This window comes from Leucobacter chromiireducens subsp. chromiireducens (assembly GCF_016758255.1).
GTDB lineage: Bacteria > Actinomycetota > Actinomycetes > Actinomycetales > Microbacteriaceae > Leucobacter > Leucobacter chromiireducens.
This window is the reverse complement of the sequence record NZ_QYAD01000004.1, coordinates 173,015-229,547: the sequence shown is the minus strand read 5'-3', so window position 1 is coordinate 229,547 and position 56,533 is coordinate 173,015. Positions and strand designations below refer to the sequence as shown.

Genomic DNA, 56,533 nt, shown 5'->3' with positions numbered 1-56,533 from the left:
TCGGTTTCGCGTACCGTGTGCCCACGAGCGACACCGCGACGGACGATGTCTACTTCGACACCGCCGCGGCGGAGCGCGACTCGCAGTGGCGACTCGGCGATGTTGCGCCCTACGATCCCGAACTGATGCGTCGACTGAGCGCGGAGCGCGGCGGGGATCCCGATCGACCGGGGAAGCGCGGGCCGCTCGATCCGCTGCTGTGGCGCGCCGCACGCGAGGGTGAGCCGAGCTGGGAGTCGCCCGTCGGCGAGGGGCGACCTGGCTGGCACATTGAGTGCTCCGTGATCGCCACGGGCGCGCTCGGCGGCGCGTTCACGGTGCAGGGTGGGGGCTCCGATCTGATCTTCCCGCACCACGAATACACTGCAGCGCACGCGACCGCGCTCTCAGGCACGCCGCTTGCGCACGCATACTGCCACGTGGGCCTCGTCGCGTACCAGGGGCACAAGATGTCGAAGTCGCGCGGCAATCTCGTCTTCGTGTCGAAGCTGCTCGACGGCGGAGCTGATCCCTCCGCGATTCGACTCGGCCTGCTCGCGCATCACTACCGCTCTGAGTGGGAGTGGCTCGATGCCGATCTGGCAACCGCGACGCGCCGGCTCGAGGCGTGGCGAGCGGGGCTTGAGCGCACCAGCGCTGACCCTGTCGCAGCGGGCACGGTGGTGCAGCAGCTGCGCGCGGCGCTTGCGAACGACCTCGATACGCCGGTGATGCTGGCCACGCTCGATGCGGCGCTCGACCAGGGTGTCGATTCGCCGCAGCTCGTCGCCGACGCGGTGCGTGCACTGCTCGGCGTGAAGCTCTAGGTCGCCGCTCGGCGACGAAACGCCGCGGGTGAGGAATCCTCACCCGCGGCGTTTTCGCGTGCGCGCTAGAGCACTCGCGTGCGTGCTCAAGAGGAACGCTCGGTGCGCCCGAGATCTCAGACTTCTCCGTCGGAGCCTTCGGGCTTCGTGTGGTCCGCGGGGTTCGTGTCGTCTGCGGGGCTCGTGTCGTCTGCGGTGGTTTGGTCGCCCGCGTCGCCCTCACGCGTCGCGTCGCCCGGACCTGCAGCATGCGGCTCTGCCGCGCGCGAGCCGTCCTCGAGGAACTTCTCAAACTCCGCGGCGATTGCGTCGCCTGTCGTCTCCGCCGCGAGGGCTTCATCGCGCGACTCCTCGAGCCCGCGGATGTAGCGCGTCATGTCCTCGTCGGCAGCGGCAATCCGATTGATGTTCGCCTCCCAGTCGTTCGCGAGCGTGAGGAGCTCACCCCGCGGAATCACGACGTCGAGCAGTTCCTCGAGCTTGTCTAGCAGTGCGAGCGTCACCTTCGGTGAGGGGGTGCTGTGCACGTAGTGCGGTACCTGAGCCCACAGCGAAATGGGGGCAAGGCCCGCGGCCGTGAGCGCGAGCTCGACGATGCTGGCAATGCCCGCTGGGCCCTCGTAGGTGCTGCGGATCGCGCCGGTGCGATCGCGCTGCTCCTGGCTATCGCTCGTAATGGTCGTGACGACGGGACGCGAGTGCGGCGCGTCGGAGTACATCGAACCCAGGATGATGACGGTGTCGATTCCCCAGACATCCACGAGCTCGACGATCTCGTCGGCGAAGCTCTGCCAATCGCGCGCCGGCTCGACACCGGAGAGCAGGAAGAGCTCGGTGACTCGGCCACCGTCAATGCGGCGTACGGTCTCGGCGTCGGAATCATCTTCGGCACCGGGACGCTGCACAGTGCCGAGCAACTTTGTGTCGGGCCACTCGATCGACCGGTTCCCCTGCTCGTCGATGACGAGCTTCGGCCGGTGCACCTGATAGTCCACGTAGCCCTCGGAACCAAGAATGTGCAGTGGCTCCGCGCCCGTGAGTTCCGCGAGGTGCTGCAGCACGTCGCTCGTCGCGTCGCCCGCGTCGCTCCAGCCCTGGAAAGCGGCGATGAGTACACGGGGGTACCCGGGAGAGGCGGCGGTCACGACGAGGTGCTCCTTGCGATTGCGGGACAACGAACTGAACGTCCAGAGACGATCGTTCACCAGGATATCCCGCTGACGCTCAGTAGAATGTTCCGGATGAGCGCGATCCTCTCCGAGCGAACGCCCGCGGCAGTGCTGTGGGACATGGACGGCACCCTGATTGATTCCGAGCCACTGTGGCTCGACGCCGAGCTGGCGATGCTTCGCCGATACGGCATCGAGTTGACTGATGAGGTGCGTGATGGCCTCGTCGGTTCGGGATTGCGCGCCGCCGCCGGCGTCTTCCAAAAGCTCGGCGTGCCGCTCTCTGCCGACGAGATCATCGACGAGTGGACCGCTGGCGTGATTGCGGGTCTCCGCGAGGCCGGCCCCGTGTGGCGTCCGGGGGCCGTCGAACTGCTGCGCTCGCTCGGCGCCGCGGGGATCCCGAGCGCACTCGTCACGATGGCGGTGCGCGAGATCGCCGACGCCGTGCTCGCGCTGCTGCCGCCGGACGCGCACTTCGTTGCGTCAATCGCGGGCGATGAGGTGAGCCGCGAGAAGCCGGACCCTGAGCCGTATCATCTGGGCGCCGCGCTCGTCGGTGCGCCTATCGAAGAGTGCCTGGCACTCGAGGACTCCGGCAGCGGCCTGCGCGCCGCGCACGCTTCGGGCGCCGTGGCGATTGGGATCCCGAACCTCGTTGACCTCACGGGTGTGCCGGCGCACGAGTTGTGGCCGAGCCTCGCGGGCGTGGACGCCGATAGACTTTCGGAGCGATTCCGGGCGCACACGAGCGTCCGTCGTGATTCACAGCAGCAGACAGAAACAGGAGAACTCGCGTGAGCGATCAGGACACAGCAGCCGGAACCCCCGCCCCGAGCGGGCCGCTCGGCTACGGCGACCGCGTGCAGCTCACCGGACCGAAGGGGCGGCTGAACACGATCACGCTCGTGCCCGAGGGGGAGTTTCACAGCCACCGCGGCGTGATCGCGCACGCGGATCTCGTTGGCTTGCCTGACGCGTCCGTGGTGAGCAACAGCAGCGGCGAGGAGTATCTCGTGCTGCGACCGCTGCTCTCCGACTTCGTGATGTCGATGCCGCGCGGCGCCGCCATTGTGTACCCGAAGGACGCCGCACAGATCCTCTCGCTCGCCGACATTTTCCCCGGCGCGCGCGTCGTCGAGGCTGGAGTTGGCTCCGGTGCTCTGTCGCTCCACCTGCTGCGTGGGATCGGCGAGCAGGGTGAACTCTTCTCGTTTGAGCGCCGCGATGAGTTCGCCGATGTCGCTCGCGCGAACGTTGCCGCCTTCTCGGGTTCCGTGCCCGAGAACTGGACCCTCACGGTCGGCGATTTGCAGGACACGCTGCCCGCAACCTGCCCTGCCGGTTCGGTTGACCGTGTGGTGCTCGACATGCTCGCGCCGTGGGAGTGCGTCGATGTTGCCGCGGAGGCGCTGCAGCCCGGTGGTGTACTGATTTGCTACGTCGCTACGGTGACGCAGCTCTCGCGCACGGCCGAGCAGATTCGCCGCAGCGGCCAGTTCACGCACCCGCAGTCCTCGGAGACAATGGTGCGCGGCTGGCACGTCGAAGGACTCGCGGTGCGCCCGGATCACCGCATGGTGGCGCACACTGGCTTCCTCATCACCGCACGCCGCCTCGCGCCCAACACTGTTGTGCCGAGCCTCAAGCGTCGCGCGTCGAAGAGCGAGTTCAGCGATGCAGACCTCGCCAACTGGTTGCCCGACCTCGCCGAGGGCGCGTCGAGCGACGAGGTGTGGACTCCCGAGGTGGTCGGTGAGCGTCAGAAGAGCGAGAAGGTGCTGCGGAAGAAGGTGCGCGAAGCGCGCAACTTTGCGAGTGAGCGCCGTGCCGATACACCGGATACCGATACCCAGAATTAGTTCGTGTCGGCTGATGGGAGCTGCAATGCGGCGAGCATCAGCCGACGTTCGATAGGATGGCGGGGTTCACACAGGCTTCCGCGAGAGGTGCATATGCTTCGTCGACTCGTTCCCGCAACCGCAGCGTCCGCGCTGCTCATCGTCGGGTTGACCGGCTGCACCTCCGCGCAGGAGGCGGCGCGCGCTGACTGCACGCCCGTCATGCAGCCTGGCGCGCTCAGCAACAGTGTGGTGGTGCTCGGCGAAGCCGGGACGACGCCGCAGGTGAAGGTGCCGGAGGGTACCGATATCGTCAGCTCGCAGCGCACGATCGTGTCGGCGCCGGCGAGCGATGGCGCGATCGCTGGCGAGCGCTCGCTGGTTGGCGTCAACATGTCGTTCTTCGACTCGAAGAGCGCGAAGCCCCTGTACGAAAGCCCGGCACTCGCCGACCCCCAAATGGCGCCCGAGTACCTGCTCGTCGCCGAGGACATGGCAAACCCGCTGAGCGAGGCTGTGCGCTGCGCCGCCGAGGGAGACCGGGTCGTGCTCGCGCTGTCGCCCACAGACAGCGCGCAGCTCGCCATGCAGCTGGGTGCGACCCCGGGCGAATCGCTCGTCGGCGTGATCGACGTAGTTTCCGCGAGCCCGCTCGCCGCACAGGGCCCCGTGCGTGGTCTGCCGAATGGCTACCCCGCGGTGGTCACGGACGAGACGGGCCAGCCCGGTGTCGTGCTGCCGCCCCGCGAGGCGCCGAAGGGTACGAGTTCTGCCGTCCGCATCGCGGGCGATGGAGAAAAGGTGCGCGCAGACCAGAACGTCATCGGTCAGGTGCTCAGCGTGGGCTGGGACGGCACCGTCCAGCAGAACTCCTGGACCCAGGGGCTCATGTCGTTCGGCACCGAGGAGCAGGTCGCCGCGTCCGGAAACACCTTCCGCGCGCAGCTGACCGGCAAGCAGGTCGGTTCGCAGGTGGTCATCGTGGAGAACGAGGGCGGTTCGGCCCGCGTGGTGGTCGTCGACATCCTCGGCGTCAACTGAGGTCGCGAGTGGTCGCACGCTCGACGGTTCCCAGCGAGCAGCGGGTCTTCAGTCTCGTCCTCGCGCTGGTCGTGAGCCCTGAGGGGCTCACGAAGCGCGAGCTCCTGTCCTCGGTGTATGGCTACGCCGAGCGCTTCACTCCAGGGGAGTCAAGCCTCGCACTTGACCGCCAGTTTGAGCGCGACAAGGAGCAACTGCGCGGGCTGGGTATCCACATCGAGACCCTCGACTCTCCGCTAGAGCCAGGCAACAATCAGCTCACGCGATACCGCATCTCGAAGGAACTGCTCGAGTTCCCGAGCGAACTGAGGTTCAGCGAGCGCGAGCTCGTGCTGCTCCGCCTCGCCGCGCTCGCGTGGCAGGAAGGCAGCCTGAGCGCTGAGTCGCGCCGCGCTGCGATGAAACTCGAGGCGCTGGGTGCTGGGCTCGACTTGCAGCACCTCGGCGTTGCTCCTCGGCTCGGCTCGGCCGAGCCTGCAGCGGCCGCGCTGCAGGAGGCGATCGACGCCGGTCGGGTGGTCCGCTTCGCTTACACGCTTCCCGGTCGAGACGCTCCGCTCGAGCGTCGCGTCGCGCCCCTGCGTCTGCACCGGGCCGATGGTCGCTGGCACCTTATTTCGTGGGACCTTGAGCGCGCTGCCGAGCGCGTCTTCCTGCTTGCGCGCATCAGCGGGGCGGTGACGATCGAGCAGACCCGCTTTGCGCCCGAGCTGCGGGACCGGGCCGACCCCGCGGTGGCTGAACTGCTGCGACTGCGCGAGTCGCAGCGTGCGACGCTTCGTGTCGGTCGCGGCACCGTTGCGGAGGCGCGTCTCACGCCCCGCGCTGCGGTCGTGGCCAGCAGTGAGGACGGGGTCGAACTGACGCTCGGCATGCTTGATCCGCACCTCTTGGCCGCCGAGCTGATCGGGTATGGTGCGGAGGTTGCAGTGAGTGAGCCAGCGGCGCTCCGCGAGCTCGTCATCACCGGCCTTCGCCGCATTGCTGCTGCGCACGAGGAGGACTCGCATGGCTAACCCGGTGCTCGGCCCCGACCGCGTGCTGCTGCTCCTCTCACTTGTGCCTTACCTGCGAGAGCACGGACCGGTTCCCACCACGGAGCTGGCAGCAACGTTCGGTGTGACACCCGAATTGCTGCGCTCGCTTGTGCGGTTCCTCGGCACCGCCGGGGTACCGGGGGAGACGCTCAGCTATCAGGACCAAGACCTCTTCGACATCGACTGGGACGCTCTCGAGGAGCAAGACCTCGTGAGCCTCACCCGAACCGTCGCGGTCGAGGACGCACCCCGCTTTGCACCCGCCGAGACCGCTGCGCTCATCGCCGGACTGCATGCGCTCACCGCGGTGCTGCCCGCGGCCGATGCGGAGCTCGCGCGCACCACCGCGGAGAAACTGGGCGCCGCGCTCGGGGCCACCGATGCGCCCGTGGTGAGCGTAAGCGCCGACCCAGAGGACGAGCGCATTCCGGTGATCGTAGCGGCGATCGACGGGGCCCGCACGGTGCGTTTCCGCTATCGCGATGCCTCGGGCACGGAGACGGAGCGGACCGTGATCCCGCACGCACTGACCCAACGGCCCGGTGGCTGGTATCTCCGCGGACGCTGCCTAGACCGAGGTGCTGATCGCACCTTCCGCGTCGACCAGATATTTGACCCCCAGCTCGGAGACTCCGCGGAGGCCTCCTCGGCGGAGCCGACGGCGACGCCAGCGGCGACGCCAGCGGCTGTGAACGTCTCGCAGATCACCGCACGCGTGTCTGCTGCCGCGCTGCCGCGCATTCACGGGTTTGTGCCCGAGGTGCTTGGTGAGGTCGCGCCCGGGGTGCTGCGCGTGCGAATCGACGCCTGGTACGCTGACGCGGCGATCAGGCTTGTCCAGATCGCGCCCGGCGAGATCTCCATCGAAGCTCCGGCAGCGGCGCGTGCCGCGGTGCAGGAGTGGGCGGCACGCGCACTCGCGGCCTACGGAGAGTAGGGCGCTCGGGCAGTGGCGCACCGACCTGGGATACACTGAGCGAATGGCACGAGAGCCGCGAAAGAAGCGCAACCCAGAAGGCAAGATGAGCCTCGGCGCTCACCTCGTTGAACTGCGAAAGCGGCTCATGATCGCGGCGATCGCGATTGCGGTCGCGCTTGTCGCGGGCTGGCTGCTCTCGCCCTGGGTCTGGGATGTGCTGCGTATGCCGATCGCGCAGCTCGGGGAGCAGGGCCGCGAGGCCACGATCGCGTACGGCGACATCACCGGTGCGTTCGACACGAAGGTGCAGATCTCGCTGTTCATCGCCGTGCTGATCGCCTCGCCCGTGTGGCTCTATCAGGTGTGGGCGTTCCTCGCTCCGGGGCTCACACGGCGCGAGAAGCTGTACGGTGTCGGCTTCCTCGCCGCGGCTGTGCCGCTCTTCCTGGGCGGCGCCTTTGCAGGCTGGCTGGTGCTTCCGAACATCGTGCGCCTCATGGCGAGCTTCCAGCCTCCCGAGGATGCGTTCTTCCTTGACGCGCGCAAGTATCTCGACTTTGCGATCAAGCTCCTCCTCGCCGTCGGCGTCGGCTTTGTGCTCCCGGCGCTGCTCGTCATGCTCAACTTCATCGGCGTGGTTCGCGGTGCGTCGATCCTGAAGAGCTGGCGCGTTGCGATCCTGCTCATCGTCCTGTTCGCCGCGATCACCACGCCTGCCGCAGACATCATGAGCATGTTCCTGCTCGCGGTGCCGATGATCCTGCTCTACTTCGGTGCTGCGGGAATCGCGATCCTGCACGATAAACGTGTCGACAAACGTAAGAAGGCAGAGTTTGAGGAGTACGGTATCGACGTCACCGAAGACGTGGACGTCGATATCGCCGGGGACACGAAGTGAGTGAGACCGCGCTCGAGTTCTTCGCGAGCCGCCTCGACTACCCGCTCGACGCCTTCCAGGTGACCGCGTGCGAGCGGCTGGAGGAGGGCCGCAGCGTGCTCGTTGCCGCGCCCACCGGGTCCGGCAAGACCACCGTGGCCGAGTTCGCCGTGTACCTTGCGCGGCGCGAACGCGACGCGCGCATCTTCTACACCGCACCCATTAAGGCACTCTCGAATCAGAAGTTCCGTGAGCTGTGCGAGGAGTACGGCGAGGAAGAGGTCGGTCTCCTCACGGGAGACCTCAACATCCGGGGTGACGCGCCGATCGTGGTGATGACCACCGAGGTGCTGCGAAACATGATCTACGCGGAGTCGGACGCGCTCGCCGACCTCGCGTTTGTGGTGCTTGACGAGGTGCACTACCTTGGCGATCGCTTCCGTGGCGCGGTGTGGGAGGAGATCATTCTCCATCTGCCGCGGCCCGTGCGACTCGTGGCGCTCTCGGCGACCGTGTCGAACGCTGAAGAGTTCGGCGACTGGATGCACGCCGTGCGCGGTGACACCGACGTGATTCTCTCGGAGCACCGTCCGGTGCCGCTCTACCAGCACGTGCTCACCTCCAAGGAGCTGTTGCCGCTCTACGTCGGCCGCGACGGCGAGCTTGCTGCGCGGGGCAGGGTGAACCCCGAGCTCCGCATGCTCGAGGGCGGCCGTTCGCGGGGACGCGGCGGTCGGGATCGGGGGCGTCCTCCGCAGCGTCGCACGCGACGCGTGTCGCGGGCAGACATCGTGCGTGCGCTCGACCAGACCGAGTTGCTCCCCGCAATCGTGTTTATCTTCAGTAGGAACGGTTGCGACCAAGCGGTGCGGCAGTGCCTCTTCGAAGGAATCACGCTCACCACGCGTGAGGAGCGAGACGAGATCAGACGGATCGCGCGCGCAGAGGTTCGAGACATGAGCGAGGAGGAGCGCCGCGTGCTTGGCGTGCGCGAGTGGCTCGCTGGGCTTGAGCGTGGCGTCGCCGCGCACCATGCCGGCCTCCTTCCCGCGTTCAAGTCGGTCGTGGAGCGGCTGTTCCAGCGCCGACTCTTGAAGGTCGTGTTCGCGACCGAGACCCTCGCCCTGGGAATCAATATGCCCGCGCGGGCGGTAGCGATCGAGCGGCTCGACAAGTTCAATGGTGAGCAGCGCGTGCCGCTCACGTCGGGCGAGTACACGCAGCTCACCGGCCGTGCCGGGCGCCGCGGCATCGATGTCGAGGGCCACGCCGTTGTGGTGTGGAGTGACAGCGTCGAACTGGAGGAACTGGCACACCTCGCCGGCGCACGCTCTTTCCCGGTCAAATCAAGCTTCCGGCCCACGCCCAACATGGCGGTCAACCTGCTGCAGCGCATGGACGAAGAGAAGGTGCGCGAGATGCTCGAGCTCTCCTTCGCCCAGTTCCAGGCTGACCGGGAGGTCGTCGAGCAGGCACGTGAGCTGCGAGCGGCGCAGGATTCGCTCGCGGGCTACGACGCCGCGGTACAGCGGGCGCAGGGATCCGACAGGAAACGTTGGGAAGACCGGGCGCGAAAACTGCGCCGCAAGATTGAGCGCGGTCGGCGCCAGGTCACCGCGCGCACCGGCACGATCGCGCGTACCTTTGACCGCGTCGTGGAGCTGCTGCTCAGCCTGGGGTACCTGGAGCGCGTCTCCGGGGAACCGCAGGTCACGCTGCCCGGCGAACTCCTGCGCCGCATCTACGGGGACCGCGACCTGCTCGTCGCCGAGTGCCTGCGGCGTGACGCGTTCCGTGGCCTCGACGCCGCCGCACTCGCAGCGATGTGCTGCGTGCTCAGCTATGAGCCGCGTCGCGACGACGAGGGATCGCCGCGGCTGCCGGGCGGGGCGCACTTCTCGACCGCGCTTGACCGGGTGCTCGACATCTGGGTAGAACTCGACGATTTGTCGGAACGGCTGCGGCTGCCGCGTAGCGAGATGCCGCACGCAGGACTTGCGGGCACCATGCACGCTTGGGCCTCCGGTCGTCCGATTGAGCGCGTGCTTGACGAAGGCGGCATTGGTGCGGGTGACTTTGTGCGCTGGGCGAAGCAGACGATTGATCTGCTCGACCAGGTGGCGCAGGCGTGCGAGACAGCGGTGCGTGTGGGGCTCGATGAGGATCGCCTGGGCGAACTGGCACAGCTCGCGCGCGCCGCGAAGCGTGGTGTTCGCCGAGGCATTGTGGAGGCCTCGAGCACGTCATGACCGCTGGTGAAGACACGCAGCCAACTCGCCGCCGTCTGCCGCTCTGGATCGCGCTGCCTGCGGGGGCCGCGGGCGGGCTGCTCCTGGACGCTGCTGGCCCCGGGCTGGGCCTCTGGCCGCTCGCGATCCCCGCCGTGGCGCTGATGCTTGCCGGTATCTGGCAGCAGCGCGCGTGGCGCGGTGCACTTGTTGGTGCCGTGATGGGATTCGCGTTCTGGGGGCCGCACATCTCCTGGCTCACCCTGTACCTGGGGCCCGTGCCCTGGGCCGGGCTGAGCGGGGTGATGACTGCGTGGCACGCACTCTTCGGCGCTGTAGCCGGTGCGGCGACTGCGGGGCTGCCTCGCGTGCCGTGGCTTCGGGAACGCAGCGGTGCGCTGATCGCGGCGCAGGTGCTCACGGTCTCGGGGCTCTGGATTGCGCGCGAGGGCGTGCAAGGGGTGTGGCCGTACGGCGGTTTCGCCTGGGGCAGAGTTGCGCACACGCAGGCAAGCGGGGTATTTGCCGAGTCGGTGTCGTGGCTTGGGTTTGCGGGGCTGAGTGGTGCGCTGGTCGCTGCGGCCGCGCTTGGTGTGGCGGCGTTCTTCCTCTCGGGGGAGGTGCACGCGACGCTCGCGAGAAGACGCGGTGTGCGGACGATCTCGCTGCTCGCCGCTGCGGTGTTGCTCCTCGGCCTGGCGGTGATCCCCGCAGCCCCGCTCGCCGAGACTGGCACGCTCCGCGTTGCTGGCGTGCAGGGGAACTCGAAGTCGGGCATCTTCGACGACCGTGAGTCGGGGGACGTCTACCGCGACCACGTGACCGCGACTGAGCGCCTGCTCGATGAGCTCGAGGCCGCGGGCGAGTCAGTTGATTTGATTGTGTGGCCCGAGAACAGTGCGGAGTTCAACCTTCCGGGCACGCCCCTGCGTGGAATGGAGGTCGCGAAGCTCGCAAAGCGCGCCGGCGCGCCGATCGTCGCGGGCTCGATTCTGCAGGACCCGGACGGGAGCTACACGAATAGTGCGATCGTGTGGGGCCCCGATGGGGCCGCAGGGCAACGCTATGACAAGCGATACCCCGTACCGTTCGCGGAGTACATGCCCAACCGTGAGTTCTTCCACGCGCTCGCGCCCGATCTCGTTGACCTCGTGCAGCTCGAGTACGCGTTCGGGCAGCGACCGGCCGCCTTCGATATTGAGACCACCTCGCGTGCGGTTCGCGTGGGGTTGGCGATCTGCTTCGACATCACGTTCGATGAGCATGCCGAAGACCTCGTGCGCGGCGGCGCGGAAGTAATCCTTGCCCCCACGAACAACGCCGACTTTGGGCGCACCGACGAGAGCGTGCAGCAGCTCGCGATCGCTCGTCTGCGCGCCATTGAAACCGGCCGCGCGCTCGTGAACATCTCAACGGTGGGAACGAGCGCGGTTGTTGCACCCAATGGGCAGGACCTCGATGCGCTCGTCGCGCACACCTCGGGTGCGCTCGTCGCCCAAGTGCCGCTCGTCACAGGCGAAACGCCCGCACTGCGTTGGGGCGCGACGATCGCGGGGGTCTGGATGCTGCTCGGCGGCGCTGGCCTCGTGCTGGGCGCCTGGGCGGGCTACGAGCCGCGCCGCGCGCGCAGGAGCTGAAGCCGCTCTTCGAGCAGTTCCTCGAGTTCTTCCCGCGAGCGGCGCTCGATCAGCATGTCCCAGGGCGTGCGCTGCGACGACTCCTTCTCCTCGAACTCAGCGCGCGCCGTTCGGCCGGCCTCGTCGTCCAGAAAGCCCAGCTCGCCGCTGCGCTGATCAGTCCATTCCGCTGGCGGCTCTGCGTCGGCATCGAACAGGACGGTGAACCGATTCCCGCGATCAGTGAGGTATTCAACGGAGCGGCGCGGGGAGAGCTCGACGCCCTCTTCGCCCTGCAAGCTCGTGGCACCGATTCGTGTGCCGCGAAGTGTTCGATCGGCCATTGTGGGACCTCCTCGCATGCGGGGCACGCCCTGGACTCGCACCCCTGCTGTGTTTCGCAGCCTACTCGTTTGGGCTGTGCGCCGAAACCCCATGCCAACACTTGAGGGGTACTCCACTACCCTTGAGGGGTTCACATCGTCAATTTGAGGAGCACTTGTGACCCAGATTCTTGAGCCGGGCACCCTGTCCGGTCGCCGCGCACTCGTCACCGGATCGTCCCGAGGCGTGGGTGCCGACACGGTTCGGTACTTCGCAGAGGCTGGCGCCGACGTGGTGGTGAACTTCCGCAACAAGGCCCCGCGCGCCGAGAAGCTCGCCGCGCAGCTGCGGGAGCTCGGCGTCCGCGCGCTCGTGCAGGGCGCTGATCTGACCGATCCCGAGTCGCTTGCCGGCATGATGGCGGCGATCAAGGAGGAGTTCGGTGGCCTCGACATTCTCGTGCTGAACGCTTCGGGCGGCATGGAGAGTGGCATGGCCGAGGACTACGCCCTCCTGCTCAACCGCGATGCGCAGCTCGCGGTGCTTGACGCGGCGCTGCCGCTCATGTCCGAGGGCGGGCGTGTGGTGTTCGTGACGAGCCACCAGGCGCACTTCATCCGCACGACGCCCACCATGCCGGAGTACGTGCCGGTCGCAGAGTCGAAGCGTGCCGGAGAAGACGCACTCCGCGAGCGGATCCCCGAGCTCGCCGAGCGCGGCATCGAGTTCGTCGTCGTGTCGGGCGACATGATTGAGGGCACGGTCACCGCGACGCTGCTCAACCGACTGAACCCCGGTGCGATCGAGGAGCGCCGCGAGCAGGCCGGGCGTCTCTACAACGTCGCCGAGTTCGCGGCCGAGGTGGCTCTCGCCGCGGTCGAGCCGGTGCCCGCCGACCACACCCGACTCGTGGGTGACACGGCGAGCTTCGGAGGCTAATTTCGATCCCAATCTGATGGGAACGGATGGGTGAGGCCCCATCCGCGTCAACGCCGGAGTTCGATAGTTGAGACGCAGAAGTGCTGCGTTGTGACTATCGAACTCCGGCGTTTCTGTGTCTCCCGGGTGCGCGGTTTCACTCTGGAAACGATTGTGTTTCGGTCGTGTTACGGGCACTTCTGCTGTGCGGCTCATCTTGCGCGCGGCCGCACGATGTGCGGGAATTCTGCACCTTTCTCCGAATGTGCAAAAGAAGCTGCGCTGGAGTGGTGAATTTGCCGAAGAAAGCGGTGCTAGATTCGAGACCCCGCTAGATGAAAGGTCTCAGATGAGCGCACCCTCCGGCACCGGATACCCGCCCGCCACGGGACTCTATGACCCCGCCGATGAGCGCGACGCCTGCGGGCTCGCCTCGGTCATCTCGCTCACGGGAGAGGCTCGTCACGAGATCATCGAGCTGGCACTCGAGGCACTCGAAAACCTGGAGCATCGTGGCGCAGTGGGATCGGATGCGGGCACGGGCGATGGCGCCGGGATCCTCAGCGACATCCCGCACGACTTCCTCAGCGACGTTCTGCGCGAGGAGCACCCGCAGCTGCGGCTACCGGAGCAGGGGAGCTACGCAACCGGACTCGCCTTTCTGCCGCAGACCTCCACCGAGCGTCAGGCCGTGAAGTTTCGGATCGGCGCAATCGCCGCAGAAGAGGGCCTCGCCGTTCTCGCGTGGCGTGCGGTGTCGGTGCGGCCAGAGGCCCTCGGCGCCTCGGCACGCGCTGCGGCGCCCACCATCGAGCAGCTCGTGCTCACACCCGCCGGGGGTGCGGTGCTCGACACGACGCGACTCGAGCGCCTCGCTTTCCGGGTGCGGAAGCGCATTCAACACGAGACCGGCAGCTACCTCGCGTCGCTCTCCGCGCGCACCATCGTCTACAAGGGGATGGTCACGACCCTGCAGCTGCCCGCGTTCTACCCCGAGCTCAGCGACGCGCGCTTTGCATCACGCTTCGCGATCGTGCACTCGCGTTACTCGACGAACACGTTTCCGTCCTGGCACCTTGCGCAGCCGCTTCGGCTGGTTGCGCACAACGGCGAGATCAACACGGTGCGGGGCAACCGAAACTGGATGCGGGCGCGCGAAGCTCAGCTGGAGAGCGACGTCCTCGGTGATGTGCGGCAGCTCCTGCCGATCTGCACGCCGGGCGGCAGCGACTCCGCGAGCTTCGACGAGGTGCTCGAGCTCCTCGTAATGGCCGGGCGCTCACTGCCGCACGCACTTGCGATGATGGTGCCAGAGGCGTGGGAGTCTGAGACCGGGCTCGCCCCGGAGCTCGTCGACTTCTTGGAATACCACTCCCTCCTCATGGAGCCGTGGGACGGGCCGGCGGCCATGATCGCCACGGACGGAACCGAGCTCGTCGCACTGCTTGACCGGAACGGGCTGCGCCCCGGGCGCACGCTCATCACAACCGACGGTTTGCTCGTGATCGCAAGCGAGACCGGGGTGCTCGATGTGGCGCCCGAACGGGTGGCGCACCGGGGGCGGCTTCGGCCCGGGCGCATGCTCGCGGTGCGGCTCGACACCGGAGCGATCCGAGAAGACACTGAGGTCAAGGCCGAGCTCGCTGCCGCGGCTCCGTGGGGAGCGTGGCTCGATGAGGGGCGCATCCGGCTGTCTGAGCAGCCCGAACGCGAGCACCTGGTGCATCCGCCTGCGTCGATCACGCGCCGCCAGCGCACCTTCGGGTACACGGAGGAGGAGCTTCGCCTGGTGCTGACGCCAATGGCACGGGACGGGGTGGAGCCGCTCGCGGCCATGGGCACGGACACGCCGATCGCCGCGCTCTCCGACCGCCCGCGCCACCTCCACGACTACTTCGTGCAGCAGTTCGCGCAGGTGACCAATCCGCCGCTCGACGCGCTGCGCGAGGAACTCGTGACGAGCCTGCGCGCCGGCATGGGACCGCAAGAGAATCTGCTCACGCAGTCCGCGGGGCACGCCCGGCAGGTGGTGCTCGACTTCCCGGTGATCGACAACGATGCGCTCGCCCGGATCCAGCACTTCGGCGACGATCCCGAACGTGAGCGAGCGGTGACTATCCGCGGGCTCTACCCCGTGGACCACGAGGCGCGCGGGCTCGCGGACCGGCTCGAGGCGATGTGCTGGGAGGCGAGCGCGGCGATTGCAGCGGGCGCAGAGTTTCTCATCATCTCGGATCGCGACTCGAACAAGGATCTCGCTCCCGTGCCCTCGCTGCTCGCGGTCTCTGCGGTGCACCACCACCTCATTCGCGAGGGCCAGCGCATGCGCGTGGCGCTCATCGCGGAGTCGGGTGACGTCCGCGAAGTGCACCACGTCGCAGCGCTGATTGGCTACGGGGCGGCAGCGGTCAACCCGTATCTCGCGATGGAGACGGTGGGGCTGCTCGTGCGCGACGGCTCCATCACCGGAGTCACTGAGGGCGAGGCGATTGCACGCTTCATCACAGCGCTCGGCAAGGGCATGCTCAAGGTGATGAGCAAGATGGGGATCTCCACGGTCGCCTCATACTGCGGGGCACAGACCTTTGAGGCGCTCGGCCTCTCGCAGCAGCTCGTCGACCGATTCTTCACGGGCACCACAACGCGCCTGGGCGGAGTGGGGCTGGACGTACTTGCAGCCGAGGTTGCCGCGCGGCGCCGCGCCGCCTACCCCGACGACTCGGCACCGCTCGCCCACGAGCGACTGACGACCGGAGGAGAGTACCGCTGGCGGCGTGGGGAGGAGCCGCATCTGTTCGACCCGCAGACGATCTACAAGCTGCAGCACGCCACGCGCACCGGGCGGCGAGAGATCTTCGCTGAGTACACGGCGCGGGTGAACACGCAGGCTGAGCGCCTCATGACGCTGCGCGGGCTGTTCCGCTTCGTGCCGTGCCGTGCGCCCGTGCCGCTCGCGGAAGTCGAGCCGGTCAGTGCGATTGTGACGCGCTTCGCGACAGGCGCGATGAGCTACGGCTCCATCTCGCCCGAGGCCCACGAGACGCTCGCGATCGCGATGAACAGGCTCGGCGGTAAATCCAATACCGGAGAGGGCGGCGAGAGCGAAGAGCGGCTTCTCGATCCCGAGCGACGCAGCGCGATCAAACAGGTCGCGTCGGGCCGCTTCGGGGTGACGAGCCTCTACCTCACGCACGCCGAAGAGATCCAGATCAAGCTCGCACAGGGGGCGAAGCCCGGCGAGGGCGGCCAGTTGCCGCCCGGCAAGATGTACCCGTGGATTGCGCGGACCCGGCACTCGACTCCGGGTGTGGGGCTCATCTCCCCGCCGCCACATCACGACATCTACTCGATTGAGGATCTCAAGCAGCTCATTTTCGACCTGAAGCGAGCGAACCCCGCGGCGCGCATCAGCACGAAACTTGTTTCGCAGAGTGGGATCGGCCCCGTCGCCGCGGGCGTCGCGAAGGCGCTCTCTGACGTGATCCTCATCTCGGGTCATGACGGGGGTACCGGGGCAAGTCCGATGAACTCGCTGAAGCACGCGGGCTCGCCGTGGGAGCTCGGGCTTGCCGAGGCGCAACAGACCCTCATGCTGAACGGGCTGCGCGAGCGGGTCGTCGTGCAGGCTGACGGCCAGCTCAAGACCGGGCGCGACGTGGTGATCGCAGCGCTGCTCGGCGCGGAGGAGTTCGGCTTTGCCACCGCGCCGCTCGTGGTGTCGGGCTGCATCATGATGCGCGTGTGCCACCTCGACACCTGCCCCGTCGGCGTCGCGACGCAGAATCCGGAGCTCCGTGAGCGGTTTACTGGGCAGGCCGAGCACGTGATCAACTTCTTCCGATTCATCGCTGAGGAAGTGCGCGAGATTCTCGCATCCCTCGGCTACCGCACCCTTGCGGAGGCCGTGGGGGACACCGCCGCGCTTGACGTCGATGCGGCGATCGCGCACTGGAAGGCGTCAGGCCTTGATCTGAGCCCCGTGCTGCGCGGGCCCGAGTTCCCGCGTGAGGCGCCGCGCCGGCATTGCCGCGCGCAGGACCACGAGCTCGCCGCGCACTTCGACGCGTCCGTCATTGCCGAGGCGGATCCCGCGCTGCGTGACGGCACGCCGGTGGCACTCGTCCGCGCAGTGCGCAACGTTGATCGGGCTGTGGGAACGGGCCTCGGGCACGAGGTGACCAAGCGATACGGTTCCGCCGGCCTGCCCCGCGGCACGGTGTCGCTCAGCCTGAGTGGCTCGGCCGGGCAGTCGCTCGGCGCTTTCCTGCCCGCCGGAATCTCGCTCACACTCACCGGCGATGCGAACGACTATGTCGGGAAGGGGCTTTCGGGCGGCGAGATCGCCATTCGGCCGCCGCGGCCCACGGGGCACGCGCCGACGAGAACCGAGGCTCCCGACAACGTGGTTGCGGACAACAGGGTTGCGGACAACGGGGTTGCGGACAACGTGATTGCCGGGAACGTGATCGGCTACGGCGCGACGAGTGGTTCGATGTGGATCGCGGGCGTTGTGGGCGAACGATTCCTCGTCCGCGGCTCGGGTGCCACCGCCGTTGTTGAGGGCACGGGCGACCACGCCCTCGAGTACTTCACCGGGGGCTTCGCGCTGATCCTCGGCCCTACCGGGCGAAACCTGGGCGCGGGCATGTCGGGCGGCGAAGCTGTGGTGCTCGACCTCGACCCCGCGCACGTGAACGCGGCAGAGCTTGCCTCGGGGTCGCTCCTGCTGCAGCGGCTCGGCGGCGCGGCATCGCCTGGCGCAGCCGAGCTGGCGAGCGAGCGCGACCGAGAAGACCTGCGCGCGCGGATCGAGGAGCTGCTGCGTGGACACCTCACGGCGACCGACTCTGCGCGGGCTGCGGAGCTACTGAGCGCCTTCGAACGCGAGCCGGAAAGCACGCTTGCCCGATTCACGCGGGTGATCCCACGCGGCTATGCTCGCGTGCTCGAGATTCGTGAGCGAGTGGCATCGAGCGGGATCGAAGCCGATGACGAGCGTATGTGGAGCGAAATTTTGGAGGCGAGCCATGGCTGATCCGCACGGTTTTTTGCAGGTGCGTGAGCGCGAGCTCACCGAGAAGCGACCGGTGGCCATTCGGCTGCGCGATTGGCGAGAGGTGGTGGACCCGGCTGATCCCACGCTGGTGGCACGCCAGGCCTCACGCTGCATGGACTGTGGGGTCGCTTTCTGCCATCAGGGCTGCCCGCTCGGCAACTTGATTCCCGAGTGGAACGACCTGGTGCATCGCGGGCGCGGGCATGAAGCGATCGAGCGGTTGCACGCGACGAACAATTTCCCGGAGTTCACGGGCCGAGCGTGCCCGGCACCCTGCGAATCCGCGTGTGTGCTCGGCATCTCGCAACCCGCGGTGACGATCAAGCAGATCGAGAACAACATCATCGATGAGGCGTTTGCGCAGGGCTGGGTGCAGCCGCAGCCGCCGGCGCGACTCACGGGCAAGACGGTCGCGGTGGTGGGGTCTGGGCCCGCCGGGCTCGCCGCAGCGCAGCAGCTGACGCGGGCGGGACACACGGTCGCGGTCTACGAACGAGATGAGGTGCCCGGTGGGCTCCTGAGCATTGGGATCCCGGATTTCAAGCTCGAGAAAGCGCTGGTCTCGCGGAGGATCGAGCAGCTGAAGGCGGAGGGCACCCGGTTCCGCTGCGGCATTGAGATCGGACGCGATATGAGTTGGGGAGAGCTCCGCCGCCGGTTCGACGCAGTCGTTGTCGCCACGGGGTCGACGGTGCCCCGTGAACTTCCTGTTCCCGGCCGCGACCTTGCTGGAGTGCTCCCCGCGATGGCATTCCTCAGCGCGGCGAACCGCGTGCAGCGCGGGGCGATTGATGTGAGCCCGTTCGACGCGGCCGGGAAGCATGTCGTGGTGATTGGCGGCGGCGACACGGGCGCTGACTGCGTGGGCACCGCGCATCGGCAGGGTGCGCGGTCGGTTACGAGCCTGGCAATCGGCCGTCGGCCAGGGGGAGAGCGGAGTGAGGCGCAGCCCTGGCCCACGCACCCCACGCTTTTTGAAGTGAGCAGCTCGCACGAGGAGGGCGGCGAACGGCGTTACCTGGCGTCGACGGTCGAGTTTCTGAGTGATGAGTCAGCGGATGCCCCGGCTCTCGCTGCAGTGCGTGGTCTGCGTGTTGCGGAGACCGGCTTCACCGAGCGCGGGCGCGAGCCGATCCCGGGGACCGAACACGTGATCCCGGCCGACCTGGTGCTGATCGCAATGGGGTTCTCGGGCCCCGAGGAGATCTCGGATGCGGCGTTCGCCCTGCCGCGCGATGAGCGGGGTGGCTTCGCCCGCACGAGCGAGTACGCAACCGAATATCCCGGCGTGTTCGTCGCCGGTGATGCCGGGCGCGGGCAGTCGCTCATCGTGTGGGCGATCGCGGAGGGGCGAGCGGCGGCGGCGGCAGTGGACCGCTTCCTCACCGGCAGCACGGTGCTGCCGAGCCCCGTGACCGCCGATGATCGCCCGCTCGCCTGATATTCCGGCGCTGGCATGGCCACGGGGAATAGGGTGAGCCTCAGCCCGGTTTTCCGGGAGGGGCCGCGATCCTCGCGACCAGCATCGACGAAGGGACATCGGCATGACCAGAGTGACGATCATCGGCGGCAGCGGCTACGCGGGCGCGCACATCGCGGAGGCCGCGGCGGTGCGTGGCTTCGATGTGACGAGCGTCAGCCGTGGGGAAGTGGCGCAGCAGCTCGCCGGCGTGAAATACACGCAGGGTTCACTCCTTGATCCGGCGGATCGCGCGCGAATTCTGGCTGCAGCGGACGTGGTAGTGGTTGCGGCATCGCCGCGAGGCGACATGGCCGGAGCTCTGCGCCCCGCGATCGCCCAGCTCGCGGCGGAGGCTGACGCAGCAGGCGTGCGCCTCGGCGTGGTGGGCGGCGCCGGATCGCTCTTGCAGAGCGAGGGCGGCGACCTGGTCATGAACGGCCCGGGCTTCCCGGACGAGATCAAGCCCGAAGCCGCGGAGATGGGCGGGGTACTCGATGATCTGCGGGTCACGCCCGAGAGCCTCGACTGGTTCTACGTGAGCCCGGCCGGCTCGTTTGGCCCCTGGGCCGCCGGCGAGTACACGGGGGAGTACCGTGTCGGCGGCGACGTGCTTCTCACCGATGCCGCCGGCGAGTCGGCGATCTCTGGCGCCGACTTCGGTGTCGGCGTGGTAGACGAGATCGAGACGCCTGAGCATCGACGCGCTCGGTTCACCCTGGCGTACTAGCGCTCCCGAGCACGCGCGGCCGGACGCGGGAGCAGCGGGCGGGGCCTACCCTAGAGGGATGGACTCCGCACTGCTCTCCCGTCTCCGCGCCGACCTCGCTGCTGCCGATTTCAGCCCAGCCTCAGTGACCGCGCTGCTGGGCGAGCCCGCGGATGGAGCGCGGCAGCGCGGTGTGTTTGCGCCCGGACGCCGTGCCCTGGCAGAGCGCCCGACGAGCGCACGCAGCACACTCATCAGCCTGTTTCTGCTGGGCGAGGCGGTCGCGCAGCACGAGATCGATGCCGCGCTGCCGGAACTGGGCGCGGCCGGCGCGCGAGAGCTCGGCTTGATCGAGGCCGAGGCCCCTGGCGGCGTGCGCGGCGATGCTGCACCTGGGCAGTATCCCGCCTACGCCGACGTGCAGCACTACGCGGCGGCCCTCTCGCTGAATCCTGTTGCGGTCGTGGACAGTGCAGCGGAGGAGCCGCTCGTCTGGTGGATCCTCTCCGACCTTGATGACCAGTTGCGGCGGGGGCCCGCTCGACCTGACCACGTGATGGGGGTGGGCGGCGCGACCCGCTCGCTCATCGCGCAGGCACCCGGCGGACGGGTGGACCGCTCCCTTGATCTCGGCACAGGGTGCGGCATCGTCGCCCTCCACCTCGCGCAGCGCGGTGGGCACGTGGTGGCGACCGATATCTCGGAGCGCGCGCTCATGCTTGCTCGCGCAAACGCAGAGTTGAACGGGCTCGGGGGAGCGATTGAGTTCCGAGCGGGAAGCCTGTTCGAGCCCGTCGCCGGTGAGCAGTTCGATCTGATCCTCTCGAACCCGCCCTTTGTGATTACTCCCCGCACCGGTGATGGTCCCGTGTACGAGTACCGCGATGGCGGTCTCGTCGGTGATGCCCTCGCTGAGGCGGTCGTGACCGCGGGCCCTGCGCACCTTCTGCCCGGCGGTACGCTGTTGTGCCTCGCGAACTGGGAGACCCCGTGGGGCGGGAACGGACTGCACCGTGTGTCTGACTGGATTGCCGGGGCGGGCATTGCCGAGCTGTCGGCGTGGGTGATCGAGCGGGATCGGGTTGATCCCATGCAGTACGCCGAGACATGGGCTCGCGACGGGGGTGCCCGACCGGGCAGCGTCGAGTTCGATGCGCTGCTCGCGGCCTGGCTCGACGACTTCGCCGTGCGGCGCATCGTCTCGATCGGACTCGGGGCGATCCGGGTCCGGCGCGGGCTGCCCGGAAGCATGAGCGAGCCGCTCGTGCACGTTGAACAGGCGACCGGTGCGCTTGCAAGCGTTGGGCTCGGTGCGCAGCTCGAGGACGCGTTCACCGCGGGGAGCGTCGCCGCGCGCATGAGCGACGCCGAGGTGCTGGCAACGCGCTGGCTCGTCTCTGACGCGGTGAGCGACGAACGGATCCACACGCCGGGCGCTGAAGCACCCCACGCGATCACGTTGGTCACCGACCGGCCCATCGCGCGGCGCGTCACCGCCGATCCGCTGCTTGCTGCCGCGGTGGGAGCGAGCGACGGCGACCTCACCATGGGGCAGATCGCCGACGCCCTTGCTCAGCTGCTCGAAGTTGATGCGGCCGCCGCGAGCGAGGCGATCGTCAGCGGCGCACGCGAGCTTGCCTGGCTGGGTATGCTGACACCTGCGCCGGCGAACTCGACCGAGGCGCAGTTCCCCGAGGCTTAGCCGAGGAGGTCCCACACGCCGCGGACCAGCGACGCACCTGCGCCGACAAACGCGAGGAGAATCACGAAGCGTCGCACCTGTGTTGGCGTCACGACGCGGAGCAGTCGCTCGCCGGCCGCGATCCCGCACAGCACCGTCATCACGACGAGGCCCCAGAACCACCAGGCGGCCTCGGGGATCCCCGACGGGTCCATGAGCAACTTTGATATTGCGGAGGTCGCGCCGACCAGAATGAAGTAGGGCTGCAGTGTCGCGGCGAACGAGGTTTGCGGCCACCGCGTCAACACGGCGTAGGCGCTCACCGCCGGGCCGCCCACGCCCGCGAGCGCATTCGTGAGGCCAGAGATGAAGCCCGCCGCGGCGCGCGGTCCACGAGGCTCAGTCGTGAAGCGGGCATTCTGCAGCACGAGCGATGCGCCGAGCGCCACGATCACAATCGCCCCCACGGTCACGGACATGACGGCGGGGGAGAAGCGCTGCCCGAGCCAGGCGCCGAGCACTGCGCCGATCACGGCGAAGCTGCCGAGCCAGCGGAACATGGACCAGTCAATGCTCCGCCACACTCGCGGCAGAATCAGCACGCTCGAGAGCACGCCGAGCAGGTTCACGAGGAGCACGCCCTCGTGCGCGCCGAGCACCAGGGTCATAAAGGGCGCGACCAACAGAGCGAAGCCCAGGCCCGCCATGCGTTGTGCGGCTGACCCCGCGAGAATGAGTGCGAGCGTCAGGGCGCCCGTCAGTGCTGTCATCGTGCGCGCCTCCTGCGTGGTCCGTGTCCATCCTGTCAGACGCGCGCGGCTGGTGAAGCGCGCGGAATGAGGGGCAGTGGGGCCGCGCGGCAACACTTCTCTGCCCGGGTAGACTGGACGCGTGATGCGTATGACTGATCTCCGGGGGCAGCAGCTCTCTCGGAGCGAGCTGCTGAAACTGGTGCCCCGCGCCGCGATGGGTGCGGAGGTGGCAGTCGAGCGTGTGCGTCCGCTCGTTGCCGCGGTCGCTGAGCGAGGCGAGGCGGCGCTGCGCCAGCAGGCTCGCGACTTCGACGGTGTGGAGGGGCATGCGCTCCGCGTGCCCGTTGACGCCATTAGCGGATCGCTGAGTGACTGCCCGGCAGACGTGCGCGCGGCACTCGAAGAGCTCATTGCGCGGCTTCGATTGGGATCCGCCGCGCAGGTGCCGGCCCCGCAGACCACGCAGATCGGCGACGGCGCGGTGATTCGCCAGCGCTGGCAGCCCGTCTCCCGGGTCGGGCTCTACGCTCCTGGTGGGAAGGCCGCGTACCCGTCCTCGGTGATCATGAACGCCGTTTCCGCGCAAACCGCAGGGGTGCCCGGTCTCGCGCTCGCCTCGCCCGCGCAGTCCGACAACGCCGGTCTGCCGCACCAGGCGGTGCTCTGGGCGGCCGCCCTCTGCGGCATTGACGAGGTCTACGCGATTGGCGGAGCCGGGGCGATCGCCGCATTCGCGCACGGGGTGCCCGAAATCGGCCTCGACCCGGTTGACGTGGTCACCGGTCCTGGCAACGTCTTTGTTGCCGCGGCGAAGCGGGTGGTGAGTGGGCTCGTCGGGATCGACTCGGAGGCCGGCACCACCGAAATTCTCGTGATCGCCGACGACTCAGCAGACCCGCGCTTCGTGGCAGCTGACCTGATCAGCCAGGCCGAGCACGATGAGGCGGCGGCGTCGGTTCTCGTGACCGACTCCGCGGATTTCGCCGAGCGCGTGCAGCGTGAGGTCCAGGCGCGCGCGCCGCTCACCCGCCACGCCGAGCGCGTGGCCGTCGCACTCGCGGGCCCGCAGTCAGCCGTGATCCTCGTCGATGACCTTGGGACCGCGGTCCGCGTGAGCAATGCGTACGGGCCCGAACACCTTGAGATCCAAACCCGAGACGACGAACACGTGCTCTCGGGCATCACCGACGCCGGAGCGATCTTCGTGGGCAGCTACACGCCGGTCAGTCTCGGTGACTATCTCGCGGGATCGAACCACGTACTGCCGACCGGGGGAACTGCGCGTTTCGCCGCGGGACTGGGGGCGCACACGTTCCTGCGCCCGCAACAGATCATCAGCTATGACCGTGCCGCGCTCGCGGCGACGGAGGGCCCGCTGCTCGCGCTCGCCGGGGCCGAGGGGCTCCCCGCTCACGGCGAGGCTGTCAGCGCTCGATTTGAGGAGGGCAAGTAGATGCACTGTCCATTTTGTCGCCACCCCGACTCGCGAGTCATTGACTCACGAACCGCCGACGATGGCCTCTCGATCCGTCGTCGTCGTCAGTGCCCCGAGTGCGGGCGCCGCTTCACGACCACAGAGACCGCGAGCCTTACCGTGATCAAGCGCTCAGGCGTTGTCGAACCGTTCAGCCGCGAGAAGGTCATGAGCGGTGTGCGCAAGGCCTGCCAGGGCCGCCCGGTGACCGAGGCCGATCTCGCGGTCCTTGCGCAGCAGGTGGAGGAGTCAGTGCGCTCGAGCGGCATCGCGCAGTTCGACGCCAACGAGATTGGGCTCGCTATTCTGCCGCACCTGCGTAAGCTCGATACGGTCGCGTACCTCCGTTTCGCGAGCGTCTACCAGGCCTTCGATTCCCTTGCCGACTTCGATGCGGCCATCGCCGAGCTGCGTGCGCAGCCCAGCGCCGTCGATTCCACAACCGCTGCACCTCAGGAGTAACCCCGTATGCGCCTCTACCCGCTGCTTTTCTCGACCGTGCTGCGGCGGATGGACCCTGAAACGGCTCATCACCTTGCGTTCCGAGTGATCCGGGCGACGCCGCTGCTCGGCGGAATCGCGCGGCGCTTCTGCGCCCCGGATCCTGCACTGCGGGTGCGAGCGCTCGGTCTCGAGTTCCCGAGCCCCTTCGGCCTTGCGGCCGGCTTCGATAAGAACGCTGATGGCATCATCGGCCTCGGCGAGATCGGTTTCGGTCACGTCGAGGTGGGAACGCTCACGAAGCACGCGCAGCCAGGTAACCCCAAGCCGCGCATGTACCGTCTCGTGGGCGACCGCGGTCTGATCAACCGAATGGGCTTCAACAACGGTGGATCGGCAGCTGCGGTTCCTCGCATCGAGCAGGCCCGTCTGCGCCGCCACCGCCCCGTCATCGGCGTGAACATCGGCAAGAGCCGGATCACCGAGGTTGCTGACGCGACCGCAGACTACGTGTGGAGTGCTGAGCGTCTGGCGCCCATTGCGGACTACCTCGCGGTCAACGTTTCCTCTCCGAACACGCCCGGCCTGCGCGGGCTGCAGGAAGTCGAACTCCTCGAACCGCTGCTGGCGGCGGTTCGCGATGCGGCGGCGGGCACGCCCCTGCTCGTGAAGATCGCGCCCGACATGGCTGACGAACAGATCGACGCAATCGTTGAGCTTGCGCAGCGGCTCGGGCTCGACGGCATCATCGCAACCAACACGACGATTTCGCGGGAGGGGCTGCAAGCCGACGCGGCTGAGGTCGAGGCAATGGGCGCGGGTGGGCTCTCGGGCGCCCCGCTGAAAGATCGCGCACTCGAGGTGCTGCAGCGGATTCGCGCGGTCGTTCCGGATCCCGAGTTCTGCGTGATCTCGGTCGGCGGCGTCACGACCGCCGAAGACGTTCATGAGCGACTGCGTGCCGGCGCGACGCTGGTGCAGGGCTTCACCGCGTTTATCTACGAGGGGCCGCTCTGGGCACGCGCCATCAACCGTGGTCTGGTGCGTGCGGGGTACCGGGGGAGCGCCGCGGCCTAGCAGCCGCCCGCTGCAACGACGAAGGGCTCGCGATCCAGCTGGATCGCGAGCCCTTCGTCGTAGTGCGGGGAGCTTAGCTCGGGTAGTTGCCGCGCTTCACCTGCGGCTTCGGAACGCGCAGCGGGCGGAACTGCATGGCTCGCATCGCGGCGTACCAGCGGTAGCCAGGCTGTACCTTGTCCGCACCGAACTTGTTGGCGAGCAGACGCTTCAGCTTCATGCCGACGAACACCGAGTCCAGAATCGCGAGCGCGACGAACGCCCAGATCGCCACCAGGCTGATGACCTGCACCACGCCCGGGATAAACGTCATCACGAGCACAACGAGCATCATTGGGATGAGCATCTCACCGATGTTCCATCGTGCGTCAACGTAGTCGCGCACGAAGCGGCGCTGAGGGCCGCGGTCGCGCACGGTGAGGTAGCGCTCATCGCCCTGCATCATGCCGAGACGCGCGCGTTCGCGCGCATCGGCCTGCTGGCGACGCTGCTCCTTCTGCATCGTCTTGTCCTTGGAACCCACGATGGGGCGGGCGTTGGCGGCCTCGGCCTGCTTTCGCGACGGCGTGGGCCGGCCTTTCCCGATCTGCTCGTCCGGGGTCTCCTGCGCGCTCGCGCCCGCCGCAGCCGCGGCGTCCTTCTTTGACACGCCTGTCCTCTCGATCTGGCGCGGCATTCCGCACCCTGTGTCTCACGTCCCTGCGGACGTTCTCTGTCCCCAAGAATACCGTCTTCGGCGGGGGCTTTCCTGCGGGCTCAGGGAAGGTAGACTGGGCCAAACTGAACTATCCGAGCGAGGAGTACTCAATGAGCACTGAGACCATCGCGCCCGAGACCGCCGCAGCGGCATCCGAGAGCGCACACGGAGTAGCACTGAGCACCGCCGCACAGGACAAGGTGCGTAGCCTGCTCTCACAGGAGGGGCGTGACGACCTTCGCCTCCGCATCGCCGTGCAGCCGGGCGGCTGCTCGGGCCTGATCTACCAGCTCTTCTTTGACGAGCGGGAGCTCGACAACGACGCGATTGTTGACTTCGACGGTGTCGAGGTTGTCGTTGACCAGATGAGCGTTCCGTACCTGAGCGGTGCGACGATTGACTTTGAGGACACGATCCAGAAGCAGGGCTTCACGATCGACAACCCCAACGCACAGGGCAGCTGCGCCTGTGGAGACAGCTTCAGCTAGCCAAAACGCGAACCGAAGTTCCGCGACACCCGGTGTTGGTTCGGGGAACGCTCAGGTTCGCGCTAAGCTAACAGGGAGTAATCAGCTTCGCCTGCTTTCTGGGCGGCACGAAACATTTCGAAAGGTATGCGGTGCGTTCCAATCGTCGAATGAAATGGGTAGCGGCCCCCGTGGCGCTCTCAGCAGCGCTGCTCCTCGCAGGCTGCACCCCTGAGCAGCAGCGTGGCTTCCTGCCCGCTGGCTCTGAAGGGGCCACGAACCACACGGACGGGATCACCGGGCTGTGGGTGACTTCGTGGATCGTGCTGCTCGCCGTCGGTGTGATCACGTGGGCCCTCATCATCTGGGCCACGATCGCGTACCGTCGCCGCAAGGGGCAGACGGGGCTGCCGGTACAGCTTCGGTACAACATGCCGATCGAGACGTTCTTCACGGTGGTTCCCGTGATCCTCGTGCTTGGGTTCTTCGCGTTCACCGCGCAGGAGCAGAGCTCCATCGAGGCTCGCTACGAGAACCCCGAGAACACGGTCGAGGTCATCGGTAAGCGCTGGGCGTGGGACTTCAACTACGTCGACGAGGATGTTTACTTCCAGGGCGTCCAGGTGCAGACCGAGGACGACGGCTCGGCGAAGGAAGAGACCATGCCGGTTCTCTACCTCCCGGTCGACAAGACCACCGAGATCAAGCTCGAGACGCGTGACGTCATCCACTCCTTCTGGGTGGTCGAGTTCCTCTACAAGAAGGACATGATCCCGGGGCAGACGAACTACATGAGCTTCACGCCCACCAAGACCGGCACCTTCATGGGTAAGTGTGCCGAGCTCTGTGGTGAGTACCACTCGATGATGCTCTTCGAAGTGAAGGTCGTTGAGCAGGACGAGTACGACGCGTACATCGCATCGCTGCGCGAAGCAGGCAACACTGGCCAGGCCACCCTTGAGCTGAACCCGAACCAGGATTCCTTCTATGGTGACGGCGCCAAGGCGCAGAACGAGTAATGAGGGATAGCAAAAACATGAAGAAGGGCAACGTCATCGTTTCGTGGCTGACGTCCACGGACCACAAGGTGATCGGGTACATGTACCTGATCAGCTCCTTCGTGTGGTTCCTCATCGGCGGCCTGATGGCCCTGGTGATCCGCGCGCAGCTCTTTGCTCCCGGCCTCGAGGTCATCGCGACCAAGGAGCAGTACAACCAGCTGTTCACCATGCATGGCACGATCATGCTGCTGATGTTTGCAACGCCGCTGTTCGCTGGCTTCGCAAACGTCATGATGCCGCTCCAGATCGGTGCACCCGACGTCGCGTTCCCGCGACTGAACGCCTTCGCGTTCTGGCTGTACACCTTCGGTTCGCTGATCGCGGTCGGTGGCTTCCTTACCCCCCAGGGCGCTGCGTCCTTCGGCTGGTTCGCTTACTCGCCGCTGTCGAGCATGACCTACTCGCCGGGCATCGGTGGCAACCTCTGGGTGCTGGGCCTCGGTATCAGCGGCTTCGGCACGATCATGGGTGGCGTCAACTTCATCACCACGATCATCACGATGCGCGCTCCGGGCATGACCATGTGGCGTATGTCGATCTTCACCTGGAACACGCTGATCACCTCGATCCTCGTGCTGCTGGTGTTCCCCGTCCTCGCGGCGGCAATGTTCGGCCTCGCTGCCGACCGTATCTTCGGCGCACAGATCTACAGTGGCGAGGGCGGAGCCATCCTCTGGCAGCACCTCTTCTGGTTCTTCGGACACCCTGAGGTGTACGTCATCGCTCTGCCGTTCTTCGGTATCGTTTCCGAGATCTTCCCGGTGTTCAGCCGTAAGCCGATCTTCGGCTACAAGACCCTGATCTACGCAACCATCGCGATTGCGGCGCTCTCGATGACCGTGTGGGCACACCACATGTACGTCACCGGTTCCGTGCTGCTGCCGTTCTTCGCCCTGATGACCATGCTGATCGCGGTGCCGACCGGCGTGAAGATCTTCAACTGGCTCGGAACGATGTGGCGCGGCTCGATCACCTTCGAGACCCCGATGCTCTGGTCGCTTGGCTTCCTCGTGACCTTCGTCTTCGGCGGCCTCACCGGTGTCATCCTGGCTTCGCCGGCGCTCGACTTCCACCTGTCCGACACGTACTTCGTGATCGCGCACTTCCACTACGTTGTCTTCGGCACTGTGGTGTTCGCAATGTTCGCCGGCTTCTACTTCTGGTGGCCGAAGTGGACGGGCAAGATGCTCGACGAGCGTCTCGGCAAGATCCACTTCTGGGTGCTCTTCATCGGCTTCCACATGACCTTCCTCGTGCAGCACTGGCTGGGCGTCATGGCCATGCCGCGTCGTTACTACACCTACCTGCCGGCTGATGGCATCACGTGGGGCAACCAGCTCTCCACGATCGGTGCAATGATCCTCGGTGCGTCGATGATCCCGTTCCTCCTGAACGTGTACATCACCTCGCGCCGTGCGTCGAAGGTCACCGTGAACGATCCGTGGGGCTACGGCCGCTCGCTCGAGTGGGCAACGTCTTGCCCGCCGCCGCGCCACAACTTCACGTCGATCCCGCGCATTCGTTCCGAGTCTCCTGCCTTTGACCTCAACCACCCCGAGGTCAGCGGCGTAGAGCAGCCTGTTCCGGCTCACCAGCTCTCAGAGCAGAAGTGACCCTGAGGAGTATTCAGCTATGAAATCCAATATCGTCATCTTCTGGATCCTGACCGCGTACTTCACGCTTCTTGCGACGGTGTACACGGTGTGGAACCTGATCGATCACGGTCGCGTCGAGTGGGCAGGATCGACCTCGATCTTGCTCTCCGCGGGGCTCACCGCCTTCATCGCGGTGTACCTCATGCTGGTGCAGAAGAAGCAGGGCGGCGTTCTCGTTGAGGACCGCCTGGATTCCGACATCGACGACGGGGACCCCGAGCTCGGCGAGTTCAGCCCCTGGAGCTGGTGGCCGCTCTTCCTTGCCTTCTCGATCTCGCTGGTCGTGCTGGGCATGTGCATCGGCTTCAACTTCTGGCTCTCGTTCTTCACCGTTCCGCTCGTTGCCGTTGGCATCGTCGGCTGGGTGTACGAGTACTACCGCGGCAACTTCGCCCGTTAGTCGGTATCCCGCGTGAGCATCATCATTCGCCGTGGCAAGAGCGAGGACGCACGTGCCGTCCTCGCTCTGGCCCGACAGTTCACTACCGGCCGCGAGACCATCGGCAGCGACGAGTTCCTCGTCGCGTTCGATAACATCCTTCGACACCGCGATCAGGAGACGAACGTTTTGTTCGTCGCCGAGCTCGACGAGAAGGTTGTGGGCTATTCCCTCATGACAGTCTCCCGTCTGCTCCACGCTCCGGGGCTCACTGCTCACTTGCAGGAGATCGTCGTCGACGAGGGCTCGCGTGGCCACGGAGTCGGTGACCGGTTGATGCAGGCGAATGAGCACTACTGCATGGGGCGCGGCGTACGTCAGCTCTCCGCCTCCACCGCGCGTATCGGCTCCTTCTACAACCACCGTGGTTTTGAACCCGTGGGGGAGCACTACCGCAAGATTCTCGAACTGGGATAGTTCAATGACCGAGCGTCGCATTAGGCGCCGGCCAGGCGAGAATCGCGAACGCCTACAAGAGGCCGGACTCATCGAGTTCGGCCTCTTTGGTTTCCACGGCACGTCGACCGGGCGCATCGCAGCCCGTGCGAGCGTGCCTCAGCCACACGTCTACGCGAATTTTCGCACCAAGCAGGAGCTCTTCCTCGCATGCGTTTCGCGCGCTGTCGTATCCATTGTTGAGCTCGAACCGGATCCGCGTGGCGTGCAGGCGATCCCAATCGGCGCGGTGCGCGTCGTATACCAGGCCTACGCTACCGCTCAGGATCCAGCGCTGGCCTCGGACCTCTCTCCGCTGTTGCGTGAACTCGAGCAACATGTTGAACCCGCAGCTCTTGGAAACCTTCTCGTTCGTGCCGCAGGCGCGCTTCGCAGTGAAGCCGGCGAGCACAGCTCAGAACGCGTGGCCACTCAATTGGAGCTGTAGCGCGCACAACTCCGACCAGGGAGACGAACTGAAGCCGTAAGTTCGAGTAGTCTAACTTTGTGAGTAGACAGAGCGAATCTGGCACAGCGTCGCTGGATGAGGCACCGGTTGATGGTCGCCGGGGCAGGCGTCGCGGCGGTGGGATCAACCTCCTCGGGCCTGCCTTTGTCGCAGCGATCGCGTACGTCGACCCGGGGAACGTGGCCGCAAACCTCACGGCGGGTGCAGAGTACGGCTACTTGCTCCTCTGGGTACTCATTGCTGCAAACCTCATGGCGATGATTGTGCAGTACCTTTCCGCCAAGCTTGGCCTTGTCACAGGGGAGAGCCTGCCCGAGGTGCTGGGATCTCGGCTGCGCCGGTGGCCGAGGCGGCTCTACTGGCTCCAAGCGGAGCTCGTCGCTGCCGCCACCGACGTCGCCGAGGTGATCGGTGGAGCGCTCGCTCTCTACCTGCTATTCGGCGTCCCGCTACCGATCGGCGGCCTCATCGTCGGCGTCGTTTCAATGGCGCTGCTGCAGCTGCAGTCGCGACGAGGACAGCGCACCTTCGAGTTTGTGGTCATGGGTCTGCTCGGTGTGATCACCATCGGCTTCCTTGCGGGGCTCTTGTTCAGCCCGCTCGACCCTCAGGGCATGCTGGAAGGTCTCGTGCCGCGCTTCCAAGGGACGCAGACGGTACTGCTCGCGGCGAGCATGCTCGGCGCGACGGTGATGCCGCACGCGGTGTACCTGCATTCAGCGCTGGCCCGCGACCGCCACGGCGCACACAACGAGCCTGGGCGCATCCAACGGCTGCTCGTCGCTACCCGGTGGGATGTGGCGCTGTCGCTCGTCGTTGCAGGGGGAGTGAACGTGGCGATGCTGCTGCTCGCGGCGGCGAGTCTTCCCGGAGTCGCTGGCACCGACTCCATCGAGGGCGCTCACGCGGCAATCACGGATGCACTCGGCCCGACCATCGGCGTGATCTTCGCAATTGGGCTGCTCGCCTCAGGCTTGGCCTCCACCTCGGTGGGATGCTACGCGGGTGCAACCATCATGTCCGGGCTCCTGCACATCCGCGTTCCGATGCTTGTGCGACGGGGTATTACGCTCGTGCCGGCGCTCATCTTGCTCGCCGTGGGCATCGATCCGACGTGGGCGCTCGTGCTGAGTCAGGTGCTCCTGTCCTTCGGGCTGCCCTTTGCACTGATCCCGCTGGCGCGGCTGACCGAACGGCGCGACGTGATGGGCACCTTCCAGAACGGCGCCTGGCTCCGCGTGGTGTCCTGGATGGTCGTCGGCCTGATTGTGGCGCTCAACTTGCTGCTCCTCTGGCTCATCTTCACAGGCCAGGCCTAGCCTCTTCCCGGCTTCCTCGAGCCGGTCTCCCGCAGTCGATACGCCCTCGCCCCAGCCCTGCCCGTTGGGCGCTCTGGGTGTGCCTCGAGATGCCCCGGGCTTCCGCAAACGGGGGCCGCGGAGGGGCGGGGCGGATGGGTGCAACGCGGATGGGTGCGGAGCAGATGGGTGCGACGCAGACGGGCGCAGTTGCATAAGAGCGTATTAGCAGAACGACGCAGTGCAGAGAAGGAGCTGCTGGGAGAGCGCCTGCGTGCCGCGCTGCGTCGCGCCCGCCGCCCGGTCCCAGCCTATACGGGATGCGTACCTCTGACGACGGCCCACAACGCTCGCGGCCACCTCGCAGTCGTTCGGAGCATTCTGGCTGTGCAGCGGCTCGATTCATGCGGCACTAACGTGCCCCCGCGCAGGCAATCTACCTCGACGGGAGGACGGGAGGACGGGAGGACAGGAGGACAGGAGGACGGGAGGACGGGAGGACGGAGCGACGGGGCGACGGAGCCAAGCGCACGGCGCCAAGTGGTGTGAGGGCGCAGAAACGGCTGTGGCCCCGCAGGAAATGAATCCTGCGGGGCCACAGCCGTGGTGAGGGTTAGTGACCCTCGTGCTTGCTCTGCTCGATCTCGCCAGCGGTGGGCGGAACGATCCGATCCTCGAAGAACCAGCGGCTGAAGCCAGCACGCAGGCGCTTGGAGAAGGGGATGCGGCCGTCATCGTTGGGACGGAGCATCAGCGGCGCGTAGTCGTGGTAGCTCACGAGCTCCCACTGCTCGTACTCGTCGAGCGGCTTGTGCACCTCGACGAACTCGCCGCCGGGGAGGCGAACGATACGACCGGACTCGAAGCCGTGGAGCGCGATGCTGCGATCCTTCTTCTGGAGCGCGAGGCAGATCCGCTTCGTGACGATGTACGCAATGATCGGGCCGAGGATGAGCAGGGCCTGCAGTGCGTGGATCACGCCCTCCATGGAGAGCTGGAAGTGGGTTGCCATGAGGTCCGAGCTTGCGCCGGCCCACATTACCGCGTAGAAGGTCACGCCGGCTGCACCGATTGCGGTACGCGTCGGGGCGTTGCGCGGGCGATCCAGAATGTGGTGCTCGCGCTTGTCGCCGGTGACCCAGGCCTCGATGAAGGGGTAGATCGCTACGAGGACGATGAAGCCGCCCATGATGATGATCGGGAGCAACATGTTCCACGACCAGGTGTAGCCGAACCACTCAGTCTCGAGCCCCGGCGGGATCAGACGGAGCATGCCGTCCGCGAAGCCGATGTACCAGTCAGGCTGAGTACCAGCCGAAACGGGGGAGGGATCGTACGGTCCGTATGCCCAGATCGGGTTGATTCCCACGATCGAGGCGATCAGGAGGATCACGCCGAAGACGATGAAGAAGAAGCCGCCAGCCTTCGCTGCGTAGACGGGGAGGATGGGGTAGCCAACAACGTTCTGCTGGGTCTTGCCCGGGCCGGGGTACTGCGCGTGCTTGTGGATGACCACAAACGCGAGGTGCAGTGCCACGAACAGGATGACCAGTGCGGGCAGCAGCATGATGTGCAGCATGTAGAGACGGCCGACGATGTCGGTGCCCGGGAACTCTCCACCGAAGAAGAAGTAGGAGAGGTAGGTGCCGATCACGGGGATCGCCTTGATCAGGCCATCAATGATGCGGAGGCCGTTGCCCGAGAGAACATCGTCGGGGAGCGAGTAGCCGGTGAAGCCCTCTGCCATCGCGAGGATGAAGAGAACGAAGCCGATCACCCAGTTGAGCTCGCGGGGCTTGCGGAATGCGCCGGTGAAGAAGATGCGGAGCATGTGCAGGCCGATGGAGGCAACGAAGAGAAGCGCAGCCCAGTGGTGGACGTGACGCATCAGGAGGCCACCGCGCACTGAGAACGAGATGTCCAGTGTCGAGGCCATAGCGCCCGACATCTCGACACCCTTCATCGGGACGTACGGCCCGGTGTAGTGCGTCTCGATCATCGTCGCCTGGAAGAAGAGCGTCAGGAAGGTACCCGACAGCAGGATGACGACGAAGCTATACAGCGCGACCTCGCCGAGGAGGAAGGACCAGTGGTCGGGGAAGACCTTGCGTCCGAACTCCTTGACAGCAACACCGATCTTGGTGCGCTCATCGATGTAGTTCGCGGCCGCGGACGTGAAACGGCTCGAGCCGTTCTGCGCGGGCGATTCGGTTACGGTGCTGCTCACTTGAGACGCTCCCAGTAGCTCGGGCCGACAGGTTCATGGAAATCGCTCTGCGCGACGAGGTAGCCCTCATCGTCGACCGTGATCGGCAGCTGCGGCAGGGGGCGCTTCGCGGGACCGAACACAACCTTGGCGTGCTCGGAGACGTCGAACTGCGACTGGTGGCAGGGGCACAGCAGGTGGTGCGTGTGCTGCTCGTAGAGCGCAACGGGGCAGCCGACGTGGGTGCAGACCTTCGAGTACGCGACGATGCCGTCGTACGACCAGCTCTCGCGCTCGGGAAGCTCGTTGAGCTCGCTCTGGTCCAGACGCATGAGGAGAACGATGGCCTTGGCCTTCGCATCGAGAAGGGTCTCGCTGCCGCCGCGCTCATCAAGGCTCAGCTTTGCGAAGTCCTCGTGCGTGAGGGTTTCGGGGATGACGTGGAACGCCGAACCGATGGTGACCTCGCTGGCCTTGATCGGCACACCGGAGGGATCGCGTGCGAGACGGACGCCCTTGGTCCACATGGTGTGCTTCAGCAGCTGTACGGGATCGCGATCCTGCGGAGCAAGGCCGCGCAGCAGGGTGATGCCGGGGAGCGGGAAGGCAATCAGTGCGCCGATGAGGCTGTTGCGCACGAGCGAGCGGCGCGAGAAGCCCGACTCTTCGTTTGCAAGCTTGAAGATCTCAGCCGATGCCTCGCGGGTTTCCGTGTCGCTGGGGACCGGGTGACGCTCGTCGATCGACTCGTGATCGGCCATGAGGGCCTTGCCCCAGTGGACCGCACCGATACCGATGGCAAGCATGGCGAGCGCCATGCCGAGGCCGACAACCAGCGTGTGCACGCGGATGGCCATCGGATCGCCCGTCTCGATCGGGAGGAACATGTACGCGAGAACCGCGCCCAAGCTTCCAGCGATGGAGAGGTAGAAGAGGGTGTAGACCGTGCGCTCCGCACCCTTTTCCTTCTTAGGATCCAGATCCGTGACGCGCTTGCGGTGCGGCGGAAGGCCGGGATTCTGCACGGCGTCCGACGAGATGACGGCGGTCCCAGCCGCGCCATCGGCCGAGCCGTGGCCCTGGGCTGCGACAACGGCGCCGCCGTTGTTCTTCGCTTCCTCTGCCATGTTGCTCCTTGACTCCTGACTCATGAACTCGTTGCGTTGTCGAACTTAGTTCGACTTCGCGGTGACCCAAACGGTGAGGCCAATGATGGCGCCCAGTCCGATCACCCAGATGAAGAGGCCCTCAGCGACCGGGCCGATCGACCCAAGGGTCAGACCGCCGATAGCGGGCTTCTCCTCGATGTACTTGAGGTACGAGATGATGTCGGCCTTCTGCTGCGGCGTGATGTTCGCATCGCTGAAGACGGGCATGTTCTGCGGGCCCGTGATCATTGCCTCGTAGATGTGCGTGGGGGCAACACCGGTGAGCTTCGGGGCGAACTTGCCCTGCGTCAGGGCGCCACCGGCGGCCGACACGTTGTGGCACATCGCGCAGTTGATGCGGAAGAGTTCGCCGCCCTTCGCGATACCCTCATCGTCGCTGTCTGCCTGAAGGTACTGGGTCTCGGGCAGAGCCGGTCCCGGTGCGAGGGACGCCACGTAGGCAGCCATCTGCAGGGTCTGCTCCTCGGAGAACTGCTGCGGCTTGACCATGCCCTGCGGGCCCTGGAAGGCAAGGGGCATACGGCCGGTGCCAACTTGGAAGTTGACCGATGCCGCACCAACGCCGACAAGCGAGGGGCCATCGGGCGTGCCCTGCGCGCCTGCACCGTGGCAGGTTGCACAGTTCGCCCCGAAGAGCTTCTCGCCGGCCTCGATGGTGGCGGGGGAGTTGAGGTCGATCTCAGCGGTGGCTGAGGTCTGGCTGAAGCCAGCGTACGCAGCTCCGGTCACGAGCAGGCCGACCGCAACGAGGGCTGCGGTAGCGAGCGGGTGTCGGCGTCCGGTCTTGTGGACGTTCTTCTTGGCGCGAGCCATGAGTACTGGCCTCCCCTTAGTAGCCCTGCACGAGTGGCAGGACGTAGATGACGATGAACAGGATGATCCAGACGATGTCGACGAAGTGCCAGTAGTAGGACACGACGACGGCCGTGGTCTCTTCCTTGTGCGTAAAGTTCTTGACCGCGTAGATACGGCCGATCACGAGAAGGAAGGCGATGAGGCCGAGCGACACGTGGATGCCGTGGAAGCCCGTGGTGAGGTAGAAGGCAGAGCCGTAGGGATCGGACGCAAGGGTGATGCCCTCGGACACGAAGGTGGCGTACTCCCAGGTCTGTCCCGCAACGAAGATCGCACCCATGAAGAAGGTGAGGAAGAACCACTCAACGGTTCCCCACTGTGCGGGGCTCTTGCCGGTGGCGCGAGGCTGGCCGCGCTCTGCGGCGAAGACGCCGGCCTGAGCGGTGAAGGAGGACGCAACCAGAATCAGTGTGTTCACCAGCGCAAAGGTGAAGTTGTGCTTGGCGGTCTGCTCAACCCACAGCTCTGGGTTCATAGCGCGCAGCGTGAAGTAAATCGCGAACAGGCCCGCGAAGAACATGACCTCGCTGCCGAGCCACACGATCGTGCCGACGGCGACGAGATTCGGTCGCTTCACCGAAGGCACGGCTGACTTGGTATTCATAGTGGTCGTTGTCACCCCTCCATTATGGCTGAAAGTTTGGTGTGCGTTTTCACTCGTGACCGGCGCGCCGAACTTTCTGCGAGATTCCTGACAAGCCTACCGCTTCGCGGAGGTGATTGTGGACATCGGGTGGGCGATCCGTGAGTGTGTCGGCCAAATTTGGCGTGTTCTCGTGAGTGTGGGCCTCGGTCCCTGCGTGTCGGAAGCTGGCGCGTCGCCTCGATACAATTGCGGAATGATCGATGAACGCACCTGGCCCACCGTTCTCACCACGCTGCTCGACGGCGAGGATCTCAGCGTTTCCCAAGCTGAATGGGCCATGAGCAATTTCATGACCGGTTCAGCAAGTGGCGCTCAGATCGGCGCATTCCTTGTTGCCCTTCGTTCGAAGGGCGTGACGGTCGACGAGGTGATCGGTTTCCGTGACGCAATCTTGGCGGAGGCGCTGCCGCTCGACCTGCCCGCCATGTCGCTCGACATTGTAGGGACCGGGGGCGATCGCTTCGGTACCGTCAACATCTCGACTATGGCTTCCATTACGGCCGCCGCTGCCGGGGCGCCCGTGGTCAAGCACGGCAACCGCGCGGCGAGCAGTCAGTCGGGGTCCTCTGATGTGCTGAGTGCCCTCGGGATCGATCTCGAGCTTGATGCGGCCGCGGTGTCTCAGACGTTCTCAGAGGTTGGGATCGCATTCGTGCACGCCGCGCGCTTCCTTCCGGGATTCCGGCACGTGGCTCCCGCCCGCGCGGAGCTCGGCATTCCGACGGTGTTCAACTTCCTCGGGCCGCTTTGCAATCCGGTGCGCCCCGAGGCCTCGGCCGTGGGTGTCGCAGATATCGACCGTGTGCCGATCTTCGTGGGTGTGTTCCGCCTGCGCGGTGCCTCAGCTCTTGTGTTCCGAGGCGATGATGGGCTCGACGAACTGACCACGACCGGCCACTCGCGCCTGTGGGAGGTCAGCCGCGGTGGTCTCACGGAGCACGACATTGATCCCCGGGAGCTTGGGATCCCACGATCCCAGATCCAGGATCTCGTCGGCGGCACTCCCGAGGAGAACGCCGCTGTGGTGCACCGGGTGCTGCAGGGTGAGCGAGGCCCGGTGCGCGACATCGTGCTGCTCAACGCAGCCGCAGGCCTCGTGGCCTACGACCTGGCCAACAACCCGGAGTCCGTGGAGCGCGCGCTGCTCGAGCGCCTCAGCGAGAAGCTGAAGGTCGCGGAGGACGCGATCGATTCGGGTCGCGCGGCAGCGAAGCTTGCTGACTGGGCTCGGGTGACGAGCGGCCTCAGCGCTCGGTAATCTCCGGGGCCCAGCGCCCTGAAATGCCGAGAAGGGGCCCATCGCGTACGCGATGGGCCCCTTCTCTGTGTTGCGCGCTTAGGAGCTCGTGCCAGAGCGGGTCTCAGCGGTGGCCGGCGCGTTCTTCGTGGTCGTCTTCTCGTCGCGGTCCATGCGGCTGTACTTTGCAAGGAACGGCATCGGGTCGGCGGGCTGATCGTCGACGCGCAGCGCCAGGTGCAGGTGCGCGCCGAAGGCCATGCCGGTCGCGCCGACTCGGCCGACGGGGTCGCCCATCATGAGGGTGTCGCCGACCGAGTACGAATGCGAGGCATCCTGCATGTGGCAGTAGCGGCTCGTCACTTCCTTCCCGTCGATCTCATGCTCGAGTTTGAGACCGAAGCCACACCCATCGCTCGCGAAGCCTGCTTCCAGAACCGTGCCGTCTGCGATTGCGTAGATCGGAGTACCCGCTGCGGCGCCAAAGTCTTGCGCGTCGTGGAACTGCTCAACCGGGGCCGTGCGGTACCCAAACGGATCAGTGAGGAGCACGGACTGTTGGAATGGGTAGTTGACGAGCGCTCGTGCGCGATACGCGTAGGTGCCGGCGATGGCCTCGTCGACGTCGACCGCGGTGATCTCTGCGAGTGACGCGGGAATGTCTTCCGGTGACACCTCGGAGAACAGTCGCTGCTGCGTTGCTGCAGCGACGACCTCATCCTCGCTGCCTTGTGTGAGCGGCACGGCGGCGGAGAGCACGAGCCCCCCGACGCTCGCGGCCGCCGCCGCCGCAGCGATTCGGCGCCGAAGTGGGCGACGTGCACGTGGCGTGCTGCCGTCGTCCGCCCTCGCCGAGGAGAGGTCGCGCTCCGGAAGTGGGACGCGCACGTACCCACCGGTGATCGGGCCGTCGTGTTCGACGGGCGACTCGGGGAGCGTTACCGCGGGTGCCTGCGCGGCGGGACGCGCGGGCTGCTGCTCGAGTGCTTCGGGTGCTTCGGGCTGCGTCGCAACGTGTTGCTGCTGCGGCTCAGTCGGCGCCGCGTTCCGTGCGGCCGCTTCGCGCAGGGCGCGACGCGACGGGAACGATTTCGGCGCGGGGGAGGATGAATCGGGCATGCGGACTTTCGATCGGCGGTGCCGTGCGCGGACGCTCGGCAAAGATAACGAACAGGTTACAACCGGGAGCTTGGAAACGCCAGTTCTCGGTGTTCGCTCTCAGCTACTGGGTGTTCGGGTCGGGCTTCTCTTCGTGCTCAGCCGCATTTGGCTGAGTGTCTTCGGGCGCCACGTACGGCTTTTCACCGACGGTGAGTGAAGCATCGCCGGATGCTGAGTGATCGGGGCGGTCAGGGCCCTTCTCCTGAATCTTGCCCGGCTCGAGGGTCCGTCGCACGTCCTCTGGGGTGAGCTGCTGGATGGGCCCGGTGGTTGCGTCGACGTACCACTCGGTGAGCACCGGATCTGTACTGTCAAAGCCCGCGCCCGCGCCCTCGTCTGCGGGGACCTCGCTTGTGCCGAACACGAAGTCGTCACCGTACTCGTCGATGCCACGGCGCACACCCTGCGCGATGGCGGCCTGAGCGTACTTGCGGCGAATGATGTAGGGATCCGTGCGGAGGTCTTTCGCCCACGAGAACATGATGCCGATGACCACGAACGCGAACGGGAGCGCCGACACCACCATGAGCGATTGCAGGCCGCCCAGTGTGTTGCGCCCGCCCGCAAGGAGGAGAGAAACGGCGATCAAGCTGAGGAGGAGGCCCCAGAGGATGGTCACCCACCGGGAGGGTTCTGGTCGTCCAGCCTGGGACATGGATGCCATGACGATGGATGCGGAGTCTGCAGCGGTCACGAAGAACACGACGACGGCGATCATTGCGACCACGGAGGTCAGCATGCCGAGTGGGAGTCGCTGGAGGAGATGGAACAGTACCTCCTCGCCGGAGTCGCCGGTTTGGAGGTCAACCCCGTTCAGGCTCATGTAGATCGCGGTGCCGCCGTACACGACGAACCAGGCGATGACAATCGCGGAGGGGACGAGCACCACCGTGGTGACGAACTCGCGAAGCGTGCGCCCACGGGAAATCTTTGCGATGAACATCCCCACGAACGGCGTCCACGACACCCACCATGCCCAGTAGTACGTAGTCCAGGAGGAGAGGAAGGTTGCCGTCTCGCCTCCCTGATTCGGGTTGCGGGCGAGCATGAGGCCGAGCTGCTCGAAGAACTCGACGAGCGACGAAGGGAAGAAGTTCAGCAGGAACACGGTCGGCCCCGCGATGAGCACGAAGAGGCCGAGGCTTCCCGTGAGCACCATGTTGAGGTTTGACAGCCGGCGGATGCCGCGCTTCACACCGGAAACAGCTGAGGCGATAAAGAGTGAGGTGAGGATCGCGATCGCCCCCACGAGGAACGTGTTGCCGAGCGGGCCGATCCCGGTGACCATGCGGAAGCCGCTCTCGATCTGCAAGGCCCCGATCCCGAGCGAAACCGCGGTGCCGAAGAGCGTCACGATGATCGCAAAGATGTCGATCGTGCGGCCCAGCGCGCGGTGGGAACTGCCGGGGAACACCGGCTCGAATAGCGCAGAAATCAGTGGGGCGCGGCCGCGACGATACGCGCTGTACGCGATCGCGCCACCGACCAATGCGTAGAACGCCCACGCAATGGGGCCCCAGTGCAGGATCGTCTGGGCGAGTGCGGGAAGCGCAGCGTCGGCGGTTCCACCCTGTTCAGTGAGGCCTGGCGGCGGGGAGAGGAAGTAGGTGAGCGGTTCGAGCGGCCCGTAGAACAGGAGACCGATTCCGAGACCCGCGGCGAAGAGCATCGAGATCCACGATGCGGTCGAGAACTCGGGCTCTTCGTCGTCAGCGCCGAGCCGGATGCCGCCGGTGCGGCCGTAGCCGACGACGAGCATGAAGAGCACGACGGTGATGGCAAGCGCCCCGAAGAGCCAGCTGAAGTTCGCGGTGACCCATGCCAAGGACGCCGCGCCCACCTCGGCGAGGTTGTCGGGCGCGATGAACGCCCACGCGATCACTCCCACGGTGAGGGTCAGCGTGACGATGAGCACCACCCAGTTGGTGGGGAATCGCATCCCTGTCTGCTCGACGCCGATGCCCGGCAGGAGGCCGGGGTGGGGGAGCGGGGGTGGGGTGGGAACCGTGATCTTCATGGTTCGTTTCCCCGTAGGGTTCGACTTCGGCATGGTTCTCAGCCTCCGAGCGTTGCTTTGAACAGCGGCCGGGTTCTGGCCACTGTCCTACGCTAGCGAGGGCTGGGCTATTCTGACCAGGGGTTTCGCGCGAAGTCTTTCACCGTGTTGGTGTGAAAGGAGCTTGGACCGGGGGTTTCTTCCGTTATGCGTTCGTGACCTGGCTCTGGCGCGCCGCAGCGATGAACTGCCTGATGAGCTCGGGATCCTTGAGCCCAGGTGCCGACTCGACGCCGCTCGACACGTCGACTCCGCCGGGGTGTGCTGCGCGAATCGCCGCCGCCACATTTTCGGGTGCGAGCCCACCTGCGAGGACCCAGCTGGCGCCAAGGCGCTGGGGATCCAGCTGCGAGAGGTCCCACGTTTCGCCCGAGCCGGGCACGGCGCCGTCAACAAGGAGGCGCTCCTCCCCAAACTCTCCGGCGCGGAGCTCTGGGAAGTGCGCGAGCGACGCCGCGCGCCACACGCGAGGGATCACCCGCTGGGCCGCGGCAATGTCTGTGTGTGAGTATCGGCCGTGCAACTGGAGTACGTCGAAACCGAGATCGCGAGCAAGCTCCGCAGCCTCGCGCGCGGGCGTACGGCTCACCACGAGTACCGTGTCGATCCCGGTCGCGTGCGTGCTCGCTGCTGCCCGTGCCGCAGCAATAACGGCGAGCGCTTCTTCCGGCCTGGCGTTCCGAGGACTTCCCTCGCTCATCACCACGCCGACCGCATCGGCGCCGAGGCTCGCGGCGAGTGCGCCGTGCGCAGCGTCGCGGAGTCCACAGATCTTCACGTACATGGCGCTCCTCGGGCTTGGCGGCGGGCCCAGTCGAGCCCCCGGCCGCCCAGTGTACTGCGTTGAGCCCGGTGCGAACTGGTGTCGCACCGGGCTCAACCGCGCGCGTGCCGCCCCCGACACGCCCGCTGCGGGGTTTAGCGGCTCTGCGCCGTGATGAGCCCCGCGGTCTGCGTGCGCGCGGCAGCGAAGCGGCGTGCAACGTCCTCCCAGTTGACGACGTTCCAGAACGCCTTCACGTAGTCAGCACGGACGTTCTGGTAGTCGAGGTAGTACGCGTGCTCCCACACGTCGAGCTGCAGCAGCGGGGTGACGCCGAGGGGTGCGTTGCCCTGCTGGTCGAAGAGCTGGAACACCACCGGGCGAGCGCCGACGGAGTCCCATGCGAGCACCGACCAGCCGGAACCCTGGACGCCCATCGCGGTCGCCTCGAAGTGTGCGCGGAACGCCTCGATCGAGCCGAAGTTGCTGCCAATCGCCTCGGCGAGCTCTCCCGTGGGATCGCCGCCGCCGTTCGGAGACATGTTCTCCCAGAACACGCTGTGGTTGATGTGGCCACCGAGGTTGAACGCGAGGTCCTTTTCAAGCTTGTTCACCGCGGCGAGGTTGCCGCTCTCACGCGCCTCAGCAAGCTGCGCGAGCGCGGTGTTCGCGCCAGTGACGTAGGCCTGGTGGTGCTTCGAGTGGTGCAGCTCCATAATGCGCCCTGAAATGTGAGGTGCAAGTGCGGAGTAGTCGTAGGGCAGGTCGGGCAGGGTGTACTCGGTCATGGCCGGGTCCTTTCGATATGAGGAGGGTGAAGGTGCTGGCTCGATGCCCGCGGTGCGGAGCTAGAGCGCCGGGCCGAGCGCGTGGAACGCGCGGTCGCGGTAGATCAGTGGAGCTGCGGGTGCGCCCAGGTGCACGTCGAGCACCTGGGCGACGACAAGCGTCGACGCGCCCACTGCAACAGACTGGAGCGTGCGGCAGCGGAACGCCGCGCGCGTGTTCGGGAGGAACGGTTCGCCGGTGGGAAGGGTTTCCCAGCCCTGTTCTGCCGTGAAGCGTTCCGTGCCGCTCACCGCAAACAGCTGCGCCATTTCGAGCTGCGGCTCGTCGAGCAGATGCACCACATAGCTCGATGCTTGGAGGATGCCGCCGGCGCTCCCCGTTGCGCGAGTCACGGAGAAGGCGAGCGCTGCGGGATCGAGTCCCACCGAGGCGACGCTTGACGCGGTGAGGCCCACCGGTCCCTCGGGAGTCTGCGCGGTGATGAGCGCGATCCCGGCGGGGTGGGTGCGGAAGGCATCCTTGAAGCCGGCCGCGAGCGTTTCCGCGGTCGCAGCCGTTTCGGTGAGTGTTGCGGTGTTCATGTGCGCTCCTCTACAGCGGCTAGACGGTCGCGGCTTGCGGCGGCAGCGCGGCGATGATCGGGTGATCGAAGTTGTACATGCCGACTTTGGCCGCGCCACCGGGGGAGCCGATCTCGTCGAAGAACTCGACGTTGGCCTTGTAATAGTCGGACCACTCGCTCGGCAGATCGTCTTCGTAGTAGATCGCTTCGACGGGGCAGACGGGCTCGCAGGCGCCGCAGTCCACGCACTCATCCGGGTGGATGTAGAGCATGCGTTCGCCCTCGTAGATACAGTCCACGGGGCACTCGTCGATGCACGCGCGATCTTTGACGTCGACACAGGGGAGCGCAATCACGTAGGTCATGCGTGCAGTATGTTTCGCTTCGACATACCCACAACCGTAAAACCTCAAGTATGGTTGAGGTCAAGGAGGAGGTTGGGTTGAGTGAAGAATCTGCGGTGCCGAACGAGAAGACAACGTCGTCGGTGGGGCAACACGTCCCTGAAGAACTCCTCACGGTTGGCGAAATGAGCCGCCGCACGGGCGTCGCGGTGTCTGCCCTGCACTACTACGAACAGCTTGGACTTATCGCTTCGAGGCGCACCGCCGGAAACCAGCGGCGGTACCCCCGCTACATGCTTCGCCGTGTCGCGCTCGTGTCGGTGGCCAAGCGGCTCGGGATCCCACTCTCGGATGTGCAAGAGAGCTTTGCCGACGTGCCGCTTGAAACACCGCCCAGCCACGAGGACTGGCAGCGCGCCTCGCGGCGGTGGAAGAAGACGCTGGAGCAGCGCCGCAAGGGAATCGAGGAGCTCGAACGCGAGCTCACCGGTTGCATTGGGTGTGGCTGCCTCTCGATGAAGGCGTGCCGGCTCCTCAACCCCGATGATGAGCTCGGAGACAGCGGGGCTGGTGCCCTGCGCATTCGGGTCTAGCTCAGGATCCGCCGAGAGTGCCGCTCAGCCGCCCGTGCATGGCGCTCGTGCGAGGGTTCATTCCGGTGAGTTCGACGCTGATGCCTCTTCGTGCGTACCGGGTCTCGATCGCATCGATGGCGGCGACTGTCGAGGCGTCCCAGACGTGCGCGTCGCTGAGGTTGATGACCACTCGCGCGGGGTCTGCGCCGTAGGCAAAGCGGGTGGTCAGCTCGTTGCTCGACGCGAAGAAGAGCTCGCCGCGCACCGAATAATGTGCGGTCGCTTCGTCAGCCTCACCAGTGACTGTTCGGGTCACCTCCACCACGCTCGACACGCGGCGCACGAAAAGAACAGACGCCGCCACGACGCCCACGCCAACGCCAATGGCGAGGTTGTGGGTGAGCAGCACCGCCGCCACCGTGAGGACCATGACGGTCGTTTCGCTGCGCGGCAGGCGGCGGAGCGTCGCCGGGGTGATCGAGTGCCAGTCAAACGTGGCCACGGACACCGCGATCATGACGGCGACAAGAGCTGCCATCGGGATCGCAGCCACCACGTCCCCGAGCACGAGGACGAGGACGAGCAGGAACACGCCGGCAAGAAAAGTTGAGACGCGGGTGCGAGCGCCGGAGGCTTTAACATTCATCATGGTCTGTCCGACGACGGCGCAACCGCCCATGCCGCCGAAGCAGCCCGACATCAGATTGGCGACACCTTGCCCCCACGCCTCGCGTGTGCGACTCGTGCGCGTGTCAGTGATCTCGTCAACCAGTTGCGCGGTCATGAGCGATTCGAGGAGCCCCACGCAGGCCATTCCGAGTGCTGCCGGCCCGATGATCGCGAGTGTCTCCAGGTTCATCGGAACCGTCGGGAAGAAGAACTCCGGCAAGCTCCGGGGCAGTTCACCCTGATCGCCGACGGTGGGAACTGAGATCCCAATCGAAACAACCGCGAGGGTGACGAGCACAATCGCAATGAGCGGCGCGGGCACCGCTCGCGTGAAGCGGGGGAGCACTGCGAGCACGACCAATCCGCCCACCACGAGCGGGTACACCGCGAACGGGACATCAATCAGATGTGGCAGCTGCGCACCAAGCACGAGGAGTGCCAGCGCGTTGACAAAGCCCACCATCACACTGCGTGGAATGAAGCGCATGAAACGCGCGACGCCGAGCACCGCGAGCACGATCTGCAGGACCCCAGCGAGCAGCACCGTTGCAACGAAGTACTCAATGCCGTGATCACGCATGACCGGCGCGATCACGAGCGCGACTGCTCCGGTTGCTGCGGTAATCATTGCCGGGCGTCCCCCAACGAATGCGATCGTGACCGCCATGATGCAGGAAGAGAAAAGCCCCATGCGTGGATCGACTCCCGCGATCACCGAGAACGCGATCGCCTCCGGGATCAGCGCCAGTGCAACGACCAGACCCGCGAGCGCCTCGCGCGTGAGGATGCGAGGGGATCGCAGTGCCGCACCCACGGTCATGGGGCGCGAGGAAGCGAGCTGCGCGGAGTGGCTCGGCATGCACGGTCCTTTCAAATGGCGGTGTCGCGCCGTGTGTGCGCAGAGGGGCAGCGTATCGGAGGCGCGGGCCTGCGCGCCACGTGGGAGACTTGCCGCATGCGTGTCGAGGTGCTCACTATTCCAGATTGCCCAAACGGCGAGCTTGCCGTGCAGCGCACTCGCGCCGCGCTCGCCGAACTCGGAGCGGACCCGGCGACGCTGCGCGTCACCACACTGACGAGTGACGCTGCAGCGGCGAATGCCCCGTTCTCAGGGTCGCCCACCATCCTGCGAGACGGGGTCGACCTCTTCGCGGGGACGCGGGCGTCGGCGCTTGCGTGTCGCGTCTATCCTTCGGACGCGGGGCCGAGCGGGGCGCCGACCGCCCCGGAGATCGTGGCTGCCCTCCGCGCCCACTAGCATCTCGACGCGCACGTCATCAAGTGTTTGCTTGAGGTGGGCGGCGCCGGGCACGAAGCTTGTTGGATGGCCCGGCTTCCTCCTCACTTGACCCCGAGAGCTGCGGCGGGGTCGCCGGCGCCCTCTGCGGGTGCGCTGGGGGAGGTCTTTCGTGCGTTTCTCCGCCTCGGCCTCACATCGTTTGGTGGCCCCGTAGCGCACCTGGGCTACTTCCGGGAGGAGTTCGTAGCGCGACGCCGCTGGCTGAGCGATGCGGCGTACGCGGAGCTGCTCGCGCTCTGCCAGTTTGTGCCGGGGCCGGCCTCAAGCCAACTCGGGATCGCGATTGGCCTGCACCGAGCGGGCGCACTCGGCGGTCTCCTTGCCTGGCTCGGCTTCACGCTGCCGTCGGCGGTGCTGTTGGTCGGGCTTGCGGCGATGGGCACCGCACTTCCTTCGACGCAGGCCGTTCGCGGCGCACTGCTGGGCCTCCTGGCGGTGGCCGTCGTAGTGGTCGCGCATGCGGTCTGGGGGATGGCACGCAGCCTCGCGCCTGACAGCCAGCGTCGCGTGATTGCGCTCGTCGGCATGGTGCTCGCACTCTTGGTTCCGAGTGCGCTCGGCCAGGTGCTCGCGATTGCCTGCGGGGCAGCCGCCGGTCTTCTGTGGCTCCGCGATCGAGGAACATCGCGCGCGGCGGAGCGTGAAGATACGCGGAGCGCGGAGGCCGCCCAGGTTATCCCCGCCGAGCGGACCAGCTGGGCTCCCACACCGATTCCGGGGATCTGGGCAGTAACGCTTCTGTGCGCTCTGCTTGTGCTGCTGCCGCTGGCGGCGCTCATCTGGCGGAGTATCTGGCTCGGGATCGCCGATGCGTTCACGCGTGCAGGCGCGCTAGTGTTTGGCGGCGGGCACGTCGTGCTGCCGCTGCTCGGCGCTGAACCTGTTGTGGCGGCCGGCGTTGATCCTGAGCAGTTCATGGCGGGGTATGCCGCAGCGCAGGCAGTGCCCGGGCCGCTCTTCACTTTCGCGGCGGGGCTCGGGTTTGAGCTTGGCACGAACGCGGGGCTGGGGTGGGGTGCGCTGGGAGCTGCCGCCCTTGCGCTGGTGGCAGTGTTCCTGCCCGGGGTGCTGTGGCTGCTCGCGGCGCTGTCGGTGTGGGAGCGCTTGCGGGCGAGCACTCTCGCGCAGGCTGCACTGCGGGGCGCCAACGCAGCAGTGGTCGGCATCCTTGCGGCAGCGCTCGTGACTCCCGTCGTGCCCGCAGGGCTGACCGGTTGGGTATCACTCGGCATCGCGCTGCTCGCGATCATTCTTCTTCTCTGGCGCCGACCCGCGTGGCAGGTCGTGCTTGCCGGCGCCACTGTCGGAGCGCTTCTCGCCGCAGCAGGCCTGCCGCTCGGGTGGTGAGCCCGCGTGCCGGGGTGAAACCGCGCCGCGAGTGTGCCTAGGATGAAGGGGTGCCTCCGCGTCGCAAGTTTCCTGTGTCGAGTTCGGCGAAGACCCGCGCCCGCTACGCCAAGCGGCGGCAGCGGCGCCTCTCGCGTGTAGTGAATGATCTGTCCGCTGCCGAGTGGGGTGAACTCCGTGCAGCTTGGGGCGGTTGTGCCTACTGCGGCGTCACGGAGTCAGCGCTGCAGAAAGACTGTATTCAGCCGATCTCGCGCGGCGGCCGCTACACCCTCGAGAACGTGGTTCCTGCCTGCGCGTCCTGCAACGCGAGTAAGCACACCAATGAGGTCACCGCGTGGCTGCGCAAGAAGAAGCTCGATGAGCGCACCTTCCTGCAGCGCTACTCGGAGATCATGTCTGGCTTGGCGGAGCCGGGGGAGTAGTCGAAAAGAGACCCGCCTGAGGCGGGTCACCCGGGGACGGCGCCTCCGCCGGGAGCTCACGCTGGATCTCCCGGATCTCCGCTGCGCGCGCAGCTTCCGGGTGGAACACATTGTCGAACGCGCTCACGGTGCCTGAGAGTACGGATCCGTCCCGAGTGCGGCGACTGCGATCGATACGCCAGACCGTGACGAGCAGTGCGATGACGCCCGCGGCGATGAGCACGGTGATCACTTCACTCTGTGTCACGAAGGCTCCCAGTGCGTCTGCGATGATCGTCAAGCTCAAACTCGATGAGGCCGGCGATGAGTGCGCGGTACGCGCCCTCAACAACATCTGGTGCCGCGCCCACTCCCTCGGCGAGGTCGCGCACGCGTGCGATGACCCGCTGGGCCCGGTCCGGTGCGCGAACATCGCTCTCGGTGGACTTCAACCTGCCTGCCGCGACCACCCAACGCTGTCGTTCGGCGATCAACGAAACAATCTTTTGGTCGATCGCGTCAATGTGCGCGCGTACGTCCGGGAGTGTCAGCTCAGCCGAGGTGTGGTCCATGCTGGCAAGGGTAGCCGGAAAACAAGAAAGCCCCCGGTGAAAACCGGGGGCTTGTTCTGTGCGCGATACTGGGATCGAACCAGTGACCTCTTCCGTGTCAGGGAAGCGCGCTACCGCTGCGCCAATCGCGCCTAAAAGGCTATTGAATTATAGCGAGGTGGCGACGGGATTCGAACCCGTGTATACGGCTTTGCAGGCCGCTGCCTCGCCTCTCGGCCACGCCACCGTATGGTGTTGCCACCTATTCAAATAAGCAATCAAGTAAATACTGACTACCAGAGCGGATGACGAGACTCGAACTCGCGACCCTCACCTTGGCAAGGTGATGCGCTACCAACTGCGCTACATCCGCATGTTCACGGTGTTTGTTTCTGTGTTGCTGCCGTGTACTTGTATGACTATACGGGGGTTTTGTGGGGGTGCGCAAATTGGGCCCGTATGCCCGGGCGCGCCGCGGCTCTACGTAAGGGATCTCGGGGGTTTCTCGTCATTTTCGGCATTCTTGGACCCGGGCCGCTACCTCGGCGGTTACTGTGGACACATGGTGAAGGCACAGCGTTCTGGTCTCAGGCGCGGCCTGTGCCTCGTTGCTGTTCTGCTCGTTGCGCTCGGCCTGATCCTGGCGGTCACCTTCCGTCAGCAGGTGAAGGACCATTTCGCGGCGGTCTCGTTCGATCCCGATCCGAGCGTGGAGCGTGTGCTGCATGATCTCGATCTCACGGATACGGGGGAGCGCGTCTTTCTGGCGACGCATCCCACTATTGATGGAAGTCAGCACTTCAATACGCAGTGCGCGGGCGTGGACCACTCCGAGCAGGGGCACGTGCTCGGGTGTTACACCCATGATCAGATCCATCTCTTTGACGTCACGGATGATCGCCTCTCTGGCGTCGTGGAGGTGACGGCCGCGCACGAGCTCTTGCATGCCACCTTCGCGCGCATGGGAGATGGGGATCGCTCGGCGCTCAGCGCAAAGCTCCGGCAGGAGTACGACCGCCGTGCTGGGGATGATCCCGCGCTGAAGGAGCGCATGTCGGTGTACGAGCACCTGTCCGAAGCCTCCTTTGTGAACGAGCTGCACTCGGTGTTGGGCACTGAGGTGCGCGAGCTGCCAGATTGGCTCGAAGAGCACTATGCACAGTGGTTCGTTGACCGAGCCGACATTGTTGATGCGTTCGCCACCTACCACGCAGTGTTCGTGGACCTCCAGCAGCAGGCGGACGAGCTCCGCGCGGAGATGGAGACGCTCCGTGCTGATGTGGAGGCGCGGAAGAAGGACTACGTGTCCGCGGTCGAGCAGTTCAACGCCGACGCGGCGGAGTTCAGTGTGCGCAATGACCGCTATGAATTCTCGGGCGACCCCGCGGGCTTCGATCAGGTGCGCGGTGAGCTTGAGTGGCGACGGGGTGACCTTGAGTCGACTCGAGCGGGCATCCAAGCAGATGTGGATCGCTACAACGCGCTGCGGGATCAGCTCACTGCGCTCAGTGAGGTGAGCACTGAGCTCGACGACCAGCTGAATAGCGACCTCGCTCCCGTGACGACACGCCCGGATCAGGAGTGAGGGATCCCCGAGATTACGCGGGAAACGGCGGGGTCGCGCGGCACTCGCGAGAAGCCGTGTAATATCGATCAGGTTGATGCAGATCCGCAAGGAAATGCGAAACGGGCGATTGGCGCAGTTGGTAGCGCGCTTCCTTCACACGGAAGAGGTCATCAGTTCGAGTCTGGTATCGCCCACCAAAATGCCTGACGGGAACATGTCACATCAGTAGATGTTGGATGTTCCCGTTTTGCTTTTCTGGGGCCTCGTGCGTTCCTGGGGTTTCTCTTGGTGCCGGTGAGCGTGCAGAAAGCAGTACCCCCGGAGACATGCTCTCGCAGAGACCTTCCGGGGTCTTCGCTCGGCGCGGTACTACAGGAGGTGCGACGGTGACCGGGGGCTGCACGCATGCGTCCCAGCTCGCCAAGGCGCTCTCAGCCGAGCGGCTGGCACCTTACCTCCGAGCGGCGACCGGCAGCTTCGCTGAATTAGGCGGCGCCTGGAATGATGGCGAGCATGCTGAAGATGATTGCTCAGGACTTCATTCGGGAAGACGCCGTACACATCGTGCTCCCGTTGTACGAAGAGCTCGTTGAGCTGACGCGGCGCGAGCCGCTCAACATCTCCTACGAGCTGTACGTTGACGAGACTGATCCTGGACACTTCGTTTTCGTCGAAGAATGGCCCGATCGCGCCGCCCTCGACGCGCACTGCGCTACCGAACACTTCCGGCGGCTCGTCCCGCTGATCGACGCGCACCAGCGTGCCGCGAACACCTACCTTCAGATGCGCCCAGCGTTCGGGTAACCCGGCTCGACTGCAGAAGGCTCGTGCATGCGCGACCCCTCAGAGAAGAGCGCGCCGAGCCTGCGGGCACCCTCAGCGAACTGCGCTGGAGTGCCCGCACCAAACGAGAACCGCAGGTGTGGGGCAGGCGGTTCGTCAACGAAGAAGTGTCGGCCGTTGCCTACGAGGACCCCGTTGTCTTCCGCCGCCGCGCACACCGCATCGGTATCTGTGCCGAAGGGGAGCCGCGCCCAGACGTGCAGCCCGCCGCGCGGGGGAGCCGCGATGCGGGCCTGCGGAAGCGACTCGCGTAGTGCGGCCAGCAGAGCATCACGCCGCATCGCAAGCGACTGCGCGAGGCGGGAGAGATGGCGTGGCCACGCACTCGAGGTGAGGAGGCTGAGCGCGACCTCCTGGATGAGTGGCGCGACGCCGAGATCCTCCGCGGTGCGCGACGCGCGCAGGCGTGCCGCCGCGGGACCGCGCGCGACGAGCGCGCCGAGCCTGAGCCCTGGCGATGCTGGTTTCGACAGGGTGAGCACTGAGACGACATGCCCATCCAGTGCCGCGGTGAAGAGCGGAGGCGGTGTCTGCGCCTCGATGCCCAAATGCCGCGCCCAATCGTCCTCGATGATGAACGCGCCGTACTGAGCGGCGAGCTCGAGCACGCGGGCGCGACGCTCGGCGCTGAGGGTTGCGCCCGTGGGGTTTGCGAATCCCGGCTGCAGATAGATGAGTCGCGCACGGCTCCGCCGGAGCTCCTCTTCTAGGCGGTCAACGAGAATCCCGTTTGCATCGGTGGGGACGGGGGCGAGCCGCAGCCCCGCGCTCTGGGCCGCGATGAGGGCGCCGGGATAGCTCGGGCTCTCGGTGATGAGTGTGGCACCCGGCTCGGAGAGCGTGCGCATGGCGAAAACGAGCGCCTGCTGGCCACCCGGCGTGACGATCACCTCGTTCGGGTCGGCGCGATACGGCGCAGCGACGACGCGACGGAGCTCGGGTGATCCCGTCGGTGGCGTCATCGCCCAGGACCGCGCCTGCTTCGCGGCGCGAGAGGCGAGCCTGTGCAACTCTTCTGCGGGAAGCAGCTCGGGCGCGAGATACCCCCAGGACAGCGGCAGGTGATCGGCGCTGCCGTATCCGCCCAGACGCGCGGCTCGATCGGGATCCACGCGTGCACTGCCGAGCGCCTGGTTCTGCCAGGAGAAGTCTGGTTCGCGCGTTTCGCCCACTCCAACCGCGAACGTGCCGCGGCCGGGCTCTGCGCGGACCAGGCCCAGCGCGCTGAGTTCGGCGAGCGCAGCAGACACGGTCGCTGCACTGGCGCTGAATTCCTGCGAGAGCGCTCGAACTCCAGGCAGCCGGGTCTCTGGTGCGAGACCTGCGATGCGCGGACGCAGGCGCGCAGCAATCTCGGCAGCTCTGTTATCCTGAATCATGAAGCTAGTCAATAACGTTACTCAGTTTTGTGCAACTGCGTTACGCCCCGCGCGAGGGCCGCCGGTGCCAGCGATCCCAATCTCGGATCATCTCCCCACCCCGAGCCGCGCCGTGCTCATCCACCAGATATATGAAGGACCAGCTTTGTCGAATCACTCGCACACCACCGTTCGTTTTCTCGCTCCCGCTGACGAGCCGCGCTGGCGCGCGCTCTTCCGCGCGTACCGCGAGTTCTACCGCCTCCCCGAATCGGAGGAGGTGGTGTCCCGCGCGTGGGGGTGGATGATGGATCCCCGCCACGAGTGCAACGCCCTTGTTGCCGAGGCGGACGGCGAAGTGCTCGGCTTCGCGCACCACCGACGGTTCTCTGCGCCCTACACCGGGACCACGCACCTCTTCCTGGACGACCTCTTTACCGATCCGGCCGTCCGTGGTCGCGGCGTGGGCCGTGCGCTCATCACTCGCCTGCGTGAAATGGCTGCCGCGGAGGGGCGGGCCGGGGTGCAGTGGGTTACCGCGGCAGATAACCACCAGGCGCAGGCCCTCTACAACACGCTCGCCACGCCCGCGAGCTGGATCACCTACGATGCCGAGCCGCTTCCCCGAGCGGCGGAGTAGTCGTCGACACGTTGCCTGACGGGTCGCGTGTCACGCCGTGTGCGGGGCGCGCGACCCGGGTGCATGCGTTCCCCGGATCCTGCGCGATAGAATTGCCGGGTCCGGTTTCTCTTTTCGAAGGAGTGTGCCCACGTGGCCGATGGCTTCTCCCTGTTCACTGATCGTTCCATTGTCGCAATGCGCGTCAATGGCGAGCTGCGCGACCTCGCGACCGAGGTTACGGAGACGGACACGGTGGAGCCCGTCGCAATCGACACGGAAGACGGGCTGAACATCCTCCGCCACTCGGCGGCACACGTGCTCGCCCAGGCCGTGCAGCGCATCAATCCGGAGACCACCCTCGGCATTGGCCCGCCCATCACCGATGGGTTCTACTACGACTTCGATCCGGCTGAGCCCTTCACCCCCGAGGATCTGAAGGCGATCTCTAGCGAGATGCAGAAGATCGTGAAGCAGGGCCAGCGCTTCGTTCGCCGCGTGGTGACCGAGGATGAGGCCCGCGCCGAGCTCGCGAACGAGCCCTACAAGCTCGAGCTCGTTGGCCTCAAGGGCGGTGCCGATTCGGGCAGCGACAACGAGAGCGTCGAGGTGGGTGGCGCCGAGCTGACCATCTACGACAACGTCGACCCGAAGACCGGTGAGGTCTGCTGGAAGGACCTCTGCCGCGGCCCGCACGTGCCGAACACCCGCATGCTGGGGAATGGTTGGGCCTTGATGCGCAGCGCTGGTGCGTACTGGCGTGGCAGCGAGGCGAACCCGATGCTGCAGCGCATCTACGGCACTGCGTGGCCCACGAAGGATGAGCTGCGCGCGTACCAGACTCGCCTGGAGGAGGCCGCGAAGCGCGACCATCGCAAGCTGGGCGTCGAGCTCGACCTCTTCTCGTTTCCCGACGAAATCGGCTCGGGGCTCGCGGTGTTCCACCCGAAGGGCGGCATCATCCGCCACGAGATCGAGAACTTCATGCGCTCGGAGCTGCTGAAGAACGGCTACGAGGTGGTGAACAGCCCCCACATCACGAAGGGCTCCCTCTTCGAGACCAGCCAGCACCTCAACTGGTACAAGGACGGCATGTTCCCGGCGATGCACCTCGACGAGGTCGTCGACGCCGAGGGCAACGTGACGAAGCAGGGTCAGGACTACTACCTGAAGCCCATGAACTGCCCGTTCCACAACCTCATCTTCCGCGCCCGTTCGCGCAGCTACCGCGAGCTGCCGCTGCGCCTCGCGGAGTTCGGCACGGTCTACCGGTACGAGAAGAGCGGCACGCTCTCCGGCCTTACCCGCGTGCGCGGACTCACGCAGGATGATGCGCACATCTACGTCACAGACGAGCAGGTGAAGGACGAGATCAAGACCCAGCTCGAGTTCGTCTTCGACACGCTGCGCGCCTACGGCCTGAATGACTTCTACCTCGAGCTCTCCACCCGGGATCCCGAGAAGTCGGTCGGTACCGAGGAGCAGTGGGCCGAGGCTGAGCAGACGCTGCGCGAGGTCGGCGAGGAATCGGGCCTCGAGCTGGTCGCCGATCCCGGTGGGGCGGCGTTCTATGGTCCGAAGATTTCCGTGCAAGCGCGCGACGCCATTGGGCGCACCTGGCAGCTCTCCACCGTGCAGCTCGACTTCAACCAGCCCGAGCTGTTTGAACTCGAGTACGCGGCAGCCGATGGCACGCGCAAGCAGCCCGTCATGATCCACCGTGCACTGCTCGGCTCCGTTGAGCGCTTCTTCGCGATCCTGCTCGAGCATTACGCTGGCGCGTTCCCCGTGTGGCTCTCGCCCACGCAGGTGGTCGGCATCCCCGTCGCGGAGCAGTACGGCGAATACCTCGACGGTGTGATCGCAGAACTGCGTAAGCGCGGCGTGCGTGCCGAGGTCGATCACTCTGACGACCGGATGCCGAAGAAGATTCGCACCCACACGAAGGGCAAGATCCCGTTCCAGCTGATCGCTGGTGAAGAGGATCGCGCCGCGGGCGCCGTGTCGTTCCGCTTCCGCGACGGCACGCAGCTGAACGGTGTGCCGGTCGCCGAGGCAATCGAGCGGATCGTGGGCTCGATCGAGTCGCATGAGCAGGTGTCGACGGCGTGGACCGCGTAGAAGACCTTTCGACCACCGCAGCGGTGGGCACCCCGGACGAGATGGATCGTCTGTGGGTGCCCCACCGCATGGTGTACGTAAAGGATCACCACCAGCCGACGCAACACGATTGCCCGTTCTGCGAGGCGCCCGAAAAGGGTGATGAGGACGCGCTTATCGTTGCGCGGGGCGAAACCGCGTACGTGATCCTGAATCTGTTTCCGTACAACAACGGGCACATGCTCGTGTGCCCGTACCGGCACATCGCGAGCTACGACGAGGCAACGCCCGCCGAGGTGGCGGAGATTGGCGCGCTCACGCAGCGCGCCATGCGTGTTGCCTGCGAGGTCATGGGCTGCGACGGTTTCAACCTCGGCATGAACCAGGGTGCGATCGCGGGGGCCGGCGTCGCCGCCCACCTGCACCAGCACATCGTGCCGCGATGGGCGTCGGATGCAAACTTCTTCCCGATTATCGCGAAGACCAAGGCGCTGCCCCAGCTGCTGGGCGAGGTCCGAGAGAAGCTCGCCACGGCGTGGGCAGACCCTCCGGACGGAGTGCAGCCCGAGTAGCGACACGCGGATCGGGCGGACGCAATGGCGGTGGGAATCGAATGGTTCTCGGCCGCGCTCGCACAGATTTCAACAGACTGACACACGGAAGGAGTCCGATCATGTCCGGACACTCCAAATGGGCAACCACAAAGCACAAGAAGGCGATCCTTGATTCGCGTCGAGCGAAGGCTTTCGCGAAGTACATCAAGGTAATTGAGGTTGCGGCCCGTATCGGCGGCCCGGACCTCGCGGGCAACCCTGCCCTCGCCGATGCGGTGCACAAAGCCAAGAAGAACTCCGTTCCCGGCGACAACATCGATCGCGCGATCAAGCGCGGTGCCGGGCTCGATGGCGATGCCGTTGAGTACACGACGATCATGTACGAAGGCTATGGCCCCAACGGTGTCGCGCTGATGATCGAGTGCCTTACCGACAACAAGAACCGCGCTGCCGCAGAGGTGCGCACCGCGCTGAACCGAAACGGCGGCACGCTTGCTGACCCCGGTTCCGTTGCGTACAACTTCGCGCGCAAGGGCGTCATTTCTGTTCCCGCGGAGGGGACGACTGAGGATGACGTACTGATGGCCGTGCTCGAGGCCGGCGCCGAGGAGGTCACCCCCGCGCCGAACGGCGAGTCTTTCGAGGTGCTCACTGAGCCGTCAGAATTGGTTGCCGCCCGCACCGCGCTCGTTGACGCGGGAATCGACTACGACTCGGCCGACGCTGAGTTCGTGCCGAGTCTCAAGGTGGAGATCGACGCCGATACGGCACGCAAGGTCTTCCGCCTTATCGACGCGCTCGAAGACAGCGACGATGTGCAGAACGTGTTCTCGAACTTCGACCTGACCCCCGAGGTGCAGGCCGAGCTCGCAGAAGACGAGTAACACCATCTCATCAGCGGCGCCCCGACCC

At 66.3% G+C, this 56,533-nt stretch carries 53 protein-coding genes and 4 tRNA genes (1 of these 57 only partly in view); 36 read left to right on the top strand and 21 right to left on the bottom strand.

What is annotated here, in order from left to right; translation table 11 throughout:
* On the top strand, positions 1-806 hold the 3' portion of the coding sequence (gene mshC / locus D3226_RS12060) for a cysteine--1-D-myo-inosityl 2-amino-2-deoxy-alpha-D-glucopyranoside ligase (protein ID WP_202382843.1). 439 nt of this gene lie to the left of the window's left edge; only the last 806 of its 1,245 coding nucleotides appear in the window; its start codon lies off the left edge, out of view; it ends in the stop codon at positions 804-806.
* A 116-nt stretch (positions 807-922) separates the two neighbouring features.
* On the opposite strand, the gene D3226_RS12055 is transcribed toward mshC, so the two are convergent.
* A complete protein-coding gene (locus D3226_RS12055; RefSeq protein WP_202382842.1) occupies positions 923-1,951 on the bottom strand; it encodes a PAC2 family protein in 1,029 nt (342 codons plus the stop codon).
* Between the two features lie 96 nt (positions 1,952-2,047).
* Between D3226_RS12055 and D3226_RS12050 the strand changes: the two genes are divergently transcribed.
* The 8 genes from D3226_RS12050 (at position 2,048) to lnt (ending at position 11,555) form a co-directional block, all read left to right on the top strand.
* The gene (locus tag D3226_RS12050) at positions 2,048-2,776 is read left to right on the top strand and encodes an HAD family hydrolase (RefSeq protein WP_237462805.1); all 729 of its coding nucleotides are present in this window, start codon (positions 2,048-2,050) and stop codon (positions 2,774-2,776) included.
* Positions 2,773-3,837 (top strand): class I SAM-dependent methyltransferase, encoded by a 1,065-nt coding sequence (locus D3226_RS12045; protein WP_202382841.1) that lies wholly within the window; start codon positions 2,773-2,775, stop codon positions 3,835-3,837. Before D3226_RS12050 ends, D3226_RS12045 begins: the two co-directional genes overlap by 4 nt.
* Before the next feature lie 93 nt (positions 3,838-3,930).
* Positions 3,931-4,857: a peptidylprolyl isomerase gene (locus D3226_RS12040; RefSeq protein ID WP_202382840.1), complete on the top strand. Its 927-nt coding sequence runs from the start codon at positions 3,931-3,933 to the stop codon at positions 4,855-4,857.
* 8 nt (positions 4,858-4,865) lie between these two features.
* Positions 4,866-5,873: a WYL domain-containing protein gene (locus tag D3226_RS12035; protein WP_202382839.1), complete on the top strand. Its 1,008-nt coding sequence runs from the start codon at positions 4,866-4,868 to the stop codon at positions 5,871-5,873.
* Positions 5,866-6,831: a helix-turn-helix transcriptional regulator gene (locus D3226_RS12030; RefSeq protein WP_202382838.1), complete on the top strand. Its 966-nt coding sequence runs from the start codon at positions 5,866-5,868 to the stop codon at positions 6,829-6,831. The genes D3226_RS12035 and D3226_RS12030 overlap by 8 nt, the downstream gene beginning before the upstream one ends.
* 43 nt (positions 6,832-6,874) lie before the next feature.
* Positions 6,875-7,711: a twin-arginine translocase subunit TatC gene (tatC, locus tag D3226_RS12025; protein WP_202382837.1), complete on the top strand. Its 837-nt coding sequence runs from the start codon at positions 6,875-6,877 to the stop codon at positions 7,709-7,711.
* Positions 7,708-9,939, top strand: a complete 2,232-nt coding sequence (locus D3226_RS12020) for a DEAD/DEAH box helicase (protein ID WP_202382836.1) — start codon at positions 7,708-7,710, stop codon at positions 9,937-9,939. Before tatC ends, D3226_RS12020 begins: the two co-directional genes overlap by 4 nt.
* Entirely contained in the window at positions 9,936-11,555 is a 1,620-nt protein-coding gene (gene lnt / locus D3226_RS12015; RefSeq protein WP_202382835.1) for an apolipoprotein N-acyltransferase, read from the top strand. The genes D3226_RS12020 and lnt overlap by 4 nt, the downstream gene beginning before the upstream one ends.
* Here the strand turns inward: lnt and D3226_RS12010 are convergent.
* The gene (locus D3226_RS12010) at positions 11,525-11,878 is read right to left on the bottom strand and encodes an RNA polymerase-binding protein RbpA (protein WP_202382834.1); all 354 of its coding nucleotides are present in this window, start codon (positions 11,876-11,878) and stop codon (positions 11,525-11,527) included. The two genes, lnt and D3226_RS12010, sit on opposite strands and share 31 nt — an antisense overlap.
* Positions 11,879-12,035: 157 nt before the next feature.
* Between D3226_RS12010 and D3226_RS12005 the strand changes: the two genes are divergently transcribed.
* The 5 genes from D3226_RS12005 to D3226_RS11985 all read left to right on the top strand — a co-directional run bounded on the left by D3226_RS12005 (position 12,036) and on the right by D3226_RS11985 (position 21,702).
* Positions 12,036-12,797 (top strand): SDR family oxidoreductase, encoded by a 762-nt coding sequence (locus D3226_RS12005; RefSeq protein ID WP_202382833.1) that lies wholly within the window; start codon positions 12,036-12,038, stop codon positions 12,795-12,797.
* A gap of 328 nt (positions 12,798-13,125) precedes the next feature.
* Positions 13,126-17,811 carry a glutamate synthase large subunit gene (gltB, locus tag D3226_RS12000; RefSeq protein WP_202382832.1) on the top strand — a complete coding sequence of 1,562 codons (4,686 nt, stop codon included), beginning with the start codon at positions 13,126-13,128 and terminating at the stop codon, positions 17,809-17,811.
* Positions 17,804-19,273 carry a glutamate synthase subunit beta gene (locus D3226_RS11995; protein ID WP_202382831.1) on the top strand — a complete coding sequence of 490 codons (1,470 nt, stop codon included), beginning with the start codon at positions 17,804-17,806 and terminating at the stop codon, positions 19,271-19,273. Before gltB ends, D3226_RS11995 begins: the two co-directional genes overlap by 8 nt.
* Positions 19,274-19,376: 103 nt before the next feature.
* Positions 19,377-20,021 carry an NAD(P)-dependent oxidoreductase gene (locus D3226_RS11990; RefSeq protein WP_202382830.1) on the top strand — a complete coding sequence of 215 codons (645 nt, stop codon included), beginning with the start codon at positions 19,377-19,379 and terminating at the stop codon, positions 20,019-20,021.
* Between the two features lie 58 nt (positions 20,022-20,079).
* Positions 20,080-21,702, top strand: coding sequence for a class I SAM-dependent methyltransferase (locus tag D3226_RS11985; protein WP_202382829.1), 1,623 nt, complete (start codon positions 20,080-20,082; stop codon positions 21,700-21,702).
* On the opposite strand, the gene D3226_RS11980 is transcribed toward D3226_RS11985, so the two are convergent.
* Complete coding sequence (locus D3226_RS11980; RefSeq protein WP_202382828.1) at positions 21,699-22,451, bottom strand: sulfite exporter TauE/SafE family protein; 753 nt, start codon at positions 22,449-22,451, stop codon at positions 21,699-21,701. The genes D3226_RS11985 and D3226_RS11980 overlap by 4 nt on opposite strands.
* Positions 22,452-22,575: 124 nt before the next feature.
* On the opposite strand from D3226_RS11980, the gene hisD reads away from it, so the two are divergent.
* Genes hisD through D3226_RS11965 form a run of 3 tightly spaced genes read left to right on the top strand, consistent with a single transcriptional unit; the run spans position 22,576 to position 25,425 of the window.
* A complete protein-coding gene (hisD, locus tag D3226_RS11975) occupies positions 22,576-23,886 on the top strand; it encodes a histidinol dehydrogenase (protein ID WP_202382986.1) in 1,311 nt (436 codons plus the stop codon).
* The gene (nrdR, locus tag D3226_RS11970; RefSeq protein WP_202382827.1) at positions 23,887-24,369 is read left to right on the top strand and encodes a transcriptional regulator NrdR; all 483 of its coding nucleotides are present in this window, start codon (positions 23,887-23,889) and stop codon (positions 24,367-24,369) included.
* 6 nt (positions 24,370-24,375) lie between these two features.
* Positions 24,376-25,425 (top strand): quinone-dependent dihydroorotate dehydrogenase, encoded by a 1,050-nt coding sequence (locus D3226_RS11965; protein WP_202382826.1) that lies wholly within the window; start codon positions 24,376-24,378, stop codon positions 25,423-25,425.
* A 73-nt stretch (positions 25,426-25,498) separates the two neighbouring features.
* Here D3226_RS11965 and D3226_RS11960 read toward each other — a convergent pair whose 3' ends face one another.
* Entirely contained in the window at positions 25,499-26,074 is a 576-nt protein-coding gene (locus D3226_RS11960) for a DUF3043 domain-containing protein (RefSeq protein WP_202382825.1), read from the bottom strand.
* A 158-nt stretch (positions 26,075-26,232) separates the two neighbouring features.
* Here D3226_RS11960 and D3226_RS11955 point away from each other — a divergent pair, with 158 nt between their 5' ends.
* From D3226_RS11955 to D3226_RS11925, 7 genes are all read left to right on the top strand, one after another.
* Entirely contained in the window at positions 26,233-26,610 is a 378-nt protein-coding gene (locus D3226_RS11955) for a HesB/IscA family protein (RefSeq protein ID WP_202382824.1), read from the top strand.
* A gap of 149 nt (positions 26,611-26,759) precedes the next feature.
* Positions 26,760-27,608, top strand: a complete 849-nt coding sequence (gene ctaC, locus D3226_RS11950) for an aa3-type cytochrome oxidase subunit II (RefSeq protein ID WP_202382823.1) — start codon at positions 26,760-26,762, stop codon at positions 27,606-27,608.
* Between the two features lie 17 nt (positions 27,609-27,625).
* Positions 27,626-29,263: an aa3-type cytochrome oxidase subunit I gene (gene ctaD / locus D3226_RS11945; RefSeq protein WP_237462846.1), complete on the top strand. Its 1,638-nt coding sequence runs from the start codon at positions 27,626-27,628 to the stop codon at positions 29,261-29,263.
* A gap of 19 nt (positions 29,264-29,282) precedes the next feature.
* Positions 29,283-29,705, top strand: a complete 423-nt coding sequence (locus tag D3226_RS11940) for a cytochrome c oxidase subunit 4 (RefSeq protein ID WP_202382821.1) — start codon at positions 29,283-29,285, stop codon at positions 29,703-29,705.
* 12 nt (positions 29,706-29,717) lie between these two features.
* Positions 29,718-30,161, top strand: a complete 444-nt coding sequence (locus D3226_RS11935) for a GNAT family N-acetyltransferase (protein WP_202382820.1) — start codon at positions 29,718-29,720, stop codon at positions 30,159-30,161.
* A 4-nt stretch (positions 30,162-30,165) separates the two neighbouring features.
* Positions 30,166-30,627 (top strand): TetR/AcrR family transcriptional regulator, encoded by a 462-nt coding sequence (locus D3226_RS11930; RefSeq protein ID WP_202382819.1) that lies wholly within the window; start codon positions 30,166-30,168, stop codon positions 30,625-30,627.
* 92 nt (positions 30,628-30,719) lie between these two features.
* The gene (locus tag D3226_RS11925) at positions 30,720-31,967 is read left to right on the top strand and encodes an Nramp family divalent metal transporter (RefSeq protein WP_202382985.1); all 1,248 of its coding nucleotides are present in this window, start codon (positions 30,720-30,722) and stop codon (positions 31,965-31,967) included.
* Positions 31,968-32,559: 592 nt separating this feature from the next.
* Here the strand turns inward: D3226_RS11925 and qcrB are convergent.
* From qcrB to ctaE, 4 genes are read right to left on the bottom strand one after another with little or no spacing between them, the layout of a single operon-like run.
* The gene (gene qcrB, locus D3226_RS11920; protein ID WP_202382818.1) at positions 32,560-34,173 is read right to left on the bottom strand and encodes a cytochrome bc1 complex cytochrome b subunit; all 1,614 of its coding nucleotides are present in this window, start codon (positions 34,171-34,173) and stop codon (positions 32,560-32,562) included.
* The gene (qcrA, locus tag D3226_RS11915; RefSeq protein WP_202382817.1) at positions 34,170-35,279 is read right to left on the bottom strand and encodes a cytochrome bc1 complex Rieske iron-sulfur subunit; all 1,110 of its coding nucleotides are present in this window, start codon (positions 35,277-35,279) and stop codon (positions 34,170-34,172) included. Before qcrA ends, qcrB begins: the two co-directional genes overlap by 4 nt.
* Before the next feature lie 45 nt (positions 35,280-35,324).
* Positions 35,325-36,134 (bottom strand): cytochrome bc1 complex diheme cytochrome c subunit, encoded by an 810-nt coding sequence (gene qcrC / locus D3226_RS11910; protein WP_202382816.1) that lies wholly within the window; start codon positions 36,132-36,134, stop codon positions 35,325-35,327.
* A 16-nt stretch (positions 36,135-36,150) separates the two neighbouring features.
* Complete coding sequence (ctaE, locus tag D3226_RS11905) at positions 36,151-36,780, bottom strand: aa3-type cytochrome oxidase subunit III (RefSeq protein WP_202382815.1); 630 nt, start codon at positions 36,778-36,780, stop codon at positions 36,151-36,153.
* Positions 36,781-37,015: 235 nt separating this feature from the next.
* Between ctaE and trpD the strand changes: the two genes are divergently transcribed.
* Positions 37,016-38,080 (top strand): anthranilate phosphoribosyltransferase, encoded by a 1,065-nt coding sequence (gene trpD, locus D3226_RS11900; RefSeq protein ID WP_202382814.1) that lies wholly within the window; start codon positions 37,016-37,018, stop codon positions 38,078-38,080.
* A 78-nt stretch (positions 38,081-38,158) separates the two neighbouring features.
* On the opposite strand, the gene D3226_RS11895 is transcribed toward trpD, so the two are convergent.
* The 6 genes from D3226_RS11895 to fdxA all read right to left on the bottom strand — a co-directional run bounded on the left by D3226_RS11895 (position 38,159) and on the right by fdxA (position 43,755).
* Entirely contained in the window at positions 38,159-39,178 is a 1,020-nt protein-coding gene (locus D3226_RS11895) for a M23 family metallopeptidase (protein WP_202382813.1), read from the bottom strand.
* A gap of 103 nt (positions 39,179-39,281) precedes the next feature.
* Positions 39,282-41,237, bottom strand: a complete 1,956-nt coding sequence (locus D3226_RS11890) for a BCCT family transporter (RefSeq protein WP_237462801.1) — start codon at positions 41,235-41,237, stop codon at positions 39,282-39,284.
* Positions 41,238-41,421: 184 nt separating this feature from the next.
* Positions 41,422-42,060 carry a phosphoribosylanthranilate isomerase gene (locus D3226_RS11885; RefSeq protein WP_202382811.1) on the bottom strand — a complete coding sequence of 213 codons (639 nt, stop codon included), beginning with the start codon at positions 42,058-42,060 and terminating at the stop codon, positions 41,422-41,424.
* A 134-nt stretch (positions 42,061-42,194) separates the two neighbouring features.
* Positions 42,195-42,827 carry a superoxide dismutase gene (locus tag D3226_RS11880; protein ID WP_202382810.1) on the bottom strand — a complete coding sequence of 211 codons (633 nt, stop codon included), beginning with the start codon at positions 42,825-42,827 and terminating at the stop codon, positions 42,195-42,197.
* 60 nt (positions 42,828-42,887) lie between these two features.
* Complete coding sequence (locus D3226_RS11875; RefSeq protein ID WP_202382809.1) at positions 42,888-43,409, bottom strand: flavin reductase family protein; 522 nt, start codon at positions 43,407-43,409, stop codon at positions 42,888-42,890.
* A 19-nt stretch (positions 43,410-43,428) separates the two neighbouring features.
* Positions 43,429-43,755 (bottom strand): ferredoxin, encoded by a 327-nt coding sequence (gene fdxA / locus D3226_RS11870; RefSeq protein WP_202382808.1) that lies wholly within the window; start codon positions 43,753-43,755, stop codon positions 43,429-43,431.
* Positions 43,756-43,832: 77 nt separating this feature from the next.
* On the opposite strand from fdxA, the gene soxR reads away from it, so the two are divergent.
* Positions 43,833-44,327 (top strand): redox-sensitive transcriptional activator SoxR, encoded by a 495-nt coding sequence (soxR, locus tag D3226_RS11865; protein WP_272928932.1) that lies wholly within the window; start codon positions 43,833-43,835, stop codon positions 44,325-44,327.
* 1 nt (position 44,328) lies between these two features.
* Here soxR and D3226_RS11860 read toward each other — a convergent pair whose 3' ends face one another.
* On the bottom strand, positions 44,329-45,837 hold the full coding sequence (locus D3226_RS11860; RefSeq protein WP_202382806.1) for a SulP family inorganic anion transporter: 1,509 nt from the start codon (positions 45,835-45,837) through the stop codon (positions 44,329-44,331).
* A gap of 96 nt (positions 45,838-45,933) precedes the next feature.
* On the opposite strand from D3226_RS11860, the gene D3226_RS11855 reads away from it, so the two are divergent.
* The 3 genes from D3226_RS11855 (at position 45,934) to D3226_RS11845 (ending at position 48,050) form a co-directional block, all read left to right on the top strand.
* The gene (locus D3226_RS11855) at positions 45,934-46,236 is read left to right on the top strand and encodes a hypothetical protein (protein ID WP_202382805.1); all 303 of its coding nucleotides are present in this window, start codon (positions 45,934-45,936) and stop codon (positions 46,234-46,236) included.
* A gap of 87 nt (positions 46,237-46,323) precedes the next feature.
* A complete protein-coding gene (gene chrA, locus D3226_RS11850) occupies positions 46,324-47,625 on the top strand; it encodes a chromate efflux transporter (RefSeq protein ID WP_237462800.1) in 1,302 nt (433 codons plus the stop codon).
* Positions 47,626-47,675: 50 nt separating this feature from the next.
* Positions 47,676-48,050, top strand: a complete 375-nt coding sequence (locus D3226_RS11845; protein ID WP_202382803.1) for an HNH endonuclease — start codon at positions 47,676-47,678, stop codon at positions 48,048-48,050.
* On the opposite strand, the gene D3226_RS11840 is transcribed toward D3226_RS11845, so the two are convergent.
* From D3226_RS11840 to D3226_RS11820, 5 genes are all read right to left on the bottom strand, one after another.
* Positions 48,019-48,297: a hypothetical protein gene (locus D3226_RS11840; RefSeq protein ID WP_202382802.1), complete on the bottom strand. Its 279-nt coding sequence runs from the start codon at positions 48,295-48,297 to the stop codon at positions 48,019-48,021. The genes D3226_RS11845 and D3226_RS11840 overlap by 32 nt on opposite strands.
* A complete protein-coding gene (locus D3226_RS11835; RefSeq protein WP_202382801.1) occupies positions 48,284-48,601 on the bottom strand; it encodes a chorismate mutase in 318 nt (105 codons plus the stop codon). The genes D3226_RS11840 and D3226_RS11835 overlap by 14 nt, the downstream gene beginning before the upstream one ends.
* Positions 48,602-48,660: 59 nt before the next feature.
* Positions 48,661-48,732: transfer RNA gene (locus D3226_RS11830), tRNA-Val, on the bottom strand.
* Between the two features lie 24 nt (positions 48,733-48,756).
* A tRNA-Cys gene (locus D3226_RS11825) sits at positions 48,757-48,827 on the bottom strand.
* Between the two features lie 53 nt (positions 48,828-48,880).
* Positions 48,881-48,953, bottom strand: a tRNA-Gly gene (locus tag D3226_RS11820).
* A 189-nt stretch (positions 48,954-49,142) separates the two neighbouring features.
* On the opposite strand from D3226_RS11820, the gene D3226_RS11815 reads away from it, so the two are divergent.
* The 3 genes from D3226_RS11815 to D3226_RS11805 all read left to right on the top strand — a co-directional run bounded on the left by D3226_RS11815 (position 49,143) and on the right by D3226_RS11805 (position 50,951).
* Positions 49,143-50,165 carry a hypothetical protein gene (locus D3226_RS11815; protein ID WP_202382800.1) on the top strand — a complete coding sequence of 341 codons (1,023 nt, stop codon included), beginning with the start codon at positions 49,143-49,145 and terminating at the stop codon, positions 50,163-50,165.
* A gap of 103 nt (positions 50,166-50,268) precedes the next feature.
* Positions 50,269-50,344, top strand: a tRNA-Val gene (locus tag D3226_RS11810).
* A 316-nt stretch (positions 50,345-50,660) separates the two neighbouring features.
* The gene (locus D3226_RS11805) at positions 50,661-50,951 is read left to right on the top strand and encodes a putative quinol monooxygenase (protein ID WP_202382799.1); all 291 of its coding nucleotides are present in this window, start codon (positions 50,661-50,663) and stop codon (positions 50,949-50,951) included.
* On the opposite strand, the gene D3226_RS11800 is transcribed toward D3226_RS11805, so the two are convergent.
* Positions 50,927-52,369, bottom strand: a complete 1,443-nt coding sequence (locus D3226_RS11800; protein WP_202382798.1) for an aminotransferase-like domain-containing protein — start codon at positions 52,367-52,369, stop codon at positions 50,927-50,929. The genes D3226_RS11805 and D3226_RS11800 overlap by 25 nt on opposite strands.
* 145 nt (positions 52,370-52,514) lie before the next feature.
* Here D3226_RS11800 and D3226_RS11795 point away from each other — a divergent pair, with 145 nt between their 5' ends.
* The 4 genes from D3226_RS11795 (at position 52,515) to D3226_RS11780 (ending at position 56,505) form a co-directional block, all read left to right on the top strand.
* On the top strand, positions 52,515-52,988 hold the full coding sequence (locus D3226_RS11795) for a GNAT family N-acetyltransferase (protein WP_202382797.1): 474 nt from the start codon (positions 52,515-52,517) through the stop codon (positions 52,986-52,988).
* Positions 52,989-53,120: 132 nt separating this feature from the next.
* Positions 53,121-55,088, top strand: a complete 1,968-nt coding sequence (thrS, locus tag D3226_RS11790) for a threonine--tRNA ligase (RefSeq protein ID WP_202382796.1) — start codon at positions 53,121-53,123, stop codon at positions 55,086-55,088.
* Positions 55,076-55,639 (top strand): HIT family protein, encoded by a 564-nt coding sequence (locus D3226_RS11785; protein ID WP_420029096.1) that lies wholly within the window; start codon positions 55,076-55,078, stop codon positions 55,637-55,639. The genes thrS and D3226_RS11785 overlap by 13 nt, the downstream gene beginning before the upstream one ends.
* Positions 55,640-55,740: 101 nt before the next feature.
* Positions 55,741-56,505: a YebC/PmpR family DNA-binding transcriptional regulator gene (locus D3226_RS11780; protein WP_202382795.1), complete on the top strand. Its 765-nt coding sequence runs from the start codon at positions 55,741-55,743 to the stop codon at positions 56,503-56,505.
* Positions 56,506-56,533: the final 28 nt, after the last annotated feature.

Excerpts from the sequence above, each read along its gene's own strand:
- D3226_RS12050 (WP_237462805.1), top strand. The coding sequence starts at position 2,048 with ATGAGCGCGATCCTCTCCGAGCGAACGCCCGCGGCAGTGCTGTGGGAC.
- D3226_RS12040 (WP_202382840.1), top strand. The coding sequence starts at position 3,931 with ATGCTTCGTCGACTCGTTCCCGCAACCGCAGCGTCCGCGCTGCTCATC.
- D3226_RS12030 (WP_202382838.1), top strand. The coding sequence starts at position 5,866 with ATGGCTAACCCGGTGCTCGGCCCCGACCGCGTGCTGCTGCTCCTCTCA.
- tatC (WP_202382837.1), top strand. The coding sequence starts at position 6,875 with ATGGCACGAGAGCCGCGAAAGAAGCGCAACCCAGAAGGCAAGATGAGC.
- lnt (WP_202382835.1), top strand. The coding sequence starts at position 9,936 with ATGACCGCTGGTGAAGACACGCAGCCAACTCGCCGCCGTCTGCCGCTC.
- D3226_RS12010 (WP_202382834.1), bottom strand. The coding sequence starts at position 11,878 with ATGGCCGATCGAACACTTCGCGGCACACGAATCGGTGCCACGAGCTTG.
- gltB (WP_202382832.1), top strand. The coding sequence starts at position 13,126 with ATGAGCGCACCCTCCGGCACCGGATACCCGCCCGCCACGGGACTCTAT.
- D3226_RS11995 (WP_202382831.1), top strand. The coding sequence starts at position 17,804 with ATGGCTGATCCGCACGGTTTTTTGCAGGTGCGTGAGCGCGAGCTCACC.
- D3226_RS11990 (WP_202382830.1), top strand. The coding sequence starts at position 19,377 with ATGACCAGAGTGACGATCATCGGCGGCAGCGGCTACGCGGGCGCGCAC.
- D3226_RS11985 (WP_202382829.1), top strand. The coding sequence starts at position 20,080 with ATGGACTCCGCACTGCTCTCCCGTCTCCGCGCCGACCTCGCTGCTGCC.
- D3226_RS11980 (WP_202382828.1), bottom strand. The coding sequence starts at position 22,451 with ATGACAGCACTGACGGGCGCCCTGACGCTCGCACTCATTCTCGCGGGG.
- hisD (WP_202382986.1), top strand. The coding sequence starts at position 22,576 with ATGCGTATGACTGATCTCCGGGGGCAGCAGCTCTCTCGGAGCGAGCTG.
- nrdR (WP_202382827.1), top strand. The coding sequence starts at position 23,887 with ATGCACTGTCCATTTTGTCGCCACCCCGACTCGCGAGTCATTGACTCA.
- D3226_RS11965 (WP_202382826.1), top strand. The coding sequence starts at position 24,376 with ATGCGCCTCTACCCGCTGCTTTTCTCGACCGTGCTGCGGCGGATGGAC.
- D3226_RS11955 (WP_202382824.1), top strand. The coding sequence starts at position 26,233 with ATGAGCACTGAGACCATCGCGCCCGAGACCGCCGCAGCGGCATCCGAG.
- ctaC (WP_202382823.1), top strand. The coding sequence starts at position 26,760 with ATGAAATGGGTAGCGGCCCCCGTGGCGCTCTCAGCAGCGCTGCTCCTC.
- ctaD (WP_237462846.1), top strand. The coding sequence starts at position 27,626 with ATGAAGAAGGGCAACGTCATCGTTTCGTGGCTGACGTCCACGGACCAC.
- D3226_RS11940 (WP_202382821.1), top strand. The coding sequence starts at position 29,283 with ATGAAATCCAATATCGTCATCTTCTGGATCCTGACCGCGTACTTCACG.
- D3226_RS11930 (WP_202382819.1), top strand. The coding sequence starts at position 30,166 with ATGACCGAGCGTCGCATTAGGCGCCGGCCAGGCGAGAATCGCGAACGC.
- qcrA (WP_202382817.1), bottom strand. The coding sequence starts at position 35,279 with ATGGCAGAGGAAGCGAAGAACAACGGCGGCGCCGTTGTCGCAGCCCAG.
- qcrC (WP_202382816.1), bottom strand. The coding sequence starts at position 36,134 with ATGGCTCGCGCCAAGAAGAACGTCCACAAGACCGGACGCCGACACCCG.
- ctaE (WP_202382815.1), bottom strand. The coding sequence starts at position 36,780 with ATGAATACCAAGTCAGCCGTGCCTTCGGTGAAGCGACCGAATCTCGTC.
- trpD (WP_202382814.1), top strand. The coding sequence starts at position 37,016 with ATGATCGATGAACGCACCTGGCCCACCGTTCTCACCACGCTGCTCGAC.
- D3226_RS11895 (WP_202382813.1), bottom strand. The coding sequence starts at position 39,178 with ATGCCCGATTCATCCTCCCCCGCGCCGAAATCGTTCCCGTCGCGTCGC.
- D3226_RS11890 (WP_237462801.1), bottom strand. The coding sequence starts at position 41,237 with ATGAAGATCACGGTTCCCACCCCACCCCCGCTCCCCCACCCCGGCCTC.
- D3226_RS11885 (WP_202382811.1), bottom strand. The coding sequence starts at position 42,060 with ATGTACGTGAAGATCTGTGGACTCCGCGACGCTGCGCACGGCGCACTC.
- D3226_RS11880 (WP_202382810.1), bottom strand. The coding sequence starts at position 42,827 with ATGACCGAGTACACCCTGCCCGACCTGCCCTACGACTACTCCGCACTT.
- D3226_RS11875 (WP_202382809.1), bottom strand. The coding sequence starts at position 43,409 with ATGAACACCGCAACACTCACCGAAACGGCTGCGACCGCGGAAACGCTC.
- fdxA (WP_202382808.1), bottom strand. The coding sequence starts at position 43,755 with ATGACCTACGTGATTGCGCTCCCCTGTGTCGACGTCAAAGATCGCGCG.
- D3226_RS11860 (WP_202382806.1), bottom strand. The coding sequence starts at position 45,837 with ATGCCGAGCCACTCCGCGCAGCTCGCTTCCTCGCGCCCCATGACCGTG.
- D3226_RS11855 (WP_202382805.1), top strand. The coding sequence starts at position 45,934 with ATGCGTGTCGAGGTGCTCACTATTCCAGATTGCCCAAACGGCGAGCTT.
- D3226_RS11835 (WP_202382801.1), bottom strand. The coding sequence starts at position 48,601 with ATGGACCACACCTCGGCTGAGCTGACACTCCCGGACGTACGCGCGCAC.
- D3226_RS11815 (WP_202382800.1), top strand. The coding sequence starts at position 49,143 with ATGGTGAAGGCACAGCGTTCTGGTCTCAGGCGCGGCCTGTGCCTCGTT.
- D3226_RS11805 (WP_202382799.1), top strand. The coding sequence starts at position 50,661 with ATGCTGAAGATGATTGCTCAGGACTTCATTCGGGAAGACGCCGTACAC.
- D3226_RS11800 (WP_202382798.1), bottom strand. The coding sequence starts at position 52,369 with ATGATTCAGGATAACAGAGCTGCCGAGATTGCTGCGCGCCTGCGTCCG.
- D3226_RS11780 (WP_202382795.1), top strand. The coding sequence starts at position 55,741 with ATGTCCGGACACTCCAAATGGGCAACCACAAAGCACAAGAAGGCGATC.